We start from the raw sequence: 57,671 nt of genomic DNA on the forward strand, positions 1-57,671 counted from the left end.
ATTTAAAGGAGAACTAAATAATGAAACGAAGACAAGCCAGAGAATTAGCATTACAAGCATTATTTCAATTAGATAATCATGAAATTTCCATAGAAGAAGCTATTGGACATGTTACGGAAGAAACAGATTCTTTCTTAACACAAATAGTAACTGGAGTCGTGAATCACAAAGAGGAAATAGATGCATCTTTAACAGATAAACTAGAAAACTGGTCGTTATCCAGACTTCCGAAAATTGAACGTACAGTGCTGAGAATAGCTGTATTTGAATTACATTTCACAGAAGAAACTCCAGCTAAAGTTGTGATTAATGAAGCACTAGAAATTTCGAAAATTTTTGGAGACGAGAAGTCAAGTCGTTTCGTAAATGGTGTTTTATCTAAATTTACAGAACAATAATCTACAGTTATTTAAGGAGCGTTTCAAGTGTCTACTAATAAAATCGATGGTAAACAAATTGCAGGGTTAGTTACAGAAAAAGTGAAAGAACGTGTGGAGAACCTGAAATCTAAAGGTGTCGTTCCGGGATTGGCAGTTATTTTAGTAGGTAGTAATCCTGCTTCCCAAACATATGTAAACAATAAAGCCAAAACTTGCGAACGTTTAGGTATGTATTCTGTCCTAATAGAGCTAGACGAAGATATTTCTGAAGATGAGCTTCTTAAAAATGTAGAGGCACTTAACCAAGATGACAAAATTCATGGTATTTTAGTTCAACTACCATTGCCTTCCCAAATTAATGAAGACAGAGTAATTGCTACCATTTCTCCACTAAAGGATGTGGATGGTTTCCATCCAGAAAACGTGGGGAAAATGATGATTGGTCAACAATCTTTCCTTCCTTGTACACCTTTTGGAGTAATGAAATTACTGGAATACAGTGATGTAGAAATTGCTGGCAAACATGCAGTAATTATTGGACGAAGTAATATTGTAGGTAAACCGATGGGCCAATTATTATTACAAAAGGATGCAACCGTCACTTATTGTCATTCTAGAACAAAAGATTTACACTCCTTTACTAAGCAAGCCGATATTTTAGTCGTGGCGACTGGTCGCGCTAAAATGATCGATGCAAGTTATATAAAAGAGGGAGCAGTTGTCATTGATGTGGGTATCAACCGTGATGAGAACAACAAGCTTTGTGGAGATGTAGATTTTGCTTCGGCACAGGAAGTAGCTTCTAAAATTACTCCAGTACCTGGTGGAGTAGGTCCAATGACAATCGCAATGCTTATGGAAAATACTTGTTTAGCGGCTGAAAATACATTAACTAACAAATAATTGTGGAGCTGTTTTTCTATGAAAGACAGCTTTTACATTGATTATTAAATGTAATTCTACTATATCCTCTTGCGCTTTTCACTGCAGGGCGGTGCTTGCGCTATTCTACTAATACTAATGGAGTTGTTTTTGTGACTACAGAACCGAGTAAGTACTTAACTGTAAAAGCCTTAACCAAATACATAAAGCGAAAATTCGATGCGGACACCCATTTACGAGATGTTTACGTAAAAGGGGAACTTTCCAATGTGAAAGTTCATTCTAGCGGACATATCTATTTTACGCTTAAAGACGATGCTGCTCGAATTACTTCGGTCATGTTTGCGATGAATGCCAAATCATTAAAATTTGTTCCCGAAAGTGGCATGAATGTACTCGTACGGGGAGATATAAATGTCTTCGAAGTGGCTGGACAATACCAGTTATACGCTGCTACTATACAGCCAGATGGTATAGGGGAGCTTTTTTTAGCATTTGAACAATTAAAAAAGAAATTGCAACAAGAAGGACTCTTCCATCCAAGTCGTAAAAAAGCCATACCAACCTTTCCTAAGAAAATTGGTGTGGTAACTTCTAAAACTGGAGCAGCAATACGCGACATCTTAACTACTTTAGAACGTCGTTACCCAATTGCTGAAGTAAGCGTATTTCCTAGTGTAGTTCAAGGACCTCAAGCTGCACCCTCCATTGTCAAATCGATTGAAAAAGCTAACAAAGTTGGTGATTTGGACGTTTTAATCGTTGGACGAGGTGGCGGTTCCATTGAGGATCTATGGGCTTTCAATGAGGAAGTAGTAGCAAGAGCTATTGCAAACAGTCGAGTTCCAATCATCAGTGCAATTGGACATGAAACTGATACAACCATTGCTGATTTTGTTTCGGATTTAAGGGCACCAACTCCGACAGCAGCAGCAGAAATGGCCGTGCCAAGCAAAGAAAATCTTATGCAAAATATTTTATCATTCCAATCCGCAAGCTTACATTTTGTTACCAAACGGATAACAGATGAAAAAAACAGATACAAGCGAGCAATGGAATCACCGGTATTGGCAACCCCTGAGAAATTATATCGTCCTTTTATAGAAAGGTTTGTTCGTGCAGAACAACAGCTTCAACGAGAAACTAGCCTACTCTATAAAACCAAACAACGAGATTTCATACAGGCTCAAAATAGCTTTTTCCAATTATCACCACAGAAAGTAATCGATCAACACCATAAATCTGTACAGTCTATGGCAAATCAATTAAAATTAGCATCCCTTTCCACATTTGAAAAACATCGTCAGCAATTTGTTAGTTCTATTCGGACATTAGAAGCATTAAATCCATTAAAGATTATGGATCGTGGATACAGTATTATATACAAAGAAGGTAAACTAGTTAAATCTGTGGAAAATGTAAAAAAAGATGATTCGATATTTGTTACATTACAAGATGGTCAATTAGAAGCTATCGTAAGACGAATTGAAGTGAAAGAAAGTGGGGACTAATATTCATGACAAAGAAGGAAATACTATTCGATGAAGCAATGCTGCAATTAGAAAATATTGTTCGTCAGTTGGAACAAGGCGATGTACCTTTAGAAAGTGCTATAGAGCTGTATCAAAAAGGGATGGAGCTTTCCAAACTATGTAGCGACAAGTTGCAAAAAGCAGAAAAGCAATTAGTTACATTTATGGATGAGAACAAAGATGATGCAGGTGCAATCAATGAGTAATCTATTAACTTCATTTATTGAAACCAATCAGCCACTTGTTGAAAAGACATTACATGATCTTATAAATGATTTAGAGGCACCTCAGCCTCTAAAAGATGCCATGCTGTATTCACTTCAAGCAGGTGGGAAAAGAATTAGACCATTATATACGCTTGCCGTTTTAAAAGAGTTGGATATTCAAAATGAGGATGCCATTATTGTTGCAAGTACAATAGAAATGATCCACACGTATTCCCTTATTCATGATGATCTACCTGCGATGGATAATGATGATTTACGACGTGGAAAAGCAACCAATCACATAGTATTTGGTGAGGCACTCGCTATTTTAGCAGGAGATGCTCTTGTCACACTAGCTTTTGGTATTATTGCTAGACTCCAGAATATTTCACCTGACCTAAAAATAGATTTGATCGATAAGTTAAGCTTTTCTGCTGGTGCAGAAGGAATGGTTGGCGGCCAAGTATTAGATATGCTAGGGGAAGGTCAAACCTTAACTTTGGAGCAACTAGAAGAAGTTCATCTGAACAAAACAGGAGCTCTGCTATCCTTTAGTATTTTAGCTGGTGCTATTATTGCCAATGTCTCAGAAGAAATAAGGAGTGCATTAGAAAAATATGCATTTCATATTGGTCTTGCTTTCCAAATTCAAGATGACATTCTGGATGTAGAAGGTACGTCGGAGCAATTAGGAAAAACAGCTGGGAAAGATTTAAAAAGTGAAAAAAATACATATCCTTCAATTTTAACTATGGAAGGTGCAAAAATAGAACTTCAAACTCAATATAATCTAGCTTATGAAGCATTAGAGAATGTTCAAATGCAGAATGGTTTACTTGTAGAGTTCGCCAATTATATTACGAAAAGATCTAATTAGGACCGAATAATTTTGTTTTTCAAGCATTTATTGCTATGATATTAACTAGTTGTAAAGAAGGAAATCTAATAGAAGGTGTGTGATGGCAATGGATTTAACTTCAATTTCTAGCCCATCCTTTTTAAAAAGTTTAGATAATGAACAATTAAAGGAACTTAGTGAAGATATTCGATCGTTTTTAATAGAAAACTTATCCGTAACAGGTGGGCATATTGGACCTAACTTAGGGGTAGTTGAACTGACAATTGCTTTGCATAAATCATTCAATAGCCCAGACGACAAGTTTCTTTGGGATGTTGGACATCAAGCGTATGTCCATAAAATACTAACAGGGCGAGCGGATCAATTCGATACGCTACGCCAATTTAAGGGATTATGTGGTTTTCCAAAGCGTATTGAAAGCGAACATGACGTATGGGAAGCAGGGCATAGTTCAACGTCTCTCTCTGCTGCAATGGGTATGGCAAAAGCAAGAGATCTACAAGGTGGGAGAAACTATGTTGTGCCAATAATTGGCGACGGTGCTCTTACGGGTGGTATGGCGTTAGAGGCATTAAATCATATTGGACATGAAAAAACGGATATGACCGTTATATTAAATGATAACGAAATGTCCATTGCACCAAATGTAGGAGCACTCCACAATGTGTTAGGTAGATTACGAACACATGGGACCTATAATAAGGCAAAAGATGAACTAGAATCATTACTCAAAAAAATTCCAGCAGTTGGCGGAAAACTTGCAGGTACTGCAGAGCGAGTAAAAGATAGTCTAAAGTATTTACTAGTTTCTGGTGTCTTTTTCGAAGAATTAGGATTTACTTATCTCGGTCCAATCGATGGTCATGACTTTGAAGCATTAGAAGAAAACTTACAATATGCGAAGAAGATGAAGGGCCCAGTACTCTTACACGTGATCACGAAAAAAGGTAAAGGCTTTAAACCTGCTGAGCTTGATAAAATTGGTACATGGCATGGAACAGGTCCGTATAAAATGGAAACTGGTGATCTGATCAAATCAGCTTCCAAAGGACCTTCATGGAGTGCACTTGTAGCAGAAACTGCAAGAAAGCTAGCAAGAACAGATAAACGTATTGTAGCGATTACTCCAGCAATGCCGGTCGGTTCTAAATTAGAAGGATTTGCTTCTGAATTTCCGAATCGCATGTTCGATGTAGGGATTGCAGAACAGCATGCAACTACAATGGCTGCTGGTATGGCTGCAGATGGTATGAAACCGATGCTAGTTATTTATTCAACTTTCCTTCAACGTGCTTACGATCAAATGCTACACGATATTTGTCGACAAAACTTAAATGTTGTTATTGCGATTGATCGAGCTGGTTTAGTTGGAGCAGATGGAGAAACACATCAAGGGGTATTTGATATTTCTTTCTTACGTCATATGCCAAATATGGTTATTATGATGCCTAAAGATGAAAACGAAGGACAGCATATGGTTAATACTGCTTTTGAATATTCAGATGGACCAATAGCACTTCGTTATCCGAGAGGAAATGGTCTTGGCGTTCCAATGGATGAAGAATTGAAAATTATTCCAATTGGTACTTGGGAAGTATTAAAAGAAGGTACACAGGCAGCTATTCTGACATTTGGTACAACAATACAAATGGCTATGAAAGCCGCAGAAATTCTTTCGCAAAATAATATTTCCGTAGAAGTGATCAACGCACGTTTTATCAAACCGTTAGATGCAAAAGTGTTGCAAGACCTACAAGCTCGCAATATTCCAATTATCACATTAGAAGAGAGTGCGCTTCAGGGTGGTTTTGGTAGTGCAGTTCTAGAGTTTTATAATGAAAATAATCTACAAGCAAATATACATCGCATAGGAATTCCAGACATCTTTATCGAACATGGCGAAGTAAATGAATTACTAGAAGAAATTCATATTACGTCAGAAGACATTGTAGAAGTAGTGAGTAAAAAAGTAAATGAATCTGCTAGGTATATCCCATCATGACTAAAATACCGAAAGAACGTGTGGACGTATTATTAGTGGAACAAGGTTTATTTGAAACAAGAGAAAAGGCTAAGCGTGCTATTATGGCAGGGCTTATATACAAAAACGAAGTGCGCATTGATAAACCTGGAGAAAAGGTGGAAGAAACTTCGGTTTTAACAGTAAAAGGTCAGGTATTAAAGTATGTAAGCCGTGGTGGATTAAAGCTAGAAAAAGCTTTAGAACAATTTGACTTGACTATTGAAGACAAAATTATGCTTGATATCGGTTCTTCTACAGGAGGATTTACGGACTGTGGTTTACAAAATGGTGTCAAGCATGCCTATGCTTTAGATGTAGGGAGCAACCAATTAGCTTGGAAAATTAGGCAAGATGCTCGTGTCACTGTTATGGAAAAAACGAATTTCAGATACTCAACCCCTGCAGAATTTTTAGAGGGGCTACCGTCATTTGCATCGATTGACGTATCATTTATTTCATTAAAGCTTATTTTTCCGACTTTAAAAACAATTCTAGTACCTAATGGCGACGTGATTGCCCTTGTAAAGCCACAGTTTGAGGCAGGGAAAGATCGAGTGGGGAAAAAAGGCGTTATAAGGGATAAAGCAGTGCATATAGATGTTTTAACTGACATAGCTCATTTTGCCGAAAGTCAGCATTTCCAATTAAAAAATGCTTCATTTTCTCCTATAACTGGTGGAGAGGGAAATATCGAATTTTTATTTCATCTCACGAATGTTGTAGGGGAAGAGTTTACACCGCATCAAATTAATTTTATAAAACTAGTTAACGAAGCACATGGACTACTTAAATAACTTGCGGCTCTTGTAAAAAAGAGTCGCTTTTTCTTGTTACTTTTCCAATCCAATGCTATTGTATAAAGTAAATAGTATAAATATACAATGAGGTGAACCAAATATGAACAAAGGACAACGACATATTCGCATAAGAGATATTATTGCAAAGAACGAAATTGAAACACAAGATGATTTAGTCGATATTTTAAAAAATGCGGGATATAATGTCACTCAAGCTACGGTTTCGAGGGATATTAAAGAACTTCATTTAGTTAAAGTTCCATTGTCAAATGGAAATTATAAATATAGTTTACCTGCAGACCAACGCTTTAATCCTATCCAAAAGCTACGAAGAGCATTGGCTGATGCGTTTGTAAGTATTGATGGAGCGAGCCATTTCTTAGTGATGAAAACGTTACCAGGTAATGCCCATGCAATAGGATCTTTAATAGACTATTTAGATTGGACAGAAATTTTAGGTACTATTTGTGGCGATGATACTTGTTTGATCCTATGCAGAGAAGAAAAAGATAGCCTAATTATTAAAGAACGCTTACTAGAAATGCTCTAAAGTGGGGTGAAAGCTAATGTTGAAGGAACTAACGATAAAAAACTTTGCTATTATTGATGAACTGACTGTAAGTTTTGAAGAAGGACTTACTGTTCTTACTGGAGAAACTGGAGCAGGGAAGTCTATTATTATTGATGCAGTGCACTTGTTATGTGGCGGTAGAGGCTCCCATGAATACATTAGACATGGAGCCAAAAAAGCGGAGTTAGAAGGCTTGTTTAATATTCCCAATCCTCTACATGGAGTTGTTAAAAAGTTAGAAGACGTTGGTATTGATCTTGAGGACGAATCTATTATTTTAAGAAGAGATATTAACCAGTCAGGTAAAAGTGCGTGTAGGGTAAATGGTAAACTTGTAACCATTGGTATTTTAAGAGAAATTGGTGCTAGTTTAATAGATATTCATGGCCAGCATGAGAGTCAAGAACTGATGGACGATAAAGCCCATATTCATCTATTGGATCAATTTGCTGGGGAAGATGTACATGACGTAAAAGAATCATATCAGGAACTTTATAAACAATACAAAAAGTGGAAAAAAGAATTAGAAAAATTATCAGAGAATGAACAACAAATTGCCCATAAAATTGATCTGTATACGTTTCAAGTAGAAGAAATAACCGATTCAAATCTTGTCATTGGAGAAGAAGAACAATTACAGGAACAGAAAAAGAAATTACAAAATTTTCATAAGGTTTTCGATAAAATGAGTAGTGCCTATGATGCAATTTTGGCAGAATCCAAAGGCTTAGACTATATAGGTACGGCAATGGCGGATCTTCAGGATATAGCAGACGTTGATAAAAATATGCAGGAGCTTAGCGAAAATGTATCATCAGCATTTTACATATTGCAAGATGCAGCCTATCAGCTGAAAAGTGAATTAGATGAGATGGAATTTGATAACAATCAGCTGCAAATCGTGGACGAGCGTTTAGCTACAATTCAAACCTTAAAACGAAAATATGGTTCATCCATTGTAGAAATATTGGATTACAAAGATCAGATTCAACACAGCTTAGATCAGCTGGTGAATCGGGATGAGCAAATTCAAAAAATGACAGAAAAAATCCATCAAATTGAAATTGATTTAGCATTAGAGGCTACAGACTTAACGGATAAACGTAAAAATGCCGCTAAACAATTGAGCGTTGCCATCATGGAGCAATTACAGGAACTCTATATGGAAAAGGCAACTTTTTCGGTTAAGTTTCATGAAACAGTTAAACCTGTCTACAATGAAAATGGATTAGACGATTTGTCTTTTTATATTTCAACGAATGTAGGTGAACCCCTGAAGGCATTAACTAAAATTGCTTCAGGTGGAGAACTTTCTCGGATGATGCTTGCACTGAAAAGCATATTCTCCAAGCATCAAGGCATTACATCAATTATTTTCGATGAGGTGGATACTGGAGTAAGTGGTCGAGTTGCCCAATCAATAGCAGAAAAAATTTCTGGAATTGCTTCGAACTCACAAGTGCTTTGTATATCTCATTTACCACAGGTTGCTGCAATGGCTGATCAACATTTAATGATTAAAAAAGAGGTCAGTGGTAATCGGACATATACTGTTTTAGAGGAAGTACAAAATGATAAACGGGCAGAAGAACTTAGTCGAATGATGTCTGGTGCAGAAATTACAAGTACAACTTTTGAGCATTCGAAAGAGCTTTTGAAATTAGCGGAAGATCGAAAAAAAATTTTAAGAAATCTGTAAAGACCTTGTTTTAAAGGTCTTTTTTTTGGTTTTTTTTTTATCAATTATTTACCTCTCATAGCCGACATTTTGTAGGACATAGTATCAATATAGGGAGGTGAAATATGAAAAAAAACTATCGTAAATGGTCGCTAATACCACTACTCTTCTTTACCTTATTGTTCGCGAACAATCCAGTTTTTGCAGCACATCCTTCCGTTGTACCACTTGGGCAGTCCATTCAAATTGATTTAAAGTATGGTTCCGTTTTTTTAAGTAGTGATGTTTTACTTGCAGATGACGAATGGTTGCGAACGGGTGACTCGATTCATTTGATCAATAATCAGCCGGTGAAAAATCTAATTGACGTCAAAAGTCACATAAAAGAAAGTACACAAATTATTATCCAGTATGAGCATAAAAAAGAAATGTATACGAAAAGTATCAGTCCAAATCAAATGGTAAAATTACTTCCTTTTTTAAGAGATGCTACTGAGGGTATTGGTACATTGACTTATTTTGATCCAATAACAAAAGAATTTGGTGCTTTAGGTCACCAAATTGTGGATCAACAGTCTGGTATTACCCCAAAGTTCTCGCAAGGATCCATTTATTTATCAACCATTGAACAGATTAAGAAAAGTACGCCAGGAAAACCTGGCTATAAAATAACCTCCCACAAATCTAATACGTCTCCACTTGGGGGCGTAAATGAAAACAATGTATACGGTGTTTTCGGAAAATTGGACAATAGTGCTTTAGAAAATATATCCATGCAACAGGTAGAAATTGTAGGTCAAGAAGAAATAATGACAGGTAAAGCAGTTATGCGGACCTCTATCGATGGTGAAAAAGTACAAGATTTTACAATAGAAATTTCTTCCGTAGAAGGTCATATTTTTCAATTTACAGTAACCGATAAGAAGCTCATTCAAAAGACGGGCGGTATCTTACAAGGTATGAGTGGAAGTCCAATCATTCAAAAGAACAAACTAGTTGGAGTTGTCACTCATATGTATGTAGACAAGCCAGAAAATGGTGCCGCGTTAGCAATAACAGAAATGATGAAAAAGAATCCTTGACGAAAGGATAGACCCATTATTGGGTCTATCCTTTTTCCTCTTTTAGGTATAATATGGTATAAAGATTATTCGACAAAGATGTTTTAATTTTCAATATTTTGTCGCAACCTAACGAAATCGTATTATAAAAGGCTCATCTTTAATAAGAATGAAGGATATACCAAGATGAAGGAGAATAGTATCTAAGTGAAAAAATACAAAAGGTGGATGAGAAAATGGAAAAGATAAAAATTGCTATTGTGGATGATAACAAAGACTTACTTCGTACGATGGGATCTTACTTTGATCAGCATCCGGAAATTGAAATTATTGGTACAGCAGGAAATGGAAAACTTTGTTTAGAACTTTTGGAGACCATTCAACCGGATGTATTACTACTCGACATAATTATGCCGCATTTAGATGGAATTGCTGTTTTAGATAATTTACAAAAGGACAACAAACTTAAGGATATTCAAGTAATTATGCTGACGGCTTTTGGACAAGAGGATGTCATGAAACAAGCTGTAGATTTAGGTGCATCTTATTTTATGCTAAAGCCTTTTGAATTCGAACGTTTAGTAACTCAGATTAAACAAGTAGCAGGCAAGAAAGGTTTTATTCAAGAAGAACCTGTTAAGTCCAATCCTGAAAAAGAAGCATTACAAAATAAGCGAATGATTGACAACATTATAACGAATGTTATTAAAGAAATTGGTGTACCCGCGCATATTAAAGGATACTCTTATCTTCGTGAGGCTATTCAAATGGTCTATAGTGATATTGAATTGCTAGGTTCGATTACAAAAGTATTATATCCAGAAATAGCTAAAAAGTTTCAAACGACACCATCTCGTGTAGAACGAGCAATTCGACATGCAATTGAAGTAGCCTGGAATCGCGGAAACTACGAAACAATTTCTAAATTATTCGGATACACAGTCCACCACTTAAAATCTAAACCTACTAATTCAGAATTCATCGCGATGATTGCAGACAAAATTCGCATGGAGAATATGGCTAGTTAATCATTGGTATTAGTGGACTAATTATTATTGTTAAACCAACCAATTTCTAAAATCCCAACTAAATTCTAATTTCAAAGACAATAAACTACTCTTATTAAAACCAACGAATTAGTAGATTCGCTGGTTTTAATTTTGTGTTAAATAGTTATTTTCAATATGCTTCTAAAACCATGACTTTTTATGTTGGCTTGGTTTAAACAAAGAGTTACTTTATACCTTAATTATTAGCGAGGAATTAAGACTAAATGTCTGTTTTATGGTGTATAAAACTAGTTAATAATATTAGGTTTTAGGTATTAATATCGATATTTTTTATTAATTCAAAATTTATATCACGCAATTTTTAATAGTGCGTATAATAAATGATGAGAGGAAGTGTTTAAAATTATGATAATCATTGAAAATGATGAAATAATGCTTTCTGAAGAAAATGGACGAGTGTTTATGGCTATTAAAAGCGATCGTTATAATCTAAAGAAAGTGGATGAATTAACTAGAAATCATCCAAGACTTAAAATTTTTAATTTCCTTGCTCTGAAAAAAGCCGTAGAAAGTGGTTCACATGACCCTATTGAGCTCGGTACCTGGCTTGAAAGTATGGAGTTAGAAATAAGCAGTGATAAGATGCAAGCGTTAATCACTATTTACGAATCCCCGAACTTTATACAAGAAAACATAGAAAGGCTCCAAACGAATTTACAAAAGCTACTTCAAGACAATCAAATTATATACGGCGTTCAGCCATTAGATTTACTCACGATTAAAACAGGTAAATCATACATAATTGCAAAGGGACTATCTCCTGAAAAAGGTGCCAATGCTAACATTTCTTATTTATCACAAGCGGAAAAAACACCAGTCATCAATGAAGACGGGAAAGCTGATTACTTCGACATGAACTTCCTTGTCGAGATAATAGAAGGATCTTGGCTAGGCGAAAAAATTCCTCCTCAACAAGGAATAGCTGGAAAGACTATCTTTGGGGAAGCTGTACCTGCACTAATAGGTGATGACTTTCCGTTAAAATATGATACTAAATCTGCTTATGAAGTGGAAGAGATAGGGAAGACGGTTCTTCGTTCTAAAACAAAAGGAGTTATTGGAGAAGTAAATGGCATAATGACGGTCCAAAAACATCTAGTCATTGATGGTGATGTAGGACTAGAGACAGGTAATTTGAAGTTTGACGGTTCTATCCAAGTTAGGGGAACTGTAATGCCTGGTTATTCCATCGTCTCTTCAGGTGATATCTCCATTGAATCCAATGAAGGCGTCCATGCAGCGGAACTGATAAAATCGACCGAAGGAGACGTGTTCATCAAAGGTGGTATTTTCGGAAAAGGAGTCACAAAGGTCGAGGCACATCAAAATATATTTGTTAAACATGCAAATGAATGTACACTAGAGGCAAAAGATATTATTCACATCGGGTACTATTCTTTAGGTGCCACTATTTTTTGTGATAAATTAGTATTAGATGAGCGTAAAGGGAAAATTATTGGTGGCAAAGTTATTGCGATTAATTCCATTATATCTGCCTATTCAGGCAACAACTCGGAAAGAAAAACGGAATTGATTGTTCAAGGAATCGACCGGAAAATTTTAACGGAAAACGCCAAGACCAAAGCACAAGAAATGATGAAATTACAGGAAGAAACGACGAAGCTCAATTTTAGTTTAAGTCAATTAAATCAATATAAAAGTTCCATATCTGTTCAACAAGTAGCTGTATATGAGCAAACGAAGCAAAAGTATAATGAAATTCAACGTGCTGTTAAAGAGCTAGATGAGGAAATCCAACGAATTTTGAAAACGTTAAGACATACTTCAGATTACTTTATCGACATTAAAAGAGAAGCAAATCCAGGAACGGTTATTCAAATTGGAAACAAGTATTCCTATCTAACGAAACAAACACAAGGAAAATTCAAATTGGAAAATGGGGAGTTAAATGTCTAATATACCTGTTTATGCTCACCGTGGTGCTGGACTTAAAATAGTAGAAAACTCTATGAAGGCGTTTAAAAGAGCTGTCAAGTTAGGTGTTGACGGAATTGAACTAGATATACAGCTGTCCGCAGATGGCGTCCCTTTTGTTACACATGATATCGACTTTTTCCGACTAGCGGGGAAGAATAGAAGAATTACAGATATGCTTGCCGAAGAAGTCTTGCAGCTAAAGTTAGGTAAGGTGTTCTACCGCAAGTTTTTCTATTCTAGAGTAGTGACCTTGGATGAATTCATCCACTTTGTAACCCCTTTAAATATAAAATTAAATATTGAATTGAAGGAATCTTTTTTAGGTAAAAATGAAAAAATTCGAGAAGTTGTCGAAAAAGCATCAACTATTTCAGATGTCCACTTTTCTTCCTTTGAATTTACTGTGCTGGAAGTCATACATGCTATGGAGAAGGGAATCCAAACAGCTTTTATTGGTAAAAAAAATGCTGATTGGGATTATGTGTTGTCCATCAAAGAAATAAATGCCATTCACTTCAATAAAAAGTTTTATGAGTCGGATTTGATGCAGAGAGTTTGGGATGCTGGTTATCCCATGCGCTTTTATAACATAAAGGGCAATGAAAAATATATTCAAAATCCGCATGAATCTGTCATTGGATGGATCACTGATTATCCTGAAAAAGTAATACAACAACAAAAAAGACGCTGACTTTTATAAGTCTACGTCTTTTTCTTTTGAAATCGTGGAGCTACTTTCCCATTTTTACGATCACGGTTCAACAAGAAACCTGCAAAGAAGCCTAATCCTAAAACCGTAAATATTAATCCGCTTATAAACTGTATGGCCAAGCCACCAATAGGGAGGATTTGTAATCCGAAAAATGTATCTCTCATTAATTTAATCCCAAATGCTGCTAAAATTCCAGGAATTAATAACACGATTAAAGCCGCTAAACGAGCCATTTTTTTCACTCCTGTTCTACCTAATATAATTTTACTATCAACAATATGATTGTCAACGAAAGAAACTTGCGTTATGATAAATGAGAAGTGCAATAAGTTGCAGATGATTAATGGGGGTGTGCATATTCTTGCAAAACATATTGATAATAGGTGCTGGTAATGGAGGATTTGCACTTCTGAAGTTGATACAACAAGCTGATCACCTTCAAGTAAAAGCTATTGTAGACATCGATGAAAAAGCCCCTGGGTTAAAACTTGCGAAAGTGATGAATATTCCTACGTATAAAGAATGGGAACCTCTCCTAGATGGAGATATTCAGATCATCATAGATGTTACGGGAAACAAAGAGGTTTTCCCCGAGCTTCTAGCAAATAGACCTGCCACTGCGGTATTAATACCAGGCGAGATTGCTAACTTACTAGTTTCACTTTTAGACGAAAAAAATAAGTATATAAACATTATTGATCACAAAACGATGATGCAGGAGTTAATCTTTGATTCAGTTGAAGAAGGTATGATTGGAATTGATGATCAAGGTATCGTGAATTTATTCAACAAAAGTGCTGAAAAAATGACGCGAATATCTGTGGGAAATGCTATTGGAAAACATGTGCATGAGGTAATCTCCTCAAGCGAATTACCAAGAGTGTTCGATTCGGGTCGTGTCGAACTTAACAAGGAACTTACTCTTGAAAGCGGTACCAAAGTTGTCACCTCGCGTTATCCGATGATCAATGAAGAAGGAAAACAGGTCGGGGCAGTTGCAGTTTTCAAGGATATTTCGGAAGTTGTTCGATTAGCGGAAGAAATTACAAACCTAACAGAAATTCAAAAAATGCTGGAGGCCATAATTCATTCAAGTGATGATGCTATTTCCGTTGTGGATGAAGAAGGTAAAGGTATTCTTATTAACCCAGCCTACACTAGAATAACTGGATTTAGTGAATCCGAAGTAATTGGAAAACCTGCAACAGCGGATATTTCTGAAGGGGAGAGTATCCACTTAAAAGTGTTACAAACTCGTAAACCTATACGAGGTGTTAATTTACGTGTAGGGAAACAGAAGAAAGACGTTATCGTCAATGTCGCACCGATCATCGTTAACCAACAGCTAATAGGTAGTGTTGGAGTTATTCACGATATGACAGAGATGCGAGGGTTGATGAAAGAATTAGACCATGCTCGCACGCTGATCAGAACGCTAGGTGCAACTTATAGCTTTAAAGACATCGTCGGTACATCAAAAGAAATAAATTTCACAATCGAGCAAGCTAAACTAGCATCAAGTGTTCCAGTAACGGTTCTTTTAAGGGGAGAGGTCGGCGCTGGAAAAGACTTATTTGCTCTAGCTATACACAGTGAAAGTGATCGATCGGCTCATCCATTTCTGCGTGTAAACTGCAGTTCATGGGAAGAGCATTTGCTAGAAACCGAACTATTTGGTTCAGCAGAAGATGGGTTTATACAACCTGGAATTTTGGAACAAGCAACAAATGGAACCGTTTTCTTGGACGAAGTTGGGGAGCTTAGGAAAAAGACACAAGCAAAGTTGTTACGTGTTCTTCGAGAAAATGCAATCATTCCGGTTGGGGGAACAACCTCAATACCTGTAGATGTACGAATCATTGCATCGAGTAGTTTGAACCTGGAAAAAGCAATGCGAGAAAGTACCTTTAGAGAAGATTTTTATTTTCAATTGAATCTACTGCCAATACATATCCCTCCCTTACGAAATCGTAAGCAGGATATTCCGGCAATAGCTGAGCATTTACTTGTGCGGCTAAACCAAGAATTTGGCCGAAATATTGAAGGTTTTTCAGAAAAAGCGATGGAAAGTTTACTTCTATATGATTGGCCGGGGAATGTTCGAGAGCTGGAAAATGTCATCAGTCGTTCGATGATCTTTTTGCAACCGAATGATCGAATCTTGGAAGAGTATCATTTACCAAAGTCAATGCTCGTATTACCAAGTGAAGATGTGGGAGAGGCTTCCCTCGGTACGTTAGCGGAACAAATGGATGAAATGGAAAAGAAAGTATTGGAACATGCCTTAAAAGTTTCGGGGGGTAATAAATCTCGAACAGCCAAACAGCTTAACATTTCACTCCGCACATTATATTACAAGTTAGAAAAATATCATTTAGCATAAATGGGAGCACTTCAAACAATAGGGGTATTGAATATATAAGTTAGACCCATTTAACTACTAGGAGGAACTACACATGGAAATCTTTAAATATATGGAAACTTATGATTACGAACAATTGGTATTTTGCCAAGATAAAACTTCAGGCTTAAAAGCAATTATAGCAATCCACGATACTACTTTAGGACCAGCACTTGGTGGGACACGTATGTGGAACTATGCAACTGAAGAAGAAGCGATTGAGGATGCATTACGTCTGGCAAAAGGAATGACTTATAAAAATGCTGCTGCTGGTCTAAATCTTGGTGGCGGTAAAACCGTAATAATTGGAGATCCATTAAAGGATAAAAATGAAGAAATGTTCCGTGCTTTTGGTCGTTTCATCCAAGGGTTAAATGGTCGTTATATTACAGCAGAGGACGTTGGTACAACTGTAGCGGATATGGACTTAATTCATGAAGAAACGAACTATGTGACTGGTATTTCGGAAGCATTTGGTTCTTCAGGTAATCCATCTCCTGTAACAGCTTACGGTGTTTATGTTGGGATGAAAGCGGCTGCTAAAGAGGCATTTGGATCAGATTCTTTAGAAGGTAAAACAGTAGCTGTACAAGGGGTAGGGAATGTTGCATACACACTATGCGAATACTTACACAAAGAGGGCGCAAAACTAATCGTTGCAGACATTAACCAGTCATCAGTTGACCGTGCAGTAAATGCATTCGGAGCAGTTCAAGTCGATGTTAACGATATTTACTCAGTGGAAGCAGATATTTTTGCTCCATGTGCTTTAGGTGCAATTATTAATGACAATACAATTCCACAGTTTAAAGCAAAAGTAATCGCTGGTTCAGCAAACAACCAATTACGTGAGACTACACATGGAGACTTAATCCATGAAATGGGCATTGTTTATGCACCAGATTATGTTATTAACTCAGGTGGCGTTATCAATGTAGCGGACGAATTAAATGGCTACAATGCGGAGCGTGCAATGAAACGTGTTGCGACTATTTACGATAAAATTGAACGTATTTTTGAAATTTCGAAACGCGATGGAGTACCATCATATGTTGCCGCTGACCGTTTGGCAGAAGAACGTATTGCGCGAGTAAGTAAATCTCGTAGTCAATTCCTTCAAAATGGCAAACATATCTTAAACGGACGTTAAGACAACAACTAATTTCATCTATTAACTAAAGTGGCCGTCTTTCTTTTAAAGTAAAGCGGCCTTCTTAGATGGATATTAAAGGAGATGGATATGTTGGCAAAAGATTATGATGTAGTAATTATCGGTGGCGGTACGGGTGGATATGTTGCTGCTATACGTTCAGCTCAACTTGGATTAACAACAGCAATCATTGAAAAAGGAAATTTAGGTGGTACTTGCTTACATAAAGGGTGCATTCCGAGTAAAGCATTACTTCGCAGTGCAGAAGTGTATGCCACTACTAAAAATCATGCAGCCGACTTCGGTGTAAATACTGGAGAGGTTACACTCGATTTTAGTCGAGTACAGGCACGTAAAGAATCGATCGTCAACCAATTACATCAAGGTGTGCAAGGCTTGATGAAAAAAGGTAAAATAGATGTCTATGAAGGTACAGGAAGAATGTTAGGACCTTCTATTTTCTCACCTTCTCCTGGTGGAACTATATCGGTAGAAATGAATAGTGGCGAAGAAAATGAAATGCTTATACCTAAAAATGTAGTAATCGCGACTGGCTCTAGACCACGCACTTTACCTGGATTAACGATTGATGGAGAATTTGTCATGAGCTCCGATGAAGCTTTGGAAATGACTGAGTTACCAAAATCTATTTTAATTGTTGGTGGTGGGGTTATTGGAATTGAATGGGCATCGATGCTTAATGATTTTGGAGTAGAAGTAACAGTGGTCGAATATGCAGATCGCATCATACCGACAGAAGACAAGGATATCTCGAAAGAAATGCAAAAGCTATTAACTAAAAAAGGGATAACATTCGTAACAAGTGCAAAAGTGCTTCCAGAGACATTAGTAACAAAAGAAAATGAAGTGCAAATTTCTGCTGAATTAAATGGCGAAACGAAAACCTTCGTAGCAGAAAAGATGTTAGTTTCTGTTGGCAGACAAGCAAACGTAGAAGGTATTGGCATTGAAAATACAGATATCGTTGTAGAAAAAGGATTTATCCAAGTAGCAGAAACATTCCAAACAAAAGAATCTCATATATATGCAATTGGAGATGTAATCGGTGGACTTCAACTGGCACATGTAGCTAGTCATGAAGGAATTACGGCGATTGAACATATTGCTGGTAACGATATCACTCCAATTGACTATGCATTAGTTTCACGTTGTATCTATTCAAATCCCGAAGCTTCAAGCGTTGGTATTACGGAACAACAAGCTAAGGAACAAGGATTTGATGTGAAGGTTGGTAAATTCTCATTTAAAGCGATTGGAAAAGCACTCGTTTACGGCGAATCTGACGGGTTTGTGAAAATCGTTGCAGATAAACAGACAAATGACATTTTAGGGGTTCATATGATTGGACCACATGTAACAGATCTGATTTCAGAAGCTGGCTTAGCAATGGTTCTTGACGCAACTCCTTGGGAAATTGCACATACGATTCACCCACACCCGACACTAAGTGAGGTAATGGGAGAAGCAGCACTAGCTGTAGATGGTAAAGCTATACACATGTAAAAGGGGGAGTTCTTAATGACAACTAATCGTCATGCTGAATTAGGTTTAACGAATGAAGATGTGTTAACGATATTTGAAACGATGCTAATGGCACGTCGGATTGATGAACGTATGTGGTTATTAAACCGCGCTGGGAAAATTCCTTTTGTTATTTCTTGTCAAGGTCAAGAAGCAGCACAAGTAGGAGCAGCTTTTGCACTTGATAATACAAAAGATTATATTGCACCTTATTACCGTGATATGGGTGTTGTTTTACACTTTGGAATGACTGCTAAAGATTTGATGCTTTCGGCTTTTGCAAAAGCCGAAGATCCTAACTCTGGTGGTCGTCAAATGCCTGGACATTTTGGGCAAAAGAAAAATAGAATTCTCACTGGTTCTTCACCTGTTACAACTCAACTACCACATGCTGTGGGAGTGGCTTTAGCTGCGAAAATTGAGAAAAAGGATTTTATTACATTTGTAACGCTTGGAGAAGGTTCTTCTAACCAAGGGGATTTCCATGAAGGTCTAAACTTTGCAGGAGTTCACCAATTACCATGTATTACAATGGTTGAAAACAATAACTATGCTATTTCCGTACCGTATGAGCGTCAAGTTGCGAGTAAAACGGTTGCAGAACGTGCTTCCAGTTATGGTATGCCTGGAGTGAGGGTAGACGGGAAAGATCCTATCGAGGTTTACCGTGTAGTGAAGGAAGCCGCAGATCGTGCACGTAGTGGCGGAGGTCCAAGCTTAATAGAAGCCGTAACATATCGTTTGACTGCCCATTCTTCGGATGATGATGACAGACAATATCGTACAGCAGAAGATATTGCGGAGGGGAAAGCATTAGATCCACTAATTACATTCGCAAAATATTTACGTGATTTAGATATACTTCCAACAGATTTAGAAAAAGAGATTAATGAACGTATCATGAAAGAAGTAAATGAAGCAACAGACTATGCTGAAAGTGCTCCATATGCAACACCAGAAAGTGCTCTTTTGCATGTCTACGCAGAAAAAGACGGGGGGAACGCATAATGGCAATCATGTCTTATATTGATGCAATCACACTTGCAATGAAAGAAGAGATGACTCGTGATGAACGCGTTTTCGTACTTGGAGAAGATGTTGGTCGTAAGGGTGGAGTATTCAAAGCAACAAACGGTCTCTATGATGAATTTGGAGAATATCGCGTGTTAGATACGCCTCTTGCAGAATCTGCTATAGCTGGAGTTGGAATCGGAGCTGCGATGTACGGCCTACGTCCAATTGCAGAAATGCAGTTTGCTGACTTTATCATGCCTGCAGTAAACCAAATTATTTCGGAAGCATCACGAATTCGTTACCGTTCGAATAATGATTGGACTTGTCCGATTGTTTTCAGAGCGCCATTTGGTGGAGGAATTCACGGAGCTCTTTATCATTCTCAATCGGTAGAAGCAATTTTTGCTAACCAACCTGGTTTGAAAATCGTTATTCCATCTACACCGTACGATGCTAAAGGTCTGTTAAAAGCAGCCATTCGCGATGATGATCCTGTAATGTTTTTTGAGCATAAACGTGCGTATCGTCTCATTAAAGGAGAAGTTCCTGAAGAAGATTACACAATCGAAATCGGTAAAGCAGATGTGAAGCGACAAGGGGAAGATATTACGGTTATTACGTATGGTCTTGCTGTTCATTTTGCGCTACAGGCTGCAGAACGCTTAGAAAAAGACGGGATTTCTGCACATATTTTAGATTTACGTACTATTTATCCTTTAGACAAAGAAGGAATTATAGAAGCTGCTTCTAAAACAGGTAAAGTTCTATTAGTAACAGAAGACAACAAAGAAGGTAGTATTATAGGAGAAGTTGCTGCAATCATTGCAGAAAACTGCTTGTTTGACCTAGATGCACCGATTATGCGTCTTGCTGGTCCTGATATTCCTGCTATGCCATATGCGCCAACGATGGAAAAATTCTTTATGATTAATCCAGATAAAGTCGAAAAAGCGATGCGTGAGCTAGCAGAATACTAACTTTATTCAGCAAAAAAAAGACTTTGCCGAATGAAGTTAGTGCCTCCGGCGGATGTCACAGATTTTTTAGGAATTTATCGAGCAAGCTCGATAAAAATCTGGACACAAATACGCCAAGGCGAATTTGATAAGGGGGAAATCGAATGGCAATCGAACAAATAAAAATGCCCCAGCTAGGGGAAAGTGTAACAGAAGGTACGATAGAAAAATGGTTAATTAAGCCAGGCGATCACGTAAACAAATACGATGCCCTAGCTGAAGTTAACACGGACAAAGTAACAGCTGAAGTCCCTTCCTCTTTTACAGGAATTATTAAAGAATTGGTCGCAAATGAAGGAGACACACTAGCTGTAGGTGAAATCATTTGTACAATTGAAACGGAAGGTGCAGCTTCTGAGGAAATAGTGGAAGTGAAAGAGGCTGCGCCTGAAGAGCCAACTGCTGAAACCGTTAAACCTGCGGAAGTACAAAAGCATGCTACACCGGTAGAACGTGAAAAAGGTGCGAAAGCTCGCTACTCACCTGCAGTGCTGAAAATTTCACAGGAGCATGGTATCGACCTTTCTCTTGTTACTGGTACTGGTAACGAAGGACGTATCACTCGTAAAGATTTACTTAAAATTGTGGAGAGTGGAGAAATTCCGGTAGCCAAAGTGGAACAAGAAGCAGCTTCAACACCATCACCAACCGTGACTTCTTCTGCAGCTACTCCTAAACCTGCTCATACAAATGTTCCGGTAGCAGTTGGAGATATTGAAATTCCTATAACAGGTATTCGTAAAGCAATTGCAGCAAATATGCTACGCAGCAAACACGAGGCTCCTCACGCATGGACAATGATTGAAGTAGATGTTACGAGCATGGTTCAATACCGTGACTCTATCAAAAATGAATTCAAACAAAAAGAAGGTTTTAATGTTACTTACTTCGCTTTTTTCGTGAAAGCTGTATCGCAAGCATTAAAAGAATTCCCGATGATGAATTCCATGTGGGCTGGAGACAAAATCATTCAGAAAAAAGACATCAATATTTCTATCGCAGTAGCGACAGAAGATGCACTATACGTTCCGGTTATTAAAAATGCGGACGAAAAAACGATTAAAGGTATTGGTCGTGAAGTAAATGAACTTGCTGCAAAAGTTCGTTCTGGCAAGTTGAAATCAGACGAAATGCAAGGTGGTACATTCACTGTTAACAACACAGGATCATTCGGTTCTATACAGTCAATGGGGATTATCAACTATCCTCAAGCAGCGATTCTACAAGTAGAATCTATCGTGAAACGTCCAGTTATTATGGACGGTGGAATGATTGCTGCGCGTGATATGGTAAATCTATGTCTTTCATTAGACCACCGTGTACTTGACGGCTTAGTTGCAGGTCGTTTCCTAGCACGTGTGAAAGAAATACTGGAGAATATTACGAAAGAAAATACATCTGTTTATTAATAAAACATAAAGAAGGTAGGGCATTTTTGCTCTACCTTCTTCATGTTTACAGTTAACATTAAATACATATGTAACAGTGCTAAATCCAACCTTTATCCAAAAGAAGAAGTAGATAACTACCTCCACATAGAAAAATTGCCACTTCAGTTAATAAAAACATTGCAAATTCGAGTACAACCGGTTCAGTTCATCAGTACAAAGAAAAAATTAAAATACAAAAAAACCGCTAATCCACAGTGTAGATTTGGTGGTTTTCTCTCGCGTATATCAACGTTTTCCTTGAAATAAATATCCGTTTTGACGTGGTAATGGACGATGATTTCATCAACCTTGCAGTAGCCAGGGTACCAAAATATTGCTAATTACCGTGTTAAAGTATCGGTTAAACCTATTGCTAAAAGTGGCGTTAATTAGTTTTCTAGACATTTTATCCAAAATAAAAAGGACCTAATTTGTCGCGCGCCCCTGTCAGTTGAAGAAGAAAAGTGATGCTTAATCAATAATCGCACCCGATTGCGGAAAAATGAATTTGATATTTGCTATAGTCATGCTCTGGAAGTAACGGTAGCAGATAAAAGAGTAATCATTAATCAGTGAAAAAAGAGATGACATTCTTATAAATTTGAACTCCTTGAGATAGCTCCAATAACAGTACCTATCCATATTCCTGCTAAAATAGTAATCGTAAATAAACCCAGTCCCATCCCATCCCAACCACCAACTCCAATTACACTATAAATAATTACCCCAATACAAATCAGACTTAATACAGTAGAAGTGGAAAATAAAGATTTTCTTGAAACTTTACGGGACGTAATAAACATCCCAATTGCAAACACAATTCCGCAAAGCAATATAGGAGTCCATCCCTCTAACATCAAAGCGTCCATTTAATTACCTCCTGTTATGTTTTCAACAATTTAGCACGATTGTTGAAAATAAGTTAAACAACACTCTTCAACTAATCTGTTGCTTTAAATTAATACGTTTAATATAAACAGAAGTTCCAATATTAAACAAATTATCATTATATATTTTCAAAATGCATTTGGCTTATTGATACAGATAGGTAAGCTTTTGAAGTTATCTCCAGCTTTTCCCCCCGTTCACACCGTACATGAAACTTTCACTTCATACGGCGTTCCAACTAATCCAATTCTATTTAATCATCAACACATTTGATATATTAGTACCTTTCGTGTCTCTAATCTTCCGTTTTAATAAGTCGGTGCCTCCCGTAGGAGGTGAACCTCTATTAGCCTCACGAGAACCTTATTAACCGATAAAGATTTGTCTTGCATGATTAAATGATTCATCATTAGTCAAGTGGCTATCCCTCCATGTGGATTAAACATTTCATCGGTACTGTACCACCACTTTCACTGATATAAAGACAAGTAATACAACTACTAATATCATAATTATCCTTGAATTGTCAGTAAATTTTGAAGTGCGTAAAAAAGCACTGCTAAAACAGTGCTAATTTCACAAAAATATTGAGATGTTTATATCGAAAATTGGGTTGTTATTTGAGTATTTTGTAACGCTCAACTGAACGGGTTGATATTTTTTGGATTGTCTTTTTATCATTCAAATAAGATAGAGATATAAAATACAGGATGTTTTAAAAAAATAATTTAAATATTATGTTAAAATATTACAAAGCGTTGAACTTATTCAACTAATCAAGCTATAAAAGGGGTAGTGGAAAAATGCATAAATTTAGTTGGGTGGGGAGCCAAAAGCACTTTGTAGACTTACCTGATATTCAACGAGTGAGCAATATAATAATCGGTCGTTTCGGCGGAAATTCATCCGCAGGTCAATACAAAAACGAAGATGGCTGTTTAGTTTGGTCAAATGAAGAAAATGATTGGGATTTCGTTATGCTCCTCGATGCCCATAACTCAGCGGAGAGTGCTGAACTTGTCGTCAATACAATTACAAGGGAAGAGCAAGATTTAGTGAGAATTCTCAACAAATCATTACCCGATTCTTTTATTCAAATGGAAGAAAATATTTTGCGTATTTTCCAAAATCCAATGTTTCTAGCAAGCTGTCGTGAAACACAAGGGGAAACGGCATGTCTGATTGTTGTAAGAAAAGGCAAATATGTTTGGTGGTTTTCAGTTGGAGATTGTATCCTCCACTTGTTTCACCCTGAATTGGCTAAGATGGAACAATATCTATTAAACCAAAGAAACTTTTTTGAATGGATTGGATATGAAAACACCTTTGAACTGGAAGTACCATGTTATAGTATGGGTCGCAGGGAATTAAGAAAAGGGATGAATCATCTCTTTCTTACTACGGATGGATTAACGGAATGCCCGAATGGTACTTTTCATAACCCTGTTGAAATTATGAAAGCATTTGACAATTCCGAATCTCATCAAGACTCGGTAATGCATTTATTAAAGGAAATTGAAGAAAGAGGAGTACGGGATAGCACTACTATCATTTCCTGGGTAGTTGATGTAGAAATAAACGCGAGTGAACCAAGTAACTTATAAATTTAATTTTTTAAAATTGAAAAACTTAATTAGGCTTCTAGTATCTTATGTTTCAGAAAAAGCTTCAAGAATTATGTTGTACATTTCGCGGATTATGGAAATGAATTTATCCTTCTTAAATTGCTGTTTTAAATAACTGTTTCAGTACCCGACTTTGTTTTAATTGAACAATTATTAAGTCCCTTTCGTTTACTTTTTTATTGTTATTCGATAGCATTTGATAAGAGAAGTATCAAACGAGCATTTGTTGAAGGGGAGATAAATAGATGAAACTAAGTGTACTAGATCAAGCACCAATCACAGTTGGTAATACTGCAGCAAGAGCATTAAAAAACGCGGAAGAACTAGCCATATTAGCAGATGAATTAGGTTATCACCGTATGTGGATGGCAGAGCATCATGGAACCGATGCATTTGCAAGCTCGGCACCTGAAGTAATAGCGGCTCACTTAGCTGCCAAAACGAAAAATTTACGTATCGGTACAGGTGGAGTAATGATGATGCACTACTCGCCGCTTAAGCTTGCCGAATTATTTAAAACACTAAGTGCGCTTTCTCCGGGTCGTATCGACTTCGGAGTAGGTCGTGCTCCTGGTGGAGACAATCACGCAATGTACGCACTTTCAGAAGGTCGACCTCCTTTGGTCAATAATATGTATGAAAAATTAGCCATAGCAATACAACTGATTAATGATGAAGTTCCAGATGATAGCCTATATAACAAAACGATTGCCTCACCTTCTAAAATTGTGTTACCAGAAGCATGGTTACTTGGTTCTACGGGTAATAGTGCTGTACAAGCTGGAAGAATGGGTCTCGGATATTCCTTTGCGCAATTTTTCCAAGGTGGTATGACTCCTGCCATTTTAGAGACGTACCGCAAAAACTTTACGCCTTCCGCTTTAATGGAGAAGCCAGAGATTAATGTTACCTACCTTGTAACTGTTGCAGAAACAAATGAGGAAGCTGAATTTGAAGCATTACCGCAGGATATCTCGCGTCTGTCTCTTATGAAAGGGCAAATTCGTACATTGATGACACCGGAGGAAGCGCAAAATTACCCACTAACGGAAATGGACCGGATGATGATTCAAGAAAATCGGAAAATTCATCTAGTTGGTACGGCTAAACAAGTGGCAGAAACCTTACATGAAGAACAAGCTATTTATGGTTTCGATGAAGTAATGATTTGTAGCATCACACATTCGCAAGAAAAAAGATTAAATGTATATCGTTTACTCGCAAAAGAATTGATGTAACAGTAATCGGCGTGCTCTTTATGGGTGCGTCTTTTTTGTATCCATTTATTTCTACTTGAAAAAAGAACAAATGTTCGATATGATAAGTGAAAAAGAAAGAACGTGATAGCATGGCTAACTTTGATGAAGATTGGAACCAATTAGATTTATCTCAATTACAGGATCGAGGGTCGAAAAAATGGGTAGCAATGATGTTACCCGAACATGTAAGAATGCTTCGTGAGTATAGCGAGGAAATAAAAAAAGAACCTCGCCCAGACTTAAATGAGTTTGACTATGAAGCTATTCATGATGAAATAGCACTCGCAATGAAACGGAATGTCGAAATCAAAATAAAACGGTGGAAAGAGGGAGAGTTTATCTATAACCGCGGTACGATACAATGGATTGATTTGAGGAAACGAACAATCGAAATAGAGGACCCTTTTCGCTCATTTGAACTGTCTATTGATGAAATCGTTGACGTCAGCCTATTGGAATAGCAATTGTCACCAACATCATCCCTTCAAAGTGGATGATGTTTTTTTGTGTGAACTGAACAAAAGAAGGGTTTTAGCAGACGGATGTAGAAGATTGAAGGGATTGATTGATCACGGAGCGGAAGCCGACAAATAATATTTTAGACAAATTGACTGCTTTTAAAATATTTAGAATGAGGTGAGTGTATTGAAATCGAGCCTGCGATTTATTTACTTCTACTGTAATGAGTTGAATAAGGTACGAACATTTTACAGTGAGATAATCCAGTTACATGAAATCTATTTTGAGGAAGATGCTTCGGTTGCGTATCAGTGTGATCAGCTGCAATTTTCATTTTCACAGATTACCGAAAATATTCCTGTATATGATGGTTGGGCGACCCAACCAGGCTGGCAAGGTGGGGAGCTCCCGGTACCTAGCTGGTCTATTGAATGTGAAGAGCGTGCGTTTAAGAAAATAGTTGAACGATTACAAAAGGTTAAGGTAGAATCCTTCTACCAGCAACCTGTCTGGGTCGGATACTGGAGCTATCCGGTCAAAGACCCAGCTGGAAATACAGTGGAAATTACCTGTCCTGGTGATGAAGAAGCTTTACAATTGTCTATCTAAACAAGAACTGGATTTGGTTAATTATATTTGTAACTTAAATTTGATTTAAACGTATTAAAGTAAATGGAAAGCTTTGTTCAATTTCCATAGGGGGGTGTTTTGAAAATGACTGTATTTAAAAATAAGCATTTTATAGGGGTTTTATTGATTTTAGCTATGGCTTTATTTGGTGTCGCTTTTTTAACGATTGCATATAGTTATTTCAATACTTCAGAAATAAGTTTACTTACTACTGGCTGCTATGAAGTTGGGGGAGAAGTCATATTAGAGATCCATAATAATTTCACAAGTGCGTATTCTTTTGAGTGTAAAAGATAAAAGGCATAGCGTTTGCAATAATTCTTCCGTTCTTGTGAAATATAGAGAAGTATAAAAGTTTAATGAGGGAGAATTTACAATGATAAAAGCGGCTATATTTGATTTGGATGGAACTTTATTAAATAGAGATGAATCTGTAAAAATATTTATCGACAGACAATACGACAGATTAAAAGAACTTATAGGACATATTCCAAAAGAGAAATATGTGCGAAGATTTATAGATTTGGATAATCGCGGGTATGTTTGGAAAGACAAAGTATATCAACAAATAGTCGATGAATTTGGTGTTACTAGCATAACTTGGGAAGAGCTACTTCAAGATTATATAAGTGAATTTAAGAATAACTGTATTCCTTTTCCCAATCTAATTAGAATGTTAGAAGAACTAAAAAATAACAATATTCTTTTAGGAATGATCACAAATGGATATGGGCAGTTTCAGATGGATAATATTATAGCTTTAGGTATAGAAAAATATTTTGATATTATTTTAGTATCTGAATGGGAGGGAATTAAGAAACCTAACCCACGAATATTTAACAACGCGCTAGAGAAACTTAATATTTCAGCCAGTGAAGGTGTATTTATAGGAGACCATCCTGAAAATGACATTTTAGCTGCTAAGAATGTTGGGTTGAAAGGTATTTGGAAGAAAGACCTTCAATGGAATAACGTCAATGCAGATTATATGGTTGATGATTTAGGGGAATTACCTATGATTATCGTAAAGCTAAACGAATAAAATAAAAGAAAATATGGTAATCGTAGAGGTGAAAATGATGAGGGGATTTCTAGCTAAGAATATACACTTGCTATTATTTATAATTGTAGTGATAATTTTTTTTGTTGGTGTTATGAACTTTACATATTCAAAACTCGATCGACATAGGGTGCCGTATTTTGTGAGGTGAAGCTAGAATGAATCAAGAAAGTATTAGTAAGGTAAACCAAATAGGATGGGATCAATCTGTGTATCAAGCATGGGTGAATCGACATGGTTTACCAAATGAATATGCACAAAAGTTAAAAAGTAACCCTACCAGAGCTGTCTCATACTATATAAAGTATATGGGCGATGTAAGAGACAAAAAAATAGCCAATCTTTTAGGTTCAAAAGGGAATAAAGCTGTATCTTTTGCCTTGTTAGGAGCTGATGTAACTGTCGTAGATATTTCCAAAGAAAATAGACGATATGCGATGGAGTTAGCTAATCAGGCAGACGTGAACATAAAATACATAGTTTCAGACTTATTAGAAATACCCGAAGAAGACAAGTTAGCAGATTTTGATTTTGTAGTATTAGAACTGGGTGTATTACACTATTTTGTTGACTTAATGCCACTATTTAACCTTGTTCGTAATTCACTCAAATCAGGTGGGAAATTTATATTAAGGGATTATCATCCCTTCGCATCAAAGTTGATGAATTTAGAAGGGGACAAAATGATTGCAAATGGCGATTATTTTGAAACGGAATTGGTGGATGTCGATGTTGCTTACAGTATATTATTATCAGAAAATGAAAGAGCTAAGTTAACGAAAAATAAAATTCGCAGATGGACATTAGGTGAAATAGTAACTTCAATTGCTAAAGCCAATTTAAATATGGAAATCTTAGAAGAAGAATCAGGTATAAGATGGGCATTTCCTGTCAATTCGCCGGAAGGTATAGAAAATAAAATTCCAGGACTATTCACTATTATTGCTAATAAGTATTAAAAAAAGGAAGCAAGAATGAGGTTTTATTTGGCAGTACCAATTTGGGGAGGAATGTTAAGTTGAGAAAGATACTCATTATATTATTTACAATAATTGTATTAACAGCTTGTTCAAATCAGGAAACCATTAAAGCGAATGGAGAAGGAGAATATTGGAAAGCAAATATAACATATGAGGTGACCGATTCCCATCTCTCAGATAGAGGTGGAATTGAATATACAGGGGATGAAGATCTTCTCTATGTTTCTTATTCTTTAGTTACTGACGAAGGAGGACTTTCAGGGGAAATTGAACCTCAAAAAGGTCAAACCGCTATATCATTTGGGATGGGTGGAGGCAATAATCCTCCAGCTATAGATGCCGCAATTATATCGTTAAATCATGCTTATGTAGAAATTGAATGGCATACTACAACCGGGGAATATAAAGAAAAAGTTGAATTGAAAGTAAAGTAAAGTAAAGTAAATATAATCCAGTCACATTAATTGAACTAACTTTGCTTATTGGTACTACAATTGGGCTTTGTTTATTGGCATTCCTGTTGCCAAAAAAGGGGCGCAAAGTAGTATTAAGCCTCAACACGATGAAGGTGAAACTTGAGGAATGACTAAGGAGTTTTATTAGGTTTATTGAAGATGCTGGAAAAGGATTACGCAATAGATCCAAATAGCCAGAAAATAAAATAATTAAAGAGGTAGGACAGTGAATGAAAGTACAAATAATAGGTGGTTCAGGAACGGGTAAAAGTACTTTAGCAAAATTTATAAGCGAAAAAGAAAATATAATGTGGATTGATACAGATAGTTATCTATGGAAAGATGAATCATTTACTGAAAATTATCCGATTGAAAAGCGACGGGAAATGTATGAGAATGATATGGAATTAAAGAGCGATTATGTTGTCTCTGGGTCAATCTTTTCATGGTATCCGAATGGATTTGATGATCGTGATTTGTTAGTTTTCCTCTTTCTCGATGAAAAAATTCGAATGGAACGTTTAAGAAAGAGAGAGGTAAGGCGCGATAACCCCAAAAAAGCATGGTGCGATGAAGATGGAAACATGACGAATGAATTTATAGAATGGTGTAAAACGTATTTGAAGGCAAAAGATAAAACGATGATAGGCACGTATGCTGCGCAATCCTATGAAATGGAATTATGTAAAAGCCCTATATTAAAACTAGATGGCTCGCGATCTGTTGAAGAACTTTACTCTACAATAAGAGCGGCATTGAAAGGAAAAAAAATTTAAAGGGAACAAAGACTATATGAAAACTAATTATAATCTTGCTCGTGTTTTTTATATTGATTTTCAACCAAAATAATACTTCGATATTTGGTCAATGAATAACTTTTCCAAATCTCCGTTCTTTTTTACAATGATGAAAGTGGAAACAGTAGGTAAGTCAAATAAATCAAAATGGGGTTGCATCACTTTTCCTTCTAATAACTCACGCCGAACAATAGAGTGCGGCAAAAAGGACACGCCTAGATCTTCCTGTACAAATCGTTTGGCAATATGTGCCTGTGTTACTTTCATTGTTCTGACTCCATTGATATGCCGATGTAACTTCACAAGTAGTTCATCCCAGAAAATAGGATGATGATGGGTAAATAAATAGTTTTTCTGTAAAACATCTTTAATATCTATCGGTGGGCCGCTTTCCTCATCATATATATCTACCGGCATGACAAATACAATTGGGTCCTCATAAAAGGAAATGGATTCTACTCCTTTTCTTTTTGCGTCAAGTGCGGAAATGCCAATATTTACTTCCCCTGAATCTACGAGATCTTCAATAAGATAAGATTCCTCCACACGAATATGTATTTCCAAATCGGTCTGTAATTTCATAAAAGAACGTAAAAAAAATGGGAGAATCGTTTCGGCCATAAGAGGTGAAATGGCAATTGTCCAAGTCCGGCGATAGCCTTGTTTAAATGCGTGCATTTTGTGAATTGTATTTTCAGTACTATTCACTAACTTTTGTGCTTCGGGTAGAAAGTATTTACCTGCTTCTGATAGGCTTACTCGGTTATTCTTTCTATCAAAAAGAGCGGATCCCAAATGTTCCTCTAATAGTCGGATATGAACGGTCACACTTGGTTGCGACATCATTAATTTTTCCGAAGCCTTTCGAAAATTCAGTGTTTCCGCAGCAGTACAAAATGTTTTTAACCATTGGTATTCCATATAATCACCTTCCCTGATTAATAATAGTAATTAATATGATTATATATATTTAATTTTTATTATCAACCTATTCTCATATACTAAAGAAAAGGAGGAGTTAAATATGTTTCAAAAAGGATTAAAGGACGTTGTGGCAGTTCATACAAAAATTGCATCCGTGGATGGTGATATTGGGGAACTAAGATACAGAGGGATACTAGTAGGTGAGTTAGTTGCGACTAATACATTTGAACAATTGGCTACATTAATATGGACTGGGGAAAGAGAGCAAGCAAAAGACTTCGGATTGAATCAATATAGAGAGCTACCTGCACATATAATAGAGATTATTAATGCACTTCCAACGGAAATCTCTTTAATGGATGCGATGAGAACGGCAATTTCCGCATATGCACATACAGCATTTAAAGAAAAACCAATAGCGGAGCAGGCTGTCCTATTAACAGCTGCACTTCCAGTGATCGTAGCTAGACATTATCGAAACCAACTTGGACTACCTGTAGTTGAAGCAAATAAAGATCTTTCCCACACAGCTAATTATTTATGGATGCTAACTGGAGAAATACCAAGTGATGTCCAAGTGGAAGCGCTGGAAACATACTTGAAACTTACGATGGAGCATGGGTTAAATGCATCGACCTTTGCAGCAAGAGTAACGATTTCAACCGAATCAGATTTGACAGCTGCTATTACTTCGGCACTTGGGACTATGAAAGGACCGCTACATGGAGGAGCTCCATCAGGAGTCATATCTATGTTGAATGAATTCAAAGATCCTACACAGATTCGTACAATCGTAAAAAATAAAATAGAAAACGGAGAAAAGATAATGGGCTTCGGGCATCGAATATATAAAACAGAGGATCCTCGTTCTATTATATTGCGTGAGAAGTGTTTGGAGCTTCAAGGGAAAGATGCATGGCTAGATATTGCAACAATTGCAGAAAAAGAAATTATCGAGTTACTGGCAGAGTTTAAACCGGGTAGGAAGTTATACACGAATGTAGAATATTATGCAGCGGCCATTATGCGCTCTATTAATATGCCTCCAGAATTATTCACCCCGACATTCAGTATAGCAAGAATGATTGGCTGGACAGCTCATGCCATTGAACAGCTTGAAAACAATACAATTTTCCGCCCACAATCTATATACGTAGGGGAAATGAAATAACTAATGAAAGATGTCGTTTTGGAAACACTGAACGGCATCTTTTTTTATGGAAAGGGAAATCTCTTCGTCATGGAGAATATGCATATATATGAGATGTAAATGAAAGGGGTATGAATGTTGAAATATATAATAATTGGAGCAACGGCAATACTTGCAGGAATTATGTTATTTGGAATGACATGGATTGCAGCAGCTATATATACAACTAGAGAAGGGGTGAATGGTAGATTTGCAGATGCCATATCTGCGATAGGATATTTCCCAATATTCATCAGTCTTATATTGGTAATAACGGGTATATGTTTTTTTGTAATCTCCTTTAATAGGCACTTAGAAGACAAGTAACTGGGGAATTACTCAACATGGGTAAAGAGTTTTTCCAATGAAATAACATTTTAATTATCTGAATAATGAAACCTTTCCGCTATTTATAAGTATAATATGTAAGGCGAAAAAGGGGAGGGAAATGAGAAGTGGTAAACAATATTATATTCCTAAAAAATGCTAATGTGATTGATGTGGAAAATGGTCATATAGAGATGAAAAATATAACAATCGAAAATGGCTTCATTACAAAGTTGGAAAGTGAAAAAAACCAAGAAAATAAAAACTCCAATGTCACAGTATTGGACCTCCAAGGAAAGTGGGTAATTCCAGGACTTATTGATATGCATGTACATATAAAAGAAGGATTTGCTCCATTGTTCACTGCATCTGGTGTGACAACGGTTCGGAATACAGGAGGTAATGTCAACGAATTAAAGGATTTAATTCATGCCTCCATAGAAGCCCCTACGCCAAGAGTTATTTCGGCAGACCGTATTATTGACGGACCCCCTGGTTTGTGGGGAGAGGAAAGTCCTTGGAATATGAATGCGGACAGTCCGCAAGCCTCTCGAGAGGAAGTAAGAAGACAAGTTGAAGCAGGGGCAGATTTTATCAAAGTATACGGCTGGTTGCCAAAAGAGACAATGATGGCAGTTGTTGAAGAAGCCAATAAATACAATAAAGAAGTGAGCTGTGATTTAATCCATTCTAAAGACGTAACCGCAATAGATGCAGCTATAATGGGCATCAAGTGGAATGAGCATGCATCTGGAATAGTACAGGATATGTATCCGGAGTGGACGATGCAGGCGGATAATACTTTGTGGGATTCGATCAATTGGGACCAGCCCGATCAAGAAAAAATAGTACAGGTTTGTAAAGTTCTTATAGAACATAATGTAGTAATATGTCCAACCATGGTGTTATTGGATCAAGCGAGGCTTCTAGAGAACTATTGGTATCCAGTAAATGATGTGACGAGAAAACTTGAGAATAATGAAGGATTAGTAAATCAATGGAAATACTTTTTAAGTAAACCAGTTTCTCTAGAAGGCCTCGGTAGACAAGCCACGATGAATAAGGCAATTGCAAAAGCCTACTTTGACTTAGGTGGACAGGTTGTTGCAGGAACAGATACGCCCGCAGGAATATTCACCATTCCTGGAATGGCACTACACCGTGAATTAGAGTTGTTTGTTCAAATTGGAATAAGCGAAATAGATGCCATTCGTGCTGCAACTATAAATGCTGCTAAGTCTTTAAACCGTCTAGATTTAGGAGTAATTAAAGTAGGTGCAATCGCAGATATCGTCATATTAAATGAAAACCCATTAGAAAATATCCAAAATACACAAAAGATTAATAGAGTGATAAAAGGGGGAACGATATATACTCAACAAGAACTTTTCAAAGAAATTCCAGATGAAGAAACTATTTTAAAAAACATAGAAGCTTTTATGAGTGAATTTGAAGCAAGTACTAGGTAGAAAAGATGCCACAATGGCTATCGCAAGAAGGAGCAGATATAGTTGAGTAATAATCTAGAAGAATACAGTGATCCGATTTCATACGATATAGAAAATGATGCTTATACTGGTGAACTCGATTTACTTACAGAATGGGCTATCAATCAAGGAGGACCAATTATAGACTTGGCATGTGGAACTGGAAGAATGACGATTCCTTTAGCGCAAAAGGGATTCCATTTAATTGGTGTAGATCTACATGCAGGTATGCTTGAACGTGCGAAGTTAAAAGCACATGATCAAAATATAAAGATTGAATGGATAGAGCAAGATTGCACAGCGCTTCAATTAAAACAAAAAAGTCCCTTAATTTTTATGGTTGGGAACTCCTTTCAACATTTTCATACAAATGAACAACAAAATCTTGTTTTAAGGTCCATACATAATCATTTAGAGAAAGATGGAACTTTTATATTTGGGATTAGATTTCCTAATGCAGAAGAATTACTACAGCCAAGCACAGAAGAATATTGGAAAACATATACGGATACAGTGGAAGACAAAAAAGTAGATGTGTTTACAATTAGTGAATATGATCCTTTAGAGCAAATACAGCTTTATACAACAATCAGAAAATATATGGATGAGAACGATAAAGTATTAGAGGAAAGAAAAACGAACATTAGCTTAAGATACACGTACCCTAAGGAAATGGAGCGGTTACTAACCGAAAACGGATTAGACATATTACATGTTTATAAAGATTGGAAGGGTTCACCGCTAAGTAGGGATAGTGATGAAATGATTTATGTATGTAGAAAAGGATGAATAGGTTTGATAACATGCGTTCATTTTATGGGGAAATGCCATAATACATTAGGACAAGTTTAAATTCTGTAAATACCAATTTCCATCGCTTACAATATAAAATGACGAGAAGGGTCATATATGACGTCAATTATTTGAAAATATGAGTCATATATGTTAGGCTAAGTATATACTTTGATGAAGTACAGACCGATTATTGCAATTGCAGACGAAAACAATGAGGATATTGTTAATGATTATTTAATTCAGTTAAACGAAGAATCATTGTCTTCTTTGGATGCTAAAACACATCGATTATTTATTCAAAAAGCATTTGATTTATTAAATGTGACTCCATTAAACAAATTGCAGGATTATACTGAACTCACTATTTTAATAAATGGAGAAGAACGTACTAAAAGATATGAAATTATCAAACCTTTAGGAGTCATGCCAATTTATGAATTGCGATATGCAATGAATGAAAACGAGCATTTACGATTTACTTTCTTTCCGTTTTCATATAAAGAAATAGAATCATATATATTTGTAAAGGTATTTAAGAAGACACTCATACCTCCTGTGAATGAAACGAATAAGATGAGAGATTTAACGTATCAAATGTTTCTTAAGGTACTTAAAAACCCGAAATTATACCTTGAAGGAGAGGAATAATTATGAGAAAACCGCCTAAAAATCTATTAAATACGAGTGACTTAGTTGCTAAACATCCCGAGTTAAATGAAAATCTGCATGGATTGGGTTCGTTATACGGGAAGATTATATTTGCATGTCGCATGGAGCAAGGATTAACCCAAAAAGAACTTGCTGGCAAGGCATTGATTGGTCTTAAAACAATCACAAGAGCAGAGGGTGGTTTTGAAAATTTAGGGACAACCACTTACAACGCAATATTTAGAGCATTAGGATTAAGTACTGCTGGGGTTGCAGAGTTGATGTATCAAATGACACGCGAACAAATGGATAGTGCTTCAGAACATGGAGTGTTGGTTTAAGAGTGAGGATATTTCCTCGCTCGTTTTTTTTCGCCAAAATAGTTAACATTTTTATATTATTATACCGGTAATGAGGCTTGTCACGTTTTTTGGAGAGTAGGGGAAAGGGCAGATAAGCTAGCTGCAACTAATACATTTGAACAATTAGCTGCATTTATATGGACTGGGAAAGAGAGCCAGCAAAAGACTTCGGGTTGAATCAATATACGTAGGGGAAATAAAATAACTAATGAAAGATGCCGTTTTGGAAACACAGAACTGCATCTTTTTTGATGGAAAGGGAAATCCCATCATCAAAGCGGTTACAACAGATAGAGGTGTAAAAGAAAGGGGGGATATGGGAATTTTTCAGTAGCTATGTCCGCTATAGGTTATTTTCCAATATTTATAAGCATTATATTAGTTGTAACTAGTATCTGTTTTTTTGTAATGTCTTTTAATAAACATTTAGAAGACAAGTAAAGAAAAGCATCGGAAAACAGTACACAATTAATGGCAAGCTAAAGTTGAAACTAAATAATCTTCGATTTTAAATTTAAGAGGCTACAATAAAATCTACTATAAAATCTAAACCCGACGGACCACCAATAATGGGTGATATCACACCAATTCATTTTCAAACTTCCTAACTTCCAATAGAATATACCATAATTTTCATTAAAATGTATTGACTTAATATTTATATAGTTTAATATTTAAATGAGAATGAGAATCTTTATCGACTATTAAGTTGAGAATAAGTATCCATTTAACTATTGTTTAAGAAGAGGAAGGTAAAAAATGAAAAAAACATTTTTGGCAATGTTAATAGCATTGATGGCCGTATTTACTTTAGTAGCTTGTTCTGATGAATCAACTACTGAAGACAAAGAAGTAAAAGAAACTCCTGCAACTTCAGAAACGGAAGCTACAAAGGAAACTGAAACAGCTTATCCAATTACGATTAAACATGCTTTAGGGGAAACTGTAATTGAAGAAAAACCAGAGCGTGTCGTAACAATCCAATGGGGGAACCAAGATGTTGCTTTAGCTTTAGGAGTAGTGCCAGTTGGCTTCTCAGCAGCAAACTTTGGTGTACAAGATGACAGTGGTTTATTACCTTGGACAAAAGAAAAATTAGATGAACTTGGTGTAACAGAGCCAAACGTATTTATGGATACAGATGGTCTTGATTTTGAAGCAATTTCTGATGCGAAACCGGATGTTATTTTAGCATCTTACTCAGGTATCACGCAGGAAGATTATGATTTATTAATACAAATTGCACCTGTTGTAGCATATCCAACATCTCCTTGGACAACTACATGGCGTGAACAAGTAGAACTTAGCTCATTAGGTATGGGTATGGCAGAAGAAGGTAAAAAACTTATTGCGGATGTTGAAGGTATGCTTGCTGAAAAATTAGCAGAATATCCACAAATCGAAGGTAAAAAAGTAGTATGGGTAAACTTCTCTGAAAAAGATTTATCTCAGTTACATATCTACACAAATGTAGATTCACGCGTCTCTTTTTTAGTTGAATTAGGAATGTCAGTTCCTGAGAGTATTACGGAGTTAATGACAGATCCAACAAGCTATTCATTAAATTTAAGTACTGAAAATACAGAAGCTTTATATGATGCAGATTTAATCATAGGGTATGGTAATGACGAATTATTAGCTACAATTCAAGCGGATCCTTTATTAGGTAAAATACCTGCAGTAGAACGTGGGTCAGTTGCATTTATAACAGCTGATACACCATTAGTAGCAGCAGGTACACCAAACCCATTATCCATTGCGTACACAATTGATGAGTATTTGGAATTAATCAGTGGAGCCATTGATAAGATTAATGAATAGATTTCCTGTTTTCGGTAAAAAAAGTGATTTTCATTTACCGAAAAACTTTAAAACAACGCTGGTCTTACTAATACTATTATTAATTGTAAGTATAATAGTGTCTCTACTTTTTGGGGCCAGAGCAATTAATATGCAAGAGTTAATCGATGGGTTATTTTATCCTGGACGAGATTCTCATGGTGCGAACATTGTTAGGAAACGCGTTTCGAGAACAATATTCGCCCTATTTTGTGGGGCGGCTCTAGGGGTTGCGGGTGCGCTAATGCAAGCGGTCACTCGGAACCCTCTTGCCGATCCTAGTATTTTAGGGGTTAATACGGGTGCATCTTTGTTTGTCGTTTTCGGTATTGCCTTTTTAAATATTACGTCTGCAGATCAGTATATTTGGCTAGCATTGTTTGGTGCTGGTATTACGGCTATTTTTGTTTTCGGTATCGGTTCTTTAGGAAGAGGCGGGGCAACACCGATAAAACTTGTCCTCGCTGGAGCAGCAACATCAGCGGCGTTATCCTCCCTCGTAACGGCTATAATGATTCCAAGCACCTACGCCATGGATCAATTCCGTTTTTGGCAAATTGGTAGTGTCGGTTCTGGTACTTGGGATAGTATTATTACGTTTATTCCTTTTTTAGCAATTGGTCTACTAATAGCATTTATCACTGCACCAGCATTGAACGCCTTAGCATTAGGCGATGAAGTAGCATCTAGTTTAGGAGTGCATCCAAGTTTCTTGCGATTTTGTGCGGCATTTGGTGGTGTATTACTTTGTGGAGCTGCAACGGCTTTAGCTGGACCGATAGGCTTTATAGGGCTACTTGCCACGCATTTAATGCGACTTATTTTAGGACCCGATTTACGTTTTGTCATTCCCATGTCCGCGCTGGCTGGGGCAATCATTTTAACCATATCCGATGTGGTTGGTCGATTAGTCGGCAGTCCTGGTGAACTTGAAGTAGGTGTAGTAACAGCCTTTATCGGTGCACCAATTCTTATATTCTTAGCAAAGAAATCGAAAGTGCGGTCATTATGAAAAACCAATCTATTGAATTTAATTTTATACAATTAGGTATGCAAAAAAGACGCAGACGTTGGTTACTTGTAACTGGCATACTTACACTTAGTGCATGCTTATTATGTTGTCTCATGTTAACGCTAGGGAATACGGTATATCCAGTGAATGATGTTATTCGTTCTTTGATGGGAGAGCAAATACAGGGCGTGACATTTGCCGTGAATACAATTCGATTTCCTCGTATGTTAGCTGGCTTATTTGCTGGTTTGGCATTTGGTATTGCGGGTTATATTTTTCAGACCATGTTACGAAATCCTTTGGCTAATCCTGACATACTAGGTATTACATCTGGATCGAGTGTAGCAGCGGTATTTTGTATTACAGTACTTCATACGAGTAATAAGATCGTTTCGATTGCTTCTGTCGTAGCTGGCCTTGCAACAGTTATCGTCATGTATTTCCTTTCAAAAGGGAGATCGTTTTCAATTGGGCGTCTCATATTAATTGGCATTGGTATTCAAGCCATGTTAGACGCAGTTATTTCTTATTTAATATTAGTAAGTGCACAGCAAGATATTTCTGCTGTACTTCGTTGGCTTAGTGGTAGTTTAAATGGTTCTCAACTAACTGAACTTCCTCCGTTAATGTTAGCTGTTATTATTTTGACACCGATAGTGGTCATTTATGGAAAACAGCTAAATATATTGGAACTTGGTGAACAAACAGCCTCCTCGTTAGGAGTTTCAACAGATAAAACACGAATAATATTAATCATTTGTGCTGTATTTTTAGTTGCCATTGCTACAGCAACGACAGGTCCGATTGCATTCATTTCTTTCCTTGCAGGTCCAATTGCAAATAGATTAGTTGGTGTTGGTGCATCCAATATTATTCCAGCAGGTTTGGTCGGTGCAAATATTGTTTTAATCGCTGACTTAATCGGGCAATTTGCATTTGAATACCGATTCCCGGTTGGAGTTATTACTGGTTTAGTAGGTGCGCCTTATTTAATCTATTTACTTATCAAAATGAATCGCAAAGGAGAATTATAATGGAGAAAACACATCTGTTTCGAGCTGATCAGCTAGCATCTGGCTACGATGATAAAATCATTTTAAAAAATATCAATTTAGAAATTCCAAGCAATAAAATTAGTGTCATTATTGGCTCAAATGGATGTGGTAAATCCACTTTGCTTAAAACTTTGGCAAAACTGATTAAACCTTCAAGTGGGGACGTTACTTTAGACGGTAAAGCTATTAGTAAAATACCACCCAAGAAATTAGCCCAGATTCTAGGGGTACTTCCTCAATCACCTATCGTACCAGAAGGCATTACAGTATCAGATTTAATCGGGCGTGGTCGTTTCCCACATCAATCATTATTTAGTGGTTGGTCAAAAAAGGATTATGAAGCTGTAGCTGAGGCGATGGAAATTATGAATGTAACAGAATTTGCAGATTTAGACATCGATGAGCTATCGGGTGGGCAAAGGCAACGTGTTTGGATTGCTATGGCACTTGCACAACAAACAGATATTCTGTTCCTTGATGAACCAACAACTTTTTTAGATATTACGTATCAAGTAGAAATTTTAGATTTATTAACAGATTTGAATCGAAAGCATGGAACGACCATCGTTATGGTTTTACATGATATAAACTTGTCGGCACGTTATGGAGATTATATTTTTGCCATTAAAAACGGACGATTAGTTTCTGAAGGTGCGCCACAAGAAGTTATTACCGATTCATTAATTCACGAGATCTTCGGTATGAAATGTGTAGTTATTGATGATCCCGTTTCACATACACCTCTTGTCGTACCTAGTGGACGATATCATTCACACAATAATGCTGATTGAACCTAGTTGTCATTCATTTCTTTGAATTCTCGTATATAGGGGCTAACTGAAGGAGAGGAATAATCATTAGGAAATGGCCTAAAAATCTATTAAATACGAGTGACTTAGTTGCTAAACATCTCGAGTTAAATGAAAATCTGCATGGATTGGGTTCGTTATATGGGAAGATTATATTTGCATGTCGCATGGAGCAAGGATTAACCCAAAAAGAACTTGCTGACAAGGCATTGGTCGGTGTTAATACAATTACAAGAGCAGAAGGTGGTTTTGAAAATTTAGGGATAACCACTTACAACGCAATATTTAGAGCATTAGGATTAAGTACTGCTGGGGTTGCAGAGTTGATGTATCAAATGACACGCGTACAAATGGATAGTGCTTCAGAACATGGAGTGTTGGTTTCAGAGCGAGGATATTGATATTTCCTCGCTTTTCTTAAAACGGAAGTAATAGTCCCTATTTATAAATAAATTAGTTGAGAATATTAAAAGGTGGAAAAAGAGTAATGACAAATACAGCTTTATTTTTCAATCTAACTTAAAATAAGCATTCAAAACTAACGATTGAATATTCTTAAAATAAAAGCTATAATAACTTTAATATATTTGAAGGGAAGATGGATGGCTAATGGATAAATAATTCTATTTTACACGTAAAATGTATACGCATTTTCACTTAAAATAGGATTAGTCTGCCCATTTATATTACCTTCATAGTGCCTGTATAGAGGTTTATTTATGTATAAATGTTAATCCTTCTGAAGCTTATTCAGGAGGTTTTTATTTGTCTATGCGTATGCTTTCAAACCAATAAATTGGAATGATTGTATGCAAGTTTTAAATCATCTCCAATAAATATTCTAAAAATTGGAGGGTATGATTATGCCTATAGATATTCAACATTTACATTTTGGATTTGATACTATGGACCGCAAGTTATTTGAAGATGTCAGTTTAACGATAGATACAAAGTGGTGTCTTGGCCTAATTGGAAGAAATGGTCGTGGCAAAAGTACATTATTAAAATTATTGATGCACGACTACCTGTATTCCGGTGAAATTAGAAGTGATGTAGAATTTGTCTATTTTCCACAATCGATTCCGAACAAAGAAACCTTAGTTTACTACGCTATTGATGAAGTGATGCCAGTAGAGTTATGGAAAATTGAACGGGAATGTCAATTGCTTGGGTTAGATAAAGAGATTTTATGGCAGCCATTTGAGCAATTATCTGGTGGGGAGCAAACAAAGGTATTATTAGCTGCATTATTTTGTGAAGATTCTAGATATCCCCTTTTAGATGAACCAACGAATCATTTAGATATCGAAGCAAGAAAAACCGTGGCAAACTATTTAAAAAAGAAAAAAGGTTTCATTGTAGTAAGCCATGATCGTAATTTCGTCGATTCTGTGGTGGATCATATTTTAGTAATTGAAAAAAGTCAGCTTGTACTTTATAAAGGTGATTTTTCTACGTATGAGCAGCAAAAACAGTTGCAAGACGAGTACGAACTTGAGCAAAACAAAGTATTAAAATCTGAAATCGATCGTTTGCAAAAAACGGCAAATGAAAAATCCAGTTGGGCTGCCAAAAGAGAAAAACCTTCTGGTAATGATCCGTTCGGCAATGCGATTGCCAAACGTATGAATAAACGTGCGAAAGCGATAGAAAAACGTACAAATGAAAAAGTAGAAGAAAAAACGGATTTATTAAAAAATATTGAAAAGGTTAGTGATTTAAAGATCAACTGCCAATTTAGCCATCGCAACCCGGTGCTAGTAGTGAAAAAATTTACAATATGCTATGACGGAAAACCACTGTTCCATCCGATTACGTTTAATATTTTTCAAAACGAACAAGTAGCGCTCGTTGGTCCAAATGGAAGTGGAAAAACATCTATTTTAAATTATTTAATTCTACAACAGTATACAGGCACAATTACTGGAGAGGTTGCAATACCAAACGGGCTTACCCAAAGTAATATTCGTCAAAATCATGATGATAATAAAGGTTTAGTAAAGGCTTTTGCTGATAGATATGACATTGATTACTCACTATTCTTAAACAACCTTCGTATTTTAGGAGTTGAAAGGGACATATTTAATGTTCCTATTGAAAACATGAGTAATGGGCAACAAAAAAAAGTAGAATTCGCAAAGTCTTTAGGACTACCTGCTGAGTTTTATATTTGGGATGAGCCATTAAATTATTTGGATGTTTTTAACCAAACGCAAATTGAAAAAATGATTTTGGAATATAAACCAACACTTTTATTTGTAGAACATGATCAAAATTTTATAGCGAATATTGCATCAAAAACCGTAGAAATCATCCCGTACTGAATGACAAAAGTTCTTGCATAGTTCAGAATTGTATGTATAATCATATTAACAAATTTATATTAATAGCGATGAAGAGGAAAAGTAAAATGAGGATGTTATTAAGAGAGCCTCTGCTGGTGGAAATGAGGCAAACTAGTCATTTGAACATGATCTCTGAGCTTCGTACTGAACGTTATGTAACTAGTAGGATACGACAAGATTTGGCACTTGTTATCCATGTCAAAGTATAAAGGCTTTTTGCCATGTACTTTTAGAGTCAGACGATGTGAGTCGTTTGAAAATTAAGGTGGTACCACGAGAATATAAACCTCGTCCTTATCGGGAATTTCCGATAAGGGCGAGGTTTTTTTATTTTTATAAACAGGGAGGAATAGCAAATGAGTATTTTTATAGGAGGGGCATGGCCGTATGCAAATGGATCGTTGCACTTGGGTCATATAGCGGCATTATTACCAGGGGATATACTTGCAAGGTATTTTAGACTGAAGGGAGAGGAAGTACTATATGTGTCGGGAAGTGACTGTAATGGCACTCCTATTTCTATACGGGCGAATAAGGAAGGAATTCCAGTAAAGGATGTAGCCGATAGATACCACTCTGAATTCGAGGCTTCTTTTCGGCGTTTGGGATTTTCTTATGATCTCTATACGCGAACAGACAGTGAAAATCATCATCAAGTTGTAAAGGAACTATTTTTAAAGTTGTTAAATAACGGGTTTATTTATAAAAAAGAAATAGAACAGACATACTGTGAGGAAGACAAGCAGTTTTTACCAGATAGATATGTAGAAGGTAAATGCCCAAACTGTGGTAGCAGCGCTCGTGGAGATCAATGTGATAATTGTTCCAAAATATTAGATCCACTAGATTTAATCGACCGAACGTGTAAGCTTTGTGGAAGTGAACCGACAATACGAAAAACGGAGCATTTTTATTTTGCTTTAAGTACTTTTCAAGTACAATTAGAGAAGTTTGTCCATAAAGCGAAAGTCAATGGATTATGGCGAGACAATGCCATTCAATTATCTGAGCGTTATTTAAAGGAAGGGCTATTAGATCGAGCGGCTTCTAGAGATCTATCGAATGGAGTAAGTATTCCAGTAAAAGGATATGAGGAAAAGAAAGTATATGTTTGGATAGAAGCAGTTGCAGGATATTATTCAGCAAGTAAAGAATGGGCAAAGAAATCTATGAAAGAAGATAAGCAATATTGGACTGAAGAAACCATCTCATATTATGTGCATGGAAAAGATAATATCCCATTCCACACACTAATTTGGCCAGCAATATTATTAGGGGTAAATAGCCAAGCATTACCCACACATATTATCTCCAATGAATACTTAACACTTGAGAAAAGAAAACTTTCTACAAGCCAAAATTGGGCAGTTTGGATACCGGATATTTTAGCAAGATATCACCCTGATTCCATTCGCTACTTTTTAACGATAAATGCTCCAGAAAACCGGGACACAGATTTCTCCTGGCGCGAATTCATATTCAGTCATAACTCAGAATTGCTTGGTGCATACGGAAATCTGGTGAATCGAACATTAAAATTCATTGAAAAATTTTATGAAGGAAACATACCTGTAATTAATATAGATAAAGCAATTATTAAACAAACGGAAAAATTGTATGAAGAAGTAGGTAAGCTTATAGAGAAAGGTCATTTCAAATTAGCATTAGAAACAGCATTTCTATATATTCGTAAGGGAAATAAATATTTTGATACTAAAAAACCGTGGATTCAATTAAAAGAAGAGGAGCTAGCGTGTAAAGAAACGATTGCTACGTGTGTATATATTATTGGTAACTCAGCACAAATATTATCACCATTTCTTCCCATTTCAAGCGAGGAAGTTAAAGACTATCTTCAAATTGCTAAGTTCACTTGGCAGCCAATTAGTCCAGAACCTATCCAATTACAAAAGGTTAAACCTCTATTTCAAAGAATCGATATTAGTGTAATACAAGAAGAGCTAGATAATCTAAGAAAAAATGCTGCGATACCAACATAATTCAATAAAAAAGAGTAGATTTTCATGAAATCTTATGAAAATCCACTCTAATTTTAGCCATCTTTTTTAACAATCTTATAGTCAATACTCAAAAAAGGAATGGAGAATATTTTCATTCGGTGTTTAGCATAAAGCTCTCCACTTGGTAACTCTTCTATTAAAAACTGCTCCTGAAGAGGAAGCTTACATACAGAATTTCGGAAAGATAAGTAAATTCCTGCATCAGAATTGTTACTGGTTTGACTTGTTAATAGTAGATTTTTATTATTTAGTTCTTGCAGTTCAAGTATCCCAATCATGGTGGAGAAAGGGAGTGGCAACGCAATATTCATATAAGTTTTGTCTCCATTTTTGTGTAAGGAATATAAGGCGACAAAAATGACGTCGGATTCTATTTTACGAAGCCATGCTCTTGTCTGAAAACGCCCATCCTTAACAGCAATAATATCTCCAGTCATCTCCATTTGTTTAGAAGAATAGGGTAAATTCAACTGCTGAATATGTTGACTAATCAATCCATAGATAGCAGCAAATGGTTTAAACCATGTATGCCATTGTACTTCAGAAAACAATTGATACTGTTTCGTATTTTCATAGAAGTCGATAATAGCTGGTTGAACATTTTCTTTATTAATATAAACGTCCAAATTATCTACAAGTCCATTATAGGTTTCAATCGCTTTGTAGGGCTCCAGTATTTGTTCACCAATAACAAATTTTCCGCGAATATAGCTAATCGGAAAATTCCACTTCACATTAGGGGAAGGGGGTGTCCAAATCGACCAACCGATCACACCAACTAATCCAAATAACAAACAATTTAAAACGCCATGAAACTTCAACATAAACTCAATACTCACATGAAATAAACCAAGAGCATTTCCGACTGCATATAGTAAAGAGAAAATAATTGTCATTCCTATCGCACAGAATGAGACCAAAACTAGAATCTTTTGTAAAATACCTTTAAATGAGATTTTACATGCAATAACGATAAAGCCATAAATACCAATAATATATAAAAGGACAGATACTAATTCAAGCCAAGGAGAGAATGTTATCCCCGCTGCCACTACTAATGGCGAGACCAAAATTATCGAAGTAAAAAATGGGTAACTCTTAGGTTTATACAGTCTACCAGCAAACCCTATGAAAATAGGTAGTAGAAAAGAAGAGTAGTGGAAATGGATTGCTGTAAGCCAAGTTAACATAGGGGAAAAGCCAGTATCAATCCCAACTTCAAACGCAAAAAACCAAATTCCTCCCATGAATAAATACATTAAGCCTACATCTATTGAAAACTCTTCTAAATGAGCAAATCCTCTTTGTATAAAATGAACAAACCCATATATCGCAACAGCAAGTGTAAATAGTAAGTAAATGAAAGCTAGTGCAATGTCCAGGCTAGTTTCATTTGTTGTTTGTAGGACAATAACAGAAATAATAGCGGGAACGACAAAATAATACAGTCGAAGTTTTACTTGTAAAATAAGCTGTAAAGTTAGTGGGACAAGTAGAATCTGTGCTATTGAGAGCATTAGGAAGTACCAAGGGTTCACAGTAAAAAATACAGTTATCGCAAATAATATAATATGTATACCAAAAAGCAACTTATAGGTCATCAGATCGGAATTCCCCCTTATATTCAAATAAAGTACCGATCAACGGGTTCGTAATCAATACATGAATAGAAAATGCTTCATTTTCTTCCATATAGCCTTCTTTGACAAAGACATTACCTTGAAACCATTTTGGAATAGGGATTTCATATTTTCCTAACACAATTCGTTGCTTTTGAGATTCAATTTTTAAATGCCCATTACTCGTAACTTCAAAAGTTAGCTCAGAGTAAAATAAGCTAGGTTCACCTAGGTAGTCCTTCACTAACTGCTTGTCTTTATCCAAGGACATAAGCGCATTGAAATCCCGTAGAATATTGGGGAAATAAAATCTTCTTTCCCAATGAACTTGTTGTTCGCCATTAAGACCAATTTGTTGTTTATTGATAATATGAAAAGGTATATTATTGCCATGTTCAGGAAACAAAAAATTTCTTCGTGTAGCAAATACCTTAAATGGATATAACCATTTGGGACCACTAGTTATTTTATGCATTACTCCATTTGCTTTGAAGATCTTGCCCTCTACAAACCCATATCTTTTTTGAAGCATGGGGTGCATGTTGTTAAATTGTTCTCCTAGAATTACTTTATAAATGGACATGTCTAAGCTCCTTACCTTACGCGTTTACAGCTTTTAGCTGTTGGGATATCTTTACTCGATAATAAGCCAGCAATCGTTAAGACGATTAAAGATAAGTTAAATGTGATCGGATTGAATGGATGTGTTAGCACCGAATAATCCGCAGTTATTGCGAGAATGGTTAGCAATGGAAGTAATACTAACTGCAACTTTAGTAAGCTCCTCTTATTTTGATAAACAATCCATATAAAGCCGAAAATAATCTCTAGAATACCTATGGTTGCGACCATAATACTAGCCTCGCTAAGCTCGAGAGGAATTATTGCACTTGTCAAAGCAATTTCCTCCGGATGCATCATGATTAATTTGGGAACCAATCCTTGATATATCCAAACGAAAACGAATAAGAGTGTAATGATCCAATGTGTAAAAAATCTACTATATTGAGCTGATGGGGTATCTCCTTTTTCGAGCCATCTTTTTAACACATCGAAGCTTAGTGCAGTGGCCCAACCCATTAAAGGTCTGAAAACGATTTTATCGATCAGCTTACCTAAAGTGCCAAATTGCACATCATAATCGTATTGAGTGAAAAATTTAGTAGTATTATGTTCAGGAATATACTTCCAATAACCTTTTCCTTCTTTAATGGGAGATAGAGGATGATTCGTTCCAAAATGTAGAGAGGATGTTCTTGATTCATCCTTTGCATGAAATGTACCTACACTTTTTCCCCAGCCTGCTATAGCTAAACCAAAACCTATATTTGTTTTATATTCAAATAGTTGGGCTTCATTTTCTTCTTTTGGCAAGTAAGTAATAGAAGAAAAACGTAAATCCCATTGCTCATGCAAGGTGGGATTCTGAGAAGCCTCCCATACACGTTCTATATCTTCGTCAATACTAATCTCTACATATATTGGTTTATTTTTCATTATTGCACCCCTCTTGAGAATACCATAATGGACTTGTTATTTGCCTATATGTCTGAAATATCCAAATCTACTAATAAAAAAACACTTTTCACTAATAAAAGTGAAAAGTGCTTGCGTTTAATCGTTCGCATTATCGTCCCCACATGCTCCTAGTAAAAGTAAAGATAATACTTTTAAAGTAAGTTTTAAAAACTAAAAAAGCAATGGGTAGTACAACTTAAAAACATTGAAAAATAAAAAGTTGGATAGAAACTAAACTATAGGGAGGTACGTATACTCGAAAATAAAAGACCCGGACTTGCAAAATATAATTGCAATCTGCTATTATATAATTATTCCAATAGTATCTCTAGGAAAAATCAGTATGCTTAATAACTGAGAAGATGATCATTTTTTTAAAAAAGTGTATTTATTTTTTAAATATCAGTATGGAGGAACTAATACGAAGTGAGCTTCATATACTTTAAAGACAATATCGTATTTTTTAGACATAGGTAGCTTATAGTTTGCTTTTTTTTACTTAAAAAGTTTCCTTAGGGAAAAAATATTGCGCAAGGGATAGTTTGTGCGTTTATTATTTTGAATAATGGTGTATATCTCTAAAGAAAATTGCCCTTGTGCAAATTTAGGGCATTAATTATTAGCATAGGAGGGGTTATTTGTGAAGACAGCCATTGCTGTAAAAGAATTATATGTTTCCTACTACGGTAGTGAGGCTTTGAAAAATGTCAGTTTCACAGTTGAAGAAGGAAAATTAGTAGGAATAATTGGACCAAATGGTGCTGGGAAGTCGACATTATTAAAAGCGTTATTAAATCTTATTCAAAAGGAAAAAGGGGAGGTTGCAATTCTAGGTAAGACGATTAAGGAAATGAGGACAAAAGTAGCTTATGTTCCACAACGAAGCAGCATTGACTGGGATTTTCCCATTACTGTTTTTGATACGGTGCTACTCGGCACATATCCAAACTTAGGTGTATTTAAACGCCCGAAGAAAGTAGACAAAGCATTTGCATATGAATGTTTGGAAAAAGTAGGAATGACAGAATTTTACAATCGGCAAATTGGAGAACTCTCTGGAGGGCAACAACAAAGAGTATTTCTTGCAAGAGCATTGGCGCAAAAGCCTGAAATCTATTTACTTGATGAACCATTTGTTGGTGTCGATGTTACGAGTGAAGAAACGATCATTTCGATATTGAAGCAACTTCGTGATATTGGAAAAACCGTCGTTGTCGTTCATCATGATTTAAGTAAAGCCACTGATTATTTCAATGAACTAATCCTTTTGAACAAAGAACTCATTGACTTCGGAGTAGTTGAGAAAGTTATTCGACCAGAAGTACTAGATAAGGCGTATAACAATCAATTTTCCTCTTTGACAAATCTAGAGGTGAAGGCATGATAAATTTCATTAATGCCCTTATGTATTATGGATTTTTACAAAAAGCATTGACTACCTCCATTATGGTTGGGATTATTTGCGGGGTGATCGGTTGTTTCATTATTTTGAGAGGAATGGCTCTGATGGGGGATGCGATTTCTCATGCCGTGCTACCAGGCGTTGCATTGTCCTACATGCTCGGGATTAACTTCTTTTTTGGAGCGGTATTAACCGGGGTGCTGACCTCACTTGGTATTGGTTTTATAAGTCAGAACAGCCGGATAAAAAACGATGTTTCAATTGGAATTATGTTCACCGCTGCATTTGCTTCGGGGATTATTATGATTACACTTATGAAAAGTAGTACGGATTTGTATCATATTTTATTCGGAAACGTGCTTGCAGTTCGAGCATCGGAAATGTGGTCAACATTGTTTATCGGAATATTTGTTCTAGTATGCGTTTATGCCTTTTACAAAGAACTTCTCGTTAGTTCGTTCGATTCAACTATGGCTGCGGCATATGGGTTACCAACAAGAGTAATTCATTACTTCTTAATGACACTTTTGACACTGGTGACCGTTGCTTCCCTCCAAACAGTTGGAATTGTACTTGTGGTAGCTATGCTTATCACTCCAGCTGCGACTGCATACTTGTTGACAAATCGTCTTTGGGTCATGCTCTATCTTTCGGCAGGAATCGGCGTGTTATCATCCATATTTGGATTGTATTTCAGCTATACCTACAATTTAGCATCAGGTGCAGCAATAGTTCTTGCGGCCACAGTATTATTTATTCTTGCATTTGTATTTTCACCCAAACAAGGCTTGGTGTGGCGTGCTATTAAGAATGTTCGAAAAAGAGAAATTCTATCTCGTTAATAAAATATAATGGAGGATTTAGATGAAAATTTTTAAACTTTTAATGAGTCTTTCGTTGGTTCTTGTTATGGCGGCTTGTGGAAAAGCAGACGTAAATGCAGTGAAAGATAAAAATGATAAAATTCAAGTTATTGCCACTTACTCCATTATTTACGATATCGTGAAGAATGTTGGTGGTAATCGTGTAGAAGTTCATACATTGGCGCCAGTTGGTTCGAATCCACACGAATATGATCCACTTCCAAAGGATGTACAACTGACAACGGATGCAGATGTGGTCTTTTACAATGGGCTAAATTTAGAAGGAGGGAACTCCTGGTTTGAAAAGTTGCTGCTTACTGCAGGTAAAACGGGAATTGAGGCACCGGTATTTCGTTTAAGTGAAGGAGTAGAGCCGAAACATTTGACATCCAAGGGAAAAGAATCAGAAGAAGATCCGCATGCATGGTTAGACGTTCGAAATGGCATTAAGTATGCGGAGAATGTAAAAAATGGGTTGATAAAAGTTGACCCAGAACATGCCGATGTTTATGAAAAAAATGCGAAAGAATATATCTTGAAACTGGAGAAACTACATCAGGAGGCTGTAAAACGTTTTAGTGAAATTCCCGGGGAGCAACGATTGTTGATAACAAGCGAAGGGGCATTTAAATATTTCTCTGAAGCATATGATTTTGAAGCTGCCTACATCTGGGAAATTAACGCAGAAAACCAAGGATCACCTGAGCAAGTAAAGACCGTTGTTGATTTCATTCGTTCGAAAAAAGACCCAGTCTTATTTGTTGAAACAAGTTTAGATCCTCGTAGCATGGAAATGGTTTCTAATGAAACTGGTGTTCCGATTTACGGGAAAATTTTCACTGACTCCATTGGTAAACCAGGAGAGGACGGAGACACCTATATCAAAATGATGGAATGGAATATTGATATTATTTTAAGTGGATTAACTGGAAAATAAGCATATGAAAATATATGGATATGATTACTGTACATGGAACAAGAAGAAGTTATAAGGAACAATTCATTTATAGGTTTAATAAGAAAATCATACGATAGTCTGAAATTTTGAAGGTACTATTGTAAAGGAGGGCCTGAAGTGCCTACACCGAGCATGGAGGATTATCTGGAGGAAATTTATTTGCTCATCGAAAGTAAAGGCTACGCACGAGTATCAGATATCGCCGAGGCTATGTCGGTTAATCCTTCATCAGTCACAAAAATGGTTCAAAGACTGGATAAAGAGGGATATTTAGTCTCCGAAAAGTATAAACCCTTAATATTAACTACAAAAGGAAGCAATATGGGGAAACGTCTAGTAGACCTACACGAATTGTTAGAAAGATTTTTAAGGATTATTGGGGTTAATGAAGAAAATATATATAAGGATGTTGAAGGAATCGAGCATCATATGAGTAAGAGTTCTATAATAAAAATTGAAAATCTTGTTCAATATTTCGAAGAAGATTCCGCTAGACTTGAAGAGTTGAATAAGATTCGGAAGGAATAAATGAAGACCTTATGTAAGAAGCAATTCTGAATTTTCCTGGAGTTGTGTCTAACACAGGGAATGCTCATTAACTACTAAAATGTATTTTAACAATAAGAAAAACCAGGCAAAAAAACGCCAGGTCTTCTAAAAAGAATAATGTAGATATGAAATTGATTTCCGCTCCGAGCGGACGCGTTCCGTGGGCACGGCTTCAGCCGCTTCCCTCGCTTACGCTCAGTCCAGGGTCTTCAGCTCGCGCTGTTCCCACTGGAGACGCCGCTCTGCGCTCCAATCAATTAAATCCACTTTTTATAAACGGATAATTGGCTATAAAACCACTTAAATATACAATATAGATGTTTCATCTTAAAATATGTAAGGCTGAAAGGGACTCATATCAAAGAAAATCCACTTTCTACATTTTACGTTATAGCATAATATCTCTAATTCATCAGACTGTTTTATCCCTATATTAACTTTGATTACTATTATCGTCTGAGCGAGAGGCTATGCTAAATCTTTAAGTACAGTACTACTCACTTAATTGATTGAAGTGAAGGGTGGCGACTTCTGCGGGATGAGTGAGACAGATGAGATATCACAGCGACGCGCTAGCGACGGTGATAGCTCATCGCTCACCCCGCGAAACGCGTCCACCTGAAACGCAAATCAGTAGTATCATTCATGCATTAAAAGTCCTGTAAAACCAGTATTCATGCTGTATTTTTATATACTTTCTTATCTTTTAAAAAAATAGAGGGAGAAGAAAATTCTCCATCTACTATTAAGTAAAAGCCATTCTTATCCTTGGTTTTTTAATCCTTGTACTCTATTTAAGTTAGCAATAGTACCACCATCAACACGTAAGTCGGTACCTGTAATATATGAAGCGGCATCACTAAGTAGGAATTCAACAGCTGAAGCAATTTCTGATGCTTCACCTTCACGTCGTAAAGGTGTGATTTCTAGCATCATTTTCATCTGCTCTTGTTGAGAGGCTTCTTGACGACCCATAGGTGTATTAATAGTCCCTGGTGAAATCGATGTGATACGAGCACCTTTTTCTCCCCAAGCCCATGCTTGGTCTTCCACAATTAGAAGTACACCTAATTTTGAGAGACTATACGATGCACCTGAGTCTCCTTGTGAAAATTGTTCCATTACTTCAATTACATTATCTGCTAATGGTTGTTTTAAGATTTCTGTATAAGGACCTTGTCGAGGAGCCATGTGACCACTCATAGATGAGATACAAACTACAGAAGTACCCAAAGTTGCAAATGGAAGGAAGGCATCGAGAATAATTCCTGTACCTACTAAGTTGACTTCAGTAATTCGCTTTGAATCTGCCATTGTAGGTGATAATCCAGCCGTGTGAACAAGCCCTTTCAATGTACCTAATTGGGAAGCTTTTTCAGCTAAGGCAGCAACATTTTCTTTTGAAGTAATATCAACTGTTTGGTAGTGAACGTCTGTAATACCTTTTGCCGCTAGTTCTTCTTTCGTTTGAACCAAACGCTCTTCCGATACATCAGCTAATAATACAGTTCCTTTTTTACCAACTAGTTCAGCAGTTGCTTTACCCATTCCACCAGAACCACCTGTAATTACATAAACGTGTTTTGTCATGTTTACTTCCTCCTATGCTTGTTATACCATTATTGTAAACGCATTCGTCATCGAAATAACAAGACAGTTTCACTCAAAATGTCCAGAGGGGTGTCACAATTGAAAATAGGAAAAGAAACGATCATTGAAGCATTTTTACAGTTGTTACACGAGAAAAGTTTTGAAGAATTGTCTGTAAAAGAAATTATTCAAAAGGCAGGGTTTTCTCGCTCTACATTTTACCTGCATTTTGCAGATAAATATGAGCTAATGGAAGATGTAAGACGGAAGTTAAATGGCCGATTTTTATCATTTTATGAAAAGGACTTCAACGAGTGGGGAAAGCCAATGACACTTCACTTATGTGAACATATTTTTACATTTCGTTCTTTTTATGAATATGAGTTTGCAGATACGAATGCTATTCAAAAACTATCTAACAAACTTGCAGCACATTTACTACTAATATTCGATGACAAGGATTATGCGATATTTGCAAGCTACGGCACAACTGGATATTTAACCTTTTGGGTAAAAGATGGTTTTATCATGAGTCCTGCAGAAGCAGCTGAAAAGCTACTAAAGATTGGATTGACAAATTGGACAAACAGAATAGGCTATGAAATATAAAAGTACGATATATTGTTAATTAACTGAACTGAAATAAATGAAATTTTATTGAAATTAGTAGAATCTATAATGAACAGACGGGGATTAAAAATGAGAACTTTACTGGAGTTAATAAGAATTATTGTTTTGTATTTCATAGTGTGTAGTTTTTTGGGATATTTTTTAAATGAGATATATTTAGCTATGGGTATTAATACAGAAACCTATGGCTCGATTGGCTTTATTTCCATTTTTATTTCGTTCTTTGTTCTATATAGAAATAAATTGCAATTCAGTGGATGGTATCAGGGGAAAGGGAGAGAAAAACTACCAAAGAAAGTATCACAAATACTTATTTTAAGTTCCATCGCTATATTATTATTGCCACCAGTGTTAAAGATATTATTAGAATAAGGCAACCGTTGGATTAGAAGATTGACAATCACCATTTATTGCCCAAAGTTCTTACAAGTATGCTCTCCTAACTTTGACTTCAGTTCAAATTATTATCTTTGTTTTCATTTGTATAATATTAATAGACAAATGAATACTAAGCGGGAAGGTCAAAAGGAGAGATAGATACATATGGCACAGTGTCCTTTATGTAACTCATTAAAAGTATTAGATATAAATTGCCCAAGTTGTAATAATCAGTTAGAGGACGCGGGTAAGGTATCAGATTTTTTAGATCCGTACGGTCATTATAATGATGAAGAGACCGTAAAAATGGGAGATGGCTATCCAAACACCGCCAAAGATCAAATATGCCCACATTTAATGGTCTGTCATAATTGCCAGTATGATGTAGTGAAGTTTATACAAGAAGAGTAGCTATTAATTTTCAAACGACAAAAAAACTCAAGTAAAATATTTACTTGAGTTTTTAGTTAATCATTAAGACTGGATATCACCTAGTCCTGTGCCGTGTTCATTTGGCATTTCTGGCATTAATGGAACTGGAAAGCCAGTGGGTGGATCAGTAACTGTTAGTTCACCATTACATAATTAGCTTTATATATGAAATTAGTGAAGTTTACATTGTGAAAGAGTGGAAAGATTAATAGAATGAAAGAAAGGGAATAGAGTTAGGGTGAATGAAAGGGGCGTGCTATAGGTGATTTATGTGAAGATATTATTTCAAATTCTAATTATTTCTGGCTTCATCTTTTTTGTAAGTGGCCGTTTGATGGGTTCGCAAATTAACCTGATCAAACGACTTTTGGCAGTTTTTATAAGTGTGTTCTTTACTTCCTTTGTCTATTGGTATGCCTACTTACGTGGAACAGATTTCATGTCGGAAAGTTTTGTATACACCTTTATGGACGTCCGAACTATTGTATGGATTGGAAGTATGTTATTAATATCTATGTTACTTTACCTTTTCTTTGAACTATTTGACCCTATGGCTATTGGAGATAAGGGGCAAAGAGTATCAGGGAATAAGTCAATATGGATTCGCCTACGTAATCAATGGCGTGGTCAGAGAAGGTTGAGACAAGTGGTTCAAATTGCAATGAAAAATGGTATTTCTCGAACGATTAAATACTCTAAATTAAAAGAAAGTGAGCGTGAACTCGCTAAAGCATTAAAAGATACTTTGGAGCAATCTGGTGGTGTTTTTGTAAAGTTTGGTCAAGTTCTGTCTACAAGGAGTGATATTTTACCTGCAGCTTTCGTAAAAGAATTAGAATCACTTCAGCAACATGTTAGGCCGTTAACAAATGAACAAGTAAATTCTATTTTAGTAAAATATCTCCCCTATAAATTGGAGGACATGTTTGCTGAGTTCGATTTAACACCTATCGCCTCTGCATCAATAGGTCAAGTACATAAAGCGATTCTTCGGTCAAACAATAAAGAAGTGGTAGTGAAAATTTTACGACCTGATATAAAAGACATTATGCGAGATGATTTAAATATATTGGTAGATTTTGCTACGTGGTTCTCTGAAAAATCAGCATGGGCTGAAAAGCTTGGCTTTCGTGAGCTTGCAATAGGATTTGCGGAAAATCTAAGAGAAGAAGTTGATTTTGAAATTGAAATGCGAAATGCGCTTCAAGTAACAACAGCCTTAAAAGGTAGTTCGTATAAAGTGAAAATACCTCATATATATACTGAACTAAGTAATGATCATTTAATCGTGTTTGAATATGTTCATGGACAAAGTGTAGCAAATGGAGATACACTTTTCAGTTCGCTAGGAACAGACAGAGAACAATTTGCCAGGACTGTCTTATATTCGTTTTTTGATCAGCTACTGTATTCTGGCATTTTCCATGCGGATCCGCACCCCGGCAATATCTTTATAGATGATGTTGACGGGACTCCTATTTTCTTAGATTTTGGAGCTGTGGGCCGTTTAGCTAAACCTCAGCAGGAAGGTTTGAAGTTATTTTTATTAGGCATTCAACATAATGATTCGGATATATTATTTGATGCACTTTCTCTATTGGTGGAGGATGTAGATCATATTGAGCGTGACAAATTGGAACATGCTATGGCGCAATTATTATTAAGAATCTCTTATATTTCGCATATTCCTACCGAGGAACTGATTCTTGCATTTTTTGAAGTGGTCAATAAATTCGGGTTATCTTTCTATCCATCCGTAGGAATTGCACTAAGAGCTTTAGTCACACTCGACGGTACATTACACATGATAAAAAGTGACTTTGATATTTTTAATGAAGCAAAAGAATATTCTACTGAATATATGGCTTCGTTATGGAAAAAACCATTCAAGGAACCAAAACAGACCTTCGAACGTTTGGAAGAGGAATTTGCTTTACTTTTACCTACCATACGGAAAATACCAAGACGAGTGGATCATCTCATTCAACGAGTGGAAAGTGGAAAAATAACATTGCATCATGATATTTTTTCGGATAAGAGTAATTCCATGTTTATCACGCAATTATTTTCCCGATTCGTCTTATTAATGGTCGGCATTACCTTTGGAATAATATCGGTTGCATTATTAGCGATTGGACAATTTATAGAAGCAGAATTTGCAGTTTATATGAACACTGCTGCGTATGTTGGATTATTTTTATGTGCAGTATTACTCGTACGACTATCTATACAGGCTATACGATTATTGAAAAGTGAGAAGTAATCTTAAATAGAAAAGCACAACCCCCATTTCCATTTTGAAGTGGGGGTTGTGTTTTTAAAATACCATATTATTTAGTTGTCAAAGCAGGATGCTCCCAGTAGCTATCTGCAACTGCTGAGAGATTTTCTGGATGGAAGTTATTAAAGTTTATTTTAATTAATGTTTCTCTGCTCATTAGCACTACCATAACATCATCAATTTCCACATTGCCGTAACGATCTGTGAGTGGGGCTTGTACGAT

At 36.3% G+C, this 57,671-nt stretch carries 57 protein-coding genes, 1 pseudogene and 1 other annotated feature (1 of these 59 running past the window's edge); of the genes and pseudogenes, 49 read left to right on the forward strand and 9 right to left on the reverse strand.

Features of this window, described 5'->3' with window-relative positions:
- The first annotated feature begins 20 nt into the window (after positions 1 to 20).
- The 13 genes from nusB (at position 21) to LDK52_RS14050 (ending at position 13,688) form a co-directional block, all read left to right on the forward strand.
- A complete protein-coding gene (nusB, locus tag LDK52_RS13990; RefSeq protein ID WP_277586577.1) occupies positions 21 to 398 on the forward strand; it encodes a transcription antitermination factor NusB in 378 nt (125 codons plus the stop codon).
- A gap of 27 nt (positions 399 to 425) precedes the next feature.
- A complete protein-coding gene (folD, locus tag LDK52_RS13995; protein ID WP_277586578.1) occupies positions 426 to 1,283 on the forward strand; it encodes a bifunctional methylenetetrahydrofolate dehydrogenase/methenyltetrahydrofolate cyclohydrolase FolD in 858 nt (285 codons plus the stop codon).
- 131 nt (positions 1,284 to 1,414) lie between these two features.
- Positions 1,415 to 2,773: an exodeoxyribonuclease VII large subunit gene (gene xseA, locus LDK52_RS14000; RefSeq protein WP_277586579.1), complete on the forward strand. Its 1,359-nt coding sequence runs from the start codon at positions 1,415 to 1,417 to the stop codon at positions 2,771 to 2,773.
- Between the two features lie 5 nt (positions 2,774 to 2,778).
- Complete coding sequence (xseB, locus tag LDK52_RS14005) at positions 2,779 to 3,000, forward strand: exodeoxyribonuclease VII small subunit (RefSeq protein ID WP_277586580.1); 222 nt, start codon at positions 2,779 to 2,781, stop codon at positions 2,998 to 3,000.
- Entirely contained in the window at positions 2,993 to 3,877 is an 885-nt protein-coding gene (locus LDK52_RS14010) for a polyprenyl synthetase family protein (protein ID WP_277586581.1), read from the forward strand. The genes xseB and LDK52_RS14010 overlap by 8 nt, the downstream gene beginning before the upstream one ends.
- Before the next feature lie 88 nt (positions 3,878 to 3,965).
- Positions 3,966 to 5,861: a 1-deoxy-D-xylulose-5-phosphate synthase gene (gene dxs / locus LDK52_RS14015; RefSeq protein WP_277586646.1), complete on the forward strand. Its 1,896-nt coding sequence runs from the start codon at positions 3,966 to 3,968 to the stop codon at positions 5,859 to 5,861.
- Positions 5,858 to 6,676, forward strand: coding sequence for a TlyA family RNA methyltransferase (locus LDK52_RS14020; RefSeq protein WP_277586582.1), 819 nt, complete (start codon positions 5,858 to 5,860; stop codon positions 6,674 to 6,676). The genes dxs and LDK52_RS14020 overlap by 4 nt, the downstream gene beginning before the upstream one ends.
- A 103-nt stretch (positions 6,677 to 6,779) precedes the next feature.
- Entirely contained in the window at positions 6,780 to 7,229 is a 450-nt protein-coding gene (gene ahrC / locus LDK52_RS14025) for a transcriptional regulator AhrC/ArgR (RefSeq protein ID WP_277586583.1), read from the forward strand.
- Positions 7,230 to 7,245: 16 nt separating this feature from the next.
- Complete coding sequence (gene recN / locus LDK52_RS14030; protein WP_277586584.1) at positions 7,246 to 8,949, forward strand: DNA repair protein RecN; 1,704 nt, start codon at positions 7,246 to 7,248, stop codon at positions 8,947 to 8,949.
- Positions 8,950 to 9,053: 104 nt separating this feature from the next.
- A complete protein-coding gene (locus LDK52_RS14035; protein WP_277586585.1) occupies positions 9,054 to 10,010 on the forward strand; it encodes a SpoIVB peptidase S55 domain-containing protein in 957 nt (318 codons plus the stop codon).
- A 215-nt stretch (positions 10,011 to 10,225) separates the two neighbouring features.
- Positions 10,226 to 11,017, forward strand: a complete 792-nt coding sequence (spo0A, locus tag LDK52_RS14040; RefSeq protein ID WP_277586586.1) for a sporulation transcription factor Spo0A — start codon at positions 10,226 to 10,228, stop codon at positions 11,015 to 11,017.
- A gap of 387 nt (positions 11,018 to 11,404) precedes the next feature.
- Positions 11,405 to 12,976, forward strand: a complete 1,572-nt coding sequence (locus LDK52_RS14045) for a FapA family protein (RefSeq protein WP_277586587.1) — start codon at positions 11,405 to 11,407, stop codon at positions 12,974 to 12,976.
- Complete coding sequence (locus LDK52_RS14050) at positions 12,969 to 13,688, forward strand: glycerophosphodiester phosphodiesterase (protein WP_277586588.1); 720 nt, start codon at positions 12,969 to 12,971, stop codon at positions 13,686 to 13,688. The genes LDK52_RS14045 and LDK52_RS14050 overlap by 8 nt, the downstream gene beginning before the upstream one ends.
- Positions 13,689 to 13,699: 11 nt before the next feature.
- Here LDK52_RS14050 and LDK52_RS14055 read toward each other — a convergent pair whose 3' ends face one another.
- Positions 13,700 to 13,942 carry a DUF2627 domain-containing protein gene (locus LDK52_RS14055; protein WP_093538441.1) on the reverse strand — a complete coding sequence of 81 codons (243 nt, stop codon included), beginning with the start codon at positions 13,940 to 13,942 and terminating at the stop codon, positions 13,700 to 13,702.
- A 128-nt stretch (positions 13,943 to 14,070) separates the two neighbouring features.
- Between LDK52_RS14055 and LDK52_RS14060 the strand changes: the two genes are divergently transcribed.
- The 6 genes from LDK52_RS14060 (at position 14,071) to LDK52_RS14085 (ending at position 22,241) form a co-directional block, all read left to right on the forward strand.
- Positions 14,071 to 16,092, forward strand: coding sequence for a sigma 54-interacting transcriptional regulator (locus LDK52_RS14060; RefSeq protein ID WP_277586589.1), 2,022 nt, complete (start codon positions 14,071 to 14,073; stop codon positions 16,090 to 16,092).
- Between the two features lie 73 nt (positions 16,093 to 16,165).
- Positions 16,166 to 17,260: a branched-chain amino acid dehydrogenase gene (bcd, locus tag LDK52_RS14065; protein WP_277586590.1), complete on the forward strand. Its 1,095-nt coding sequence runs from the start codon at positions 16,166 to 16,168 to the stop codon at positions 17,258 to 17,260.
- A 93-nt stretch (positions 17,261 to 17,353) separates the two neighbouring features.
- Positions 17,354 to 18,784, forward strand: a complete 1,431-nt coding sequence (gene lpdA / locus LDK52_RS14070; protein ID WP_277586591.1) for a dihydrolipoyl dehydrogenase — start codon at positions 17,354 to 17,356, stop codon at positions 18,782 to 18,784.
- A 15-nt stretch (positions 18,785 to 18,799) separates the two neighbouring features.
- Complete coding sequence (locus LDK52_RS14075) at positions 18,800 to 19,810, forward strand: thiamine pyrophosphate-dependent dehydrogenase E1 component subunit alpha (protein WP_277586592.1); 1,011 nt, start codon at positions 18,800 to 18,802, stop codon at positions 19,808 to 19,810.
- Positions 19,810 to 20,793, forward strand: coding sequence for an alpha-ketoacid dehydrogenase subunit beta (locus tag LDK52_RS14080; protein ID WP_277586593.1), 984 nt, complete (start codon positions 19,810 to 19,812; stop codon positions 20,791 to 20,793). The genes LDK52_RS14075 and LDK52_RS14080 overlap by 1 nt, the downstream gene beginning before the upstream one ends.
- 143 nt (positions 20,794 to 20,936) lie before the next feature.
- Positions 20,937 to 22,241 (forward strand): dihydrolipoamide acetyltransferase family protein, encoded by a 1,305-nt coding sequence (locus LDK52_RS14085; protein ID WP_277586594.1) that lies wholly within the window; start codon positions 20,937 to 20,939, stop codon positions 22,239 to 22,241.
- 614 nt (positions 22,242 to 22,855) lie between these two features.
- Here the strand turns inward: LDK52_RS14085 and LDK52_RS14090 are convergent.
- On the reverse strand, positions 22,856 to 23,131 hold the full coding sequence (locus LDK52_RS14090) for a YesK family protein (RefSeq protein ID WP_277586595.1): 276 nt from the start codon (positions 23,129 to 23,131) through the stop codon (positions 22,856 to 22,858).
- A gap of 822 nt (positions 23,132 to 23,953) precedes the next feature.
- Here LDK52_RS14090 and LDK52_RS14095 point away from each other — a divergent pair.
- The 9 genes from LDK52_RS14095 to LDK52_RS14135 all read left to right on the forward strand — a co-directional run bounded on the left by LDK52_RS14095 (position 23,954) and on the right by LDK52_RS14135 (position 30,394).
- Positions 23,954 to 24,754: a PP2C family serine/threonine-protein phosphatase gene (locus tag LDK52_RS14095; protein ID WP_277586596.1), complete on the forward strand. Its 801-nt coding sequence runs from the start codon at positions 23,954 to 23,956 to the stop codon at positions 24,752 to 24,754.
- A 266-nt stretch (positions 24,755 to 25,020) separates the two neighbouring features.
- Positions 25,021 to 26,013 carry an LLM class flavin-dependent oxidoreductase gene (locus LDK52_RS14100; protein WP_277586597.1) on the forward strand — a complete coding sequence of 331 codons (993 nt, stop codon included), beginning with the start codon at positions 25,021 to 25,023 and terminating at the stop codon, positions 26,011 to 26,013.
- Between the two features lie 110 nt (positions 26,014 to 26,123).
- Complete coding sequence (locus tag LDK52_RS14105; protein ID WP_277586598.1) at positions 26,124 to 26,495, forward strand: YolD-like family protein; 372 nt, start codon at positions 26,124 to 26,126, stop codon at positions 26,493 to 26,495.
- 184 nt (positions 26,496 to 26,679) lie between these two features.
- Positions 26,680 to 27,102, forward strand: a complete 423-nt coding sequence (locus LDK52_RS14110) for a VOC family protein (protein ID WP_277586599.1) — start codon at positions 26,680 to 26,682, stop codon at positions 27,100 to 27,102.
- 105 nt (positions 27,103 to 27,207) lie between these two features.
- Positions 27,208 to 27,420, forward strand: a complete 213-nt coding sequence (locus tag LDK52_RS14115) for a hypothetical protein (protein ID WP_277586600.1) — start codon at positions 27,208 to 27,210, stop codon at positions 27,418 to 27,420.
- A gap of 79 nt (positions 27,421 to 27,499) precedes the next feature.
- Positions 27,500 to 28,165 carry an HAD family hydrolase gene (locus tag LDK52_RS14120; RefSeq protein WP_277586601.1) on the forward strand — a complete coding sequence of 222 codons (666 nt, stop codon included), beginning with the start codon at positions 27,500 to 27,502 and terminating at the stop codon, positions 28,163 to 28,165.
- A gap of 176 nt (positions 28,166 to 28,341) precedes the next feature.
- Complete coding sequence (locus tag LDK52_RS14125; protein ID WP_277586602.1) at positions 28,342 to 29,142, forward strand: class I SAM-dependent methyltransferase; 801 nt, start codon at positions 28,342 to 28,344, stop codon at positions 29,140 to 29,142.
- A gap of 59 nt (positions 29,143 to 29,201) precedes the next feature.
- Positions 29,202 to 29,597 carry a hypothetical protein gene (locus LDK52_RS14130; RefSeq protein ID WP_277586603.1) on the forward strand — a complete coding sequence of 132 codons (396 nt, stop codon included), beginning with the start codon at positions 29,202 to 29,204 and terminating at the stop codon, positions 29,595 to 29,597.
- Positions 29,598 to 29,848: 251 nt separating this feature from the next.
- A complete protein-coding gene (locus LDK52_RS14135; protein WP_277586604.1) occupies positions 29,849 to 30,394 on the forward strand; it encodes an AAA family ATPase in 546 nt (181 codons plus the stop codon).
- 60 nt (positions 30,395 to 30,454) lie between these two features.
- Here the strand turns inward: LDK52_RS14135 and LDK52_RS14140 are convergent, their stop codons facing one another.
- A complete protein-coding gene (locus LDK52_RS14140; protein ID WP_277586605.1) occupies positions 30,455 to 31,336 on the reverse strand; it encodes a LysR family transcriptional regulator in 882 nt (293 codons plus the stop codon).
- Positions 31,337 to 31,439: 103 nt separating this feature from the next.
- On the opposite strand from LDK52_RS14140, the gene LDK52_RS14145 reads away from it, so the two are divergent.
- The 13 genes from LDK52_RS14145 to metG all read left to right on the forward strand — a co-directional run bounded on the left by LDK52_RS14145 (position 31,440) and on the right by metG (position 45,207).
- On the forward strand, positions 31,440 to 32,510 hold the full coding sequence (locus LDK52_RS14145; protein WP_277586606.1) for a citrate/2-methylcitrate synthase: 1,071 nt from the start codon (positions 31,440 to 31,442) through the stop codon (positions 32,508 to 32,510).
- 117 nt (positions 32,511 to 32,627) lie between these two features.
- Positions 32,628 to 32,855: a hypothetical protein gene (locus tag LDK52_RS14150; protein ID WP_277586607.1), complete on the forward strand. Its 228-nt coding sequence runs from the start codon at positions 32,628 to 32,630 to the stop codon at positions 32,853 to 32,855.
- A 128-nt stretch (positions 32,856 to 32,983) separates the two neighbouring features.
- On the forward strand, positions 32,984 to 34,324 hold the full coding sequence (locus LDK52_RS14155) for an amidohydrolase family protein (protein ID WP_277586608.1): 1,341 nt from the start codon (positions 32,984 to 32,986) through the stop codon (positions 34,322 to 34,324).
- Positions 34,325 to 34,366: 42 nt separating this feature from the next.
- Positions 34,367 to 35,131, forward strand: coding sequence for a class I SAM-dependent methyltransferase (locus LDK52_RS14160; RefSeq protein WP_277586609.1), 765 nt, complete (start codon positions 34,367 to 34,369; stop codon positions 35,129 to 35,131).
- Between the two features lie 177 nt (positions 35,132 to 35,308).
- A complete protein-coding gene (locus LDK52_RS14165; RefSeq protein ID WP_277586610.1) occupies positions 35,309 to 35,785 on the forward strand; it encodes a hypothetical protein in 477 nt (158 codons plus the stop codon).
- 2 nt (positions 35,786 to 35,787) lie between these two features.
- A complete protein-coding gene (locus LDK52_RS14170; protein WP_277586611.1) occupies positions 35,788 to 36,126 on the forward strand; it encodes a helix-turn-helix domain-containing protein in 339 nt (112 codons plus the stop codon).
- A 780-nt stretch (positions 36,127 to 36,906) separates the two neighbouring features.
- Entirely contained in the window at positions 36,907 to 37,968 is a 1,062-nt protein-coding gene (locus LDK52_RS14175) for an iron-siderophore ABC transporter substrate-binding protein (RefSeq protein ID WP_277586612.1), read from the forward strand.
- A complete protein-coding gene (locus LDK52_RS14180) occupies positions 37,961 to 38,998 on the forward strand; it encodes a FecCD family ABC transporter permease (RefSeq protein ID WP_277586647.1) in 1,038 nt (345 codons plus the stop codon). Before LDK52_RS14175 ends, LDK52_RS14180 begins: the two co-directional genes overlap by 8 nt.
- The gene (locus tag LDK52_RS14185) at positions 38,995 to 40,032 is read left to right on the forward strand and encodes a FecCD family ABC transporter permease (RefSeq protein ID WP_277586613.1); all 1,038 of its coding nucleotides are present in this window, start codon (positions 38,995 to 38,997) and stop codon (positions 40,030 to 40,032) included. The genes LDK52_RS14180 and LDK52_RS14185 overlap by 4 nt, the downstream gene beginning before the upstream one ends.
- Positions 40,032 to 40,844, forward strand: coding sequence for an ABC transporter ATP-binding protein (locus tag LDK52_RS14190; RefSeq protein WP_277586614.1), 813 nt, complete (start codon positions 40,032 to 40,034; stop codon positions 40,842 to 40,844). The genes LDK52_RS14185 and LDK52_RS14190 overlap by 1 nt, the downstream gene beginning before the upstream one ends.
- Positions 40,845 to 40,990: 146 nt before the next feature.
- The gene (locus tag LDK52_RS14195; RefSeq protein WP_277586615.1) at positions 40,991 to 41,263 is read left to right on the forward strand and encodes a helix-turn-helix domain-containing protein; all 273 of its coding nucleotides are present in this window, start codon (positions 40,991 to 40,993) and stop codon (positions 41,261 to 41,263) included.
- A 462-nt stretch (positions 41,264 to 41,725) separates the two neighbouring features.
- On the forward strand, positions 41,726 to 43,186 hold the full coding sequence (gene abc-f / locus LDK52_RS14200; RefSeq protein WP_277586616.1) for a ribosomal protection-like ABC-F family protein: 1,461 nt from the start codon (positions 41,726 to 41,728) through the stop codon (positions 43,184 to 43,186).
- Positions 43,187 to 43,245: 59 nt separating this feature from the next.
- Positions 43,246 to 43,506 (forward strand) — a binding site (T-box leader).
- A gap of 57 nt (positions 43,507 to 43,563) precedes the next feature.
- Positions 43,564 to 45,207, forward strand: coding sequence for a methionine--tRNA ligase (metG, locus tag LDK52_RS14205; RefSeq protein WP_277586617.1), 1,644 nt, complete (start codon positions 43,564 to 43,566; stop codon positions 45,205 to 45,207).
- A 53-nt stretch (positions 45,208 to 45,260) separates the two neighbouring features.
- Here metG and LDK52_RS14210 read toward each other — a convergent pair whose 3' ends face one another.
- From LDK52_RS14210 to LDK52_RS14220, 3 genes are read right to left on the reverse strand one after another with little or no spacing between them, the layout of a single operon-like run.
- On the reverse strand, positions 45,261 to 46,829 hold the full coding sequence (locus tag LDK52_RS14210; protein WP_277586618.1) for a YndJ family protein: 1,569 nt from the start codon (positions 46,827 to 46,829) through the stop codon (positions 45,261 to 45,263).
- The gene (locus LDK52_RS14215) at positions 46,819 to 47,430 is read right to left on the reverse strand and encodes a DUF4166 domain-containing protein (RefSeq protein WP_277586619.1); all 612 of its coding nucleotides are present in this window, start codon (positions 47,428 to 47,430) and stop codon (positions 46,819 to 46,821) included. The genes LDK52_RS14210 and LDK52_RS14215 overlap by 11 nt, the downstream gene beginning before the upstream one ends.
- 11 nt (positions 47,431 to 47,441) lie before the next feature.
- Positions 47,442 to 48,344, reverse strand: a complete 903-nt coding sequence (locus LDK52_RS14220; protein WP_277586620.1) for a DoxX-like family protein — start codon at positions 48,342 to 48,344, stop codon at positions 47,442 to 47,444.
- 661 nt (positions 48,345 to 49,005) lie between these two features.
- On the opposite strand from LDK52_RS14220, the gene LDK52_RS14225 reads away from it, so the two are divergent.
- From LDK52_RS14225 to mntR, 4 genes are all read left to right on the forward strand, one after another.
- Positions 49,006 to 49,749 (forward strand): metal ABC transporter ATP-binding protein, encoded by a 744-nt coding sequence (locus LDK52_RS14225; RefSeq protein ID WP_277586621.1) that lies wholly within the window; start codon positions 49,006 to 49,008, stop codon positions 49,747 to 49,749.
- Positions 49,746 to 50,609 (forward strand): metal ABC transporter permease, encoded by an 864-nt coding sequence (locus LDK52_RS14230; protein ID WP_277586622.1) that lies wholly within the window; start codon positions 49,746 to 49,748, stop codon positions 50,607 to 50,609. The genes LDK52_RS14225 and LDK52_RS14230 overlap by 4 nt, the downstream gene beginning before the upstream one ends.
- Before the next feature lie 22 nt (positions 50,610 to 50,631).
- Positions 50,632 to 51,567 carry a metal ABC transporter substrate-binding protein gene (locus LDK52_RS14235; protein WP_277586623.1) on the forward strand — a complete coding sequence of 312 codons (936 nt, stop codon included), beginning with the start codon at positions 50,632 to 50,634 and terminating at the stop codon, positions 51,565 to 51,567.
- Positions 51,568 to 51,705: 138 nt separating this feature from the next.
- Positions 51,706 to 52,116 carry a transcriptional regulator MntR gene (mntR, locus tag LDK52_RS14240; protein ID WP_277586624.1) on the forward strand — a complete coding sequence of 137 codons (411 nt, stop codon included), beginning with the start codon at positions 51,706 to 51,708 and terminating at the stop codon, positions 52,114 to 52,116.
- 783 nt (positions 52,117 to 52,899) lie between these two features.
- Here mntR and LDK52_RS14245 read toward each other — a convergent pair.
- Complete coding sequence (locus LDK52_RS14245) at positions 52,900 to 53,727, reverse strand: SDR family oxidoreductase (protein WP_277586625.1); 828 nt, start codon at positions 53,725 to 53,727, stop codon at positions 52,900 to 52,902.
- A 99-nt stretch (positions 53,728 to 53,826) separates the two neighbouring features.
- On the opposite strand from LDK52_RS14245, the gene LDK52_RS14250 reads away from it, so the two are divergent.
- The 3 genes from LDK52_RS14250 to LDK52_RS14260 all read left to right on the forward strand — a co-directional run bounded on the left by LDK52_RS14250 (position 53,827) and on the right by LDK52_RS14260 (position 55,146).
- Entirely contained in the window at positions 53,827 to 54,336 is a 510-nt protein-coding gene (locus LDK52_RS14250; protein WP_277586626.1) for a TetR/AcrR family transcriptional regulator, read from the forward strand.
- A gap of 90 nt (positions 54,337 to 54,426) precedes the next feature.
- Positions 54,427 to 54,729: a hypothetical protein gene (locus tag LDK52_RS14255; protein WP_277586627.1), complete on the forward strand. Its 303-nt coding sequence runs from the start codon at positions 54,427 to 54,429 to the stop codon at positions 54,727 to 54,729.
- 171 nt (positions 54,730 to 54,900) lie between these two features.
- Positions 54,901 to 55,146, forward strand: a complete 246-nt coding sequence (locus LDK52_RS14260) for a hypothetical protein (RefSeq protein ID WP_277586628.1) — start codon at positions 54,901 to 54,903, stop codon at positions 55,144 to 55,146.
- Positions 55,147 to 55,209: 63 nt separating this feature from the next.
- Here the strand turns inward: LDK52_RS14260 and LDK52_RS14265 are convergent.
- Positions 55,210 to 55,311: pseudogene (locus LDK52_RS14265) on the reverse strand (manganese catalase family protein); the annotation flags it as partial.
- Positions 55,312 to 55,429: 118 nt separating this feature from the next.
- On the opposite strand from LDK52_RS14265, the gene LDK52_RS14270 reads away from it, so the two are divergent.
- Positions 55,430 to 57,430, forward strand: coding sequence for an ABC1 kinase family protein (locus LDK52_RS14270; protein ID WP_277586629.1), 2,001 nt, complete (start codon positions 55,430 to 55,432; stop codon positions 57,428 to 57,430).
- Between the two features lie 67 nt (positions 57,431 to 57,497).
- Here LDK52_RS14270 and LDK52_RS14275 read toward each other — a convergent pair whose 3' ends face one another.
- Positions 57,498 to 57,671: the 3' end of a hypothetical protein gene (locus LDK52_RS14275; protein WP_277586630.1), read on the reverse strand. 429 nt of this gene lie beyond the right edge of the window; the window shows 174 of its 603 coding nt (coding positions 430-603); its start codon lies beyond the right edge, outside the window; its stop codon occupies positions 57,498 to 57,500.

Source organism: Psychrobacillus antarcticus (assembly GCF_029533155.1).
Classification (GTDB): Bacteria; Bacillota; Bacilli; order Bacillales_A; family Planococcaceae; genus Psychrobacillus; species Psychrobacillus antarcticus.

Bases quoted from the DNA above. Each gene is read 5' to 3' on its own strand.
- LDK52_RS14020 (WP_277586582.1), top strand. From the start codon at position 5,858: ATGACTAAAATACCGAAAGAACGTGTGGACGTATTATTAGTGGAACAA.
- LDK52_RS14045 (WP_277586587.1), top strand. From the start codon at position 11,405: ATGATAATCATTGAAAATGATGAAATAATGCTTTCTGAAGAAAATGGA.
- dxs (WP_277586646.1), top strand. From the start codon at position 3,966: ATGGATTTAACTTCAATTTCTAGCCCATCCTTTTTAAAAAGTTTAGAT.
- LDK52_RS14140 (WP_277586605.1), bottom strand. From the start codon at position 31,336: ATGGAATACCAATGGTTAAAAACATTTTGTACTGCTGCGGAAACACTG.
- LDK52_RS14145 (WP_277586606.1), top strand. From the start codon at position 31,440: ATGTTTCAAAAAGGATTAAAGGACGTTGTGGCAGTTCATACAAAAATT.
- LDK52_RS14010 (WP_277586581.1), top strand. From the start codon at position 2,993: ATGAGTAATCTATTAACTTCATTTATTGAAACCAATCAGCCACTTGTT.
- LDK52_RS14180 (WP_277586647.1), top strand. From the start codon at position 37,961: ATGAATAGATTTCCTGTTTTCGGTAAAAAAAGTGATTTTCATTTACCG.
- LDK52_RS14210 (WP_277586618.1), bottom strand. From the start codon at position 46,829: ATGACCTATAAGTTGCTTTTTGGTATACATATTATATTATTTGCGATA.
- LDK52_RS14035 (WP_277586585.1), top strand. From the start codon at position 9,054: ATGAAAAAAAACTATCGTAAATGGTCGCTAATACCACTACTCTTCTTT.
- LDK52_RS14175 (WP_277586612.1), top strand. From the start codon at position 36,907: ATGAAAAAAACATTTTTGGCAATGTTAATAGCATTGATGGCCGTATTT.
- LDK52_RS14260 (WP_277586628.1), top strand. From the start codon at position 54,901: ATGGCACAGTGTCCTTTATGTAACTCATTAAAAGTATTAGATATAAAT.
- LDK52_RS14050 (WP_277586588.1), top strand. From the start codon at position 12,969: ATGTCTAATATACCTGTTTATGCTCACCGTGGTGCTGGACTTAAAATA.
- LDK52_RS14135 (WP_277586604.1), top strand. From the start codon at position 29,849: ATGAAAGTACAAATAATAGGTGGTTCAGGAACGGGTAAAAGTACTTTA.
- LDK52_RS14235 (WP_277586623.1), top strand. From the start codon at position 50,632: ATGAAAATTTTTAAACTTTTAATGAGTCTTTCGTTGGTTCTTGTTATG.
- LDK52_RS14170 (WP_277586611.1), top strand. From the start codon at position 35,788: ATGAGAAAACCGCCTAAAAATCTATTAAATACGAGTGACTTAGTTGCT.
- LDK52_RS14075 (WP_277586592.1), top strand. From the start codon at position 18,800: ATGACAACTAATCGTCATGCTGAATTAGGTTTAACGAATGAAGATGTG.
- LDK52_RS14095 (WP_277586596.1), top strand. From the start codon at position 23,954: ATGCATAAATTTAGTTGGGTGGGGAGCCAAAAGCACTTTGTAGACTTA.
- LDK52_RS14230 (WP_277586622.1), top strand. From the start codon at position 49,746: ATGATAAATTTCATTAATGCCCTTATGTATTATGGATTTTTACAAAAA.
- LDK52_RS14055 (WP_093538441.1), bottom strand. From the start codon at position 13,942: ATGGCTCGTTTAGCGGCTTTAATCGTGTTATTAATTCCTGGAATTTTA.
- LDK52_RS14100 (WP_277586597.1), top strand. From the start codon at position 25,021: ATGAAACTAAGTGTACTAGATCAAGCACCAATCACAGTTGGTAATACT.
- LDK52_RS14090 (WP_277586595.1), bottom strand. From the start codon at position 23,131: ATGGACGCTTTGATGTTAGAGGGATGGACTCCTATATTGCTTTGCGGA.
- LDK52_RS14125 (WP_277586602.1), top strand. From the start codon at position 28,342: ATGAATCAAGAAAGTATTAGTAAGGTAAACCAAATAGGATGGGATCAA.
- metG (WP_277586617.1), top strand. From the start codon at position 43,564: ATGAGTATTTTTATAGGAGGGGCATGGCCGTATGCAAATGGATCGTTG.
- LDK52_RS14220 (WP_277586620.1), bottom strand. From the start codon at position 48,344: ATGAAAAATAAACCAATATATGTAGAGATTAGTATTGACGAAGATATA.
- LDK52_RS14105 (WP_277586598.1), top strand. From the start codon at position 26,124: ATGGCTAACTTTGATGAAGATTGGAACCAATTAGATTTATCTCAATTA.
- LDK52_RS14255 (WP_277586627.1), top strand. From the start codon at position 54,427: ATGAGAACTTTACTGGAGTTAATAAGAATTATTGTTTTGTATTTCATA.
- LDK52_RS14080 (WP_277586593.1), top strand. From the start codon at position 19,810: ATGGCAATCATGTCTTATATTGATGCAATCACACTTGCAATGAAAGAA.
- LDK52_RS14165 (WP_277586610.1), top strand. From the start codon at position 35,309: ATGAAGTACAGACCGATTATTGCAATTGCAGACGAAAACAATGAGGAT.
- LDK52_RS14215 (WP_277586619.1), bottom strand. From the start codon at position 47,430: ATGTCCATTTATAAAGTAATTCTAGGAGAACAATTTAACAACATGCAC.
- bcd (WP_277586590.1), top strand. From the start codon at position 16,166: ATGGAAATCTTTAAATATATGGAAACTTATGATTACGAACAATTGGTA.
- xseB (WP_277586580.1), top strand. From the start codon at position 2,779: ATGACAAAGAAGGAAATACTATTCGATGAAGCAATGCTGCAATTAGAA.
- LDK52_RS14120 (WP_277586601.1), top strand. From the start codon at position 27,500: ATGATAAAAGCGGCTATATTTGATTTGGATGGAACTTTATTAAATAGA.
- ahrC (WP_277586583.1), top strand. From the start codon at position 6,780: ATGAACAAAGGACAACGACATATTCGCATAAGAGATATTATTGCAAAG.
- abc-f (WP_277586616.1), top strand. From the start codon at position 41,726: ATGCCTATAGATATTCAACATTTACATTTTGGATTTGATACTATGGAC.
- nusB (WP_277586577.1), top strand. From the start codon at position 21: ATGAAACGAAGACAAGCCAGAGAATTAGCATTACAAGCATTATTTCAA.
- LDK52_RS14115 (WP_277586600.1), top strand. From the start codon at position 27,208: ATGACTGTATTTAAAAATAAGCATTTTATAGGGGTTTTATTGATTTTA.
- recN (WP_277586584.1), top strand. From the start codon at position 7,246: ATGTTGAAGGAACTAACGATAAAAAACTTTGCTATTATTGATGAACTG.
- LDK52_RS14245 (WP_277586625.1), bottom strand. From the start codon at position 53,727: ATGACAAAACACGTTTATGTAATTACAGGTGGTTCTGGTGGAATGGGT.
- LDK52_RS14085 (WP_277586594.1), top strand. From the start codon at position 20,937: ATGGCAATCGAACAAATAAAAATGCCCCAGCTAGGGGAAAGTGTAACA.
- LDK52_RS14190 (WP_277586614.1), top strand. From the start codon at position 40,032: ATGGAGAAAACACATCTGTTTCGAGCTGATCAGCTAGCATCTGGCTAC.
- spo0A (WP_277586586.1), top strand. From the start codon at position 10,226: ATGGAAAAGATAAAAATTGCTATTGTGGATGATAACAAAGACTTACTT.
- LDK52_RS14185 (WP_277586613.1), top strand. From the start codon at position 38,995: ATGAAAAACCAATCTATTGAATTTAATTTTATACAATTAGGTATGCAA.